Here is a 57,671-nt window from a genome sequence, read left to right on the forward strand (position 1 = left end):
TAACAATTTAATTATAACCTATGGAGGTAAATATCCCTTTTAACATCGTTTAAAATTACTTTAAATAAACGTTTTTAGAATTTAGAAAGATACTACTTTATATAAAAATAAGGAGGTAAATGATGAAAATTCATGAATTTACAGGAAAGAAACTTTTGAGGGAATATGGTATAAATATCCCACAATCTCAATTAATAATAGATAAAATTCCCGAAAAAAGATTGATACCCAGTGTTGCAAAATCGCAAGTTTTAGTTGGTGGAAGGATGAAAGCTGGTGGTGTATTATTTATAAAAAAAGAAGATGAATATACAAATACTATAAATGAACTTCAAAATAAAGAAATAAAAGGAGAACTTCCTTATGGAATACTCGTTGAAGAACTTATAAATATAAAAAAAGAATATTATATATCTATTTTAATAGACAGAGAAGATAGAGATATAAAATGGGTATTTTCTTATGATGGTGGTATAGAAATAGAGAGTTCAGAAAATATAATAAAAGGTACTTATAATGAAGTATTTCTTAAAGCACCGAGAAAAATAAAAGAAATAATGCCTAATTTATATAATCTCTTTATAGAGAAAGATTTAACATTATTAGAAATAAACCCGATAGTTGAAACACAAGATGATGAAATTTATGCACTCGATTGTGTTATGCATGTTGATGATAATGCAATATATAGACAGAAATGGTCTCAAAGATTTCTTGAAAAAACAGATTATAATTTTCACTATGTAGAATTAGAAGGAGATATAGGGGTTATAGGATGTGGTGCTGGAATAGTAATGGCTACTATGGATACTGTTAGCAATTATGGATTAAAACCAGCCAATTTTTTAGATATAGGTGGTGGAGCAGATAAAGAAACTACATTAAAGGCTTTAAATCTTTTAAAAGATAAAGGAATAAAAAATATAGTTATGAATATATTTGGTGGAATAACTCAATGCGATATAATAGCTCAATCTATAGTAGAATTTGAGAAAAAAAACGAAGATATGAAACTTTTTATAAGGCTTACAGGTACTAATGAAGAAAAAGGAAATGAAATACTCTCTGAGAATAATTTGAAAAATTATGAAGATATGGATACTATGATAAAGGCTTTAAAAGGATATTTAAGGGAGTTGGAAATATGATAAATGGAAAAGAAAGAGTATGTGTTCAAGGAATAACGGGAAAATATGGACAATTTCATACAAAAAAAATGAAAGAATATGGAACTAATATAGTATGTGGTGTTTCAAAAAATGATCTCATAGATGAAGTGTATGACATTCCTGTATTAAAAACTATGAAAGAAGCTGTTGAAAAATATAATACTGATACATCAATAATTTTTATTCCAGCTAAAAATGTAAAATCAGCTGTTTTAGAAGCTATAGAAAGTGGTATAAAAAAGATAATAATAATAACTGAACATGTACCAGTTCATGATATGCTTATAATAAAATCTAAAGCAGATGAAAATAAAGTTTTAATAATAGGACCGAATTGTCCAGGTATAATACTTCCAGAAAGATCTAAAATAGGTATAATGCCAGAAAAAGCTTTTAAAAAGGGAGATATAGCTATAATATCAAAAAGTGGTACTTTGATGTATGAAATTGCAGATTATCTTTCAAATAATTCAACAGGTATAAGCATAGGGATTGGATTAGGTGGAGATATGATAATAGGAACTGGATTAAAAGAAGCTTTTGATTATATAATAGAAAATAAAATAAAAAAGGTTATAATAATAGGTGAAGTTGGTGGTAGTGAAGAAATAAAAGGAATAAGATATGCTTTAGAAAATAATTATGATGGCAAAATAAAAGCGTTTTTTGCTGGTCGAACAGCACCGAAAGGAAAAACTATGGGACATGCTGGAGCTATAATTGAAGGATATGAAGGAAGTATAGAATATAAAGAAAAAGTATTGAGTGATTTAAATATAAAGGTTTGCAAGAGTATCAAAGATTTAATATCGTAAAACATAATCCTCAAGTAGATTTAATTAACTTTATCTACTTGAGGATATTTTAAATCTGAATATATTACTTATTAAAATGGAAAAAATGGATAAAACTATTAATGAAATACCGACATTTGAAATGTCTGCTATCAAACCCATGAAAAATATCATTATGGCTGTAAAAATTGTTTCAAATTGAGATTCTGTTGATAAACCAGTTGCCATAGATTTTAGGTCAATTTCTTGAGAAACTTTTGAAACTGCTATTGGTTTTCTCAAATTTTCTATTATATATATTAAAAAGAAAAATATTGTGGATAAATAATAAAGTTCAAATACAAAAAATATACCGCTCATCATACCCGATAAAAGACCAATAATCATAGTTAAATTTAAAGGTTTTTCAAGTGTTTTATATTTTTTTACTATTTTAGAAGAATTTTTTGAAGAAATTGCAGTTAAAATATAAAGTATAAAATATACAATTCCAACAAATATAGAAACTCTTTTTTGATCATTTAAAAATAAAAATATAGGAATATTTAGAGCCAACATCTTAATTATGGGCTGTAAAAAATCTTTCATGCTTTTATAATAACCTGCATAAAAAGATGAATTTATTATAGCTTTTAAAAATTCTTTATTTTTAAAAGAGTTAAAAATTCCTTTAAAAACATTTTTAAAATGTAATTTTATATCTTTTAAATTTATTTTTTGAATATCTCCATCAAGTTCTTTGGGATATGTAGAAAGATTTATTAAATCTATAAAATAAGGTATTATAGAAGCTAAAAATATCATAGAATAATTGCCAGCATATAAAACTAAAATGGCAGCAATTATAGATGAAATAGCTGATCCTATTTGTGACCATGATCTCGTATTTCCATAATATTCAACCTTATAATCTTTCCAGTTTTTAAGACTTAAGTATTCCATTATCATAGCCTTATGTGTACCAGAACGAAATGTTTCTCCAAAAGAATAGAAAATCATAGCAAAAATAAATATAAAAAAAGACTTTGATACATAAAATATAAAAAAAGATACTATGTATGATAAAAAAGAAAATATCATAGATCTTCTTCGGCCTAATCCATCTGCAACTATACCTGTAGGTATTTCTAATAGATTTATCAAAATTTCTCTTATTGCATAAAGAGAACCTATTTCTGTGAAAGAAAGACCTTTTTCCTTTAAAAATAACATGAAAAAAGGTTCAAAAAATCTCAAATTCTTAAAAAAACCATACATACAGAACTTATAATATTGTTTATCTTTTTCGAAATTATTTTTCATCTTTTCCTCCCGATGTATAATATAGATTAATTATAATATATTTTTGTTATAATTAGTTAAAAGAGAACCTATTTCTGTGAAAGAAAGACCTTTTTCCTTTAAAAATAACATGAAAAAAGGTTCAAAAAATCTCAAATTCTTAAAAAAACCATACATACAGAACTTATAATATTGTTTATCTTTTTCGAAATTATTTTTCATCTTTTCCTCCCGATGTATAATATAGATTAATTATAATATATTTTTGTTATAATTAGTTATTGGGAGGGATTAAATGAAAGCATTAATAAGCATATTATCAGAACCTCATTTTTATATAATAAACAAAATCTGGGATGAACTTGAAGATAATTTTGGAGTAAAAAAAATAAAAGATATATTTCCATATCCCCATTTTACTTGGAATATAAGTGGAAATAAATTAGAAAATATAGAAGAAATTCTTTTGAATAAGATTTCAATTTTAGAACCTTTTGAAGTACAAACAAGTGGTTTAGGCATATTTACAGGAGATCGAAATGTTCTATATGTCCCAATAAAATTGAGTAGAAAATTATATGCATATCATAAATATATTTGGGAAATATACGAAGATAAAAGTCAAAATGTTGAATATTATTCTCCCGAAGAATGGTTTCCACATATAACTCTCGCATCTGAAGACATAAATCGAGAAAATATAGGAAATATTGTCTCATATTTATCAAAAAGACAGTTGAATTTTAAAATAAAAATAAACTCAATTTCTCTTATAGACGAAACTGAGCTTGGATTTAATATTATAAAAACTTTTAATTTTAAAATGAAATGAAATTAAAAATCAAGTTCATTTTTTAAAGAAGATAAATAACTTCTACCAACTTTTAGAAGAGTTTTGTTCTTATCTTTTAATTCTATTAAATATTCTCTTAGAAATAATTTTTGTATTTTATTTATTTTATTCAATGAAACGATATAACTTTTATGAATTCTTATAAATTTTTCAGGATTTAATTTTTCTTCAAGTTTTTTTAAACTCGTATCGAAGAACATTTCTTCATCATAAGTGCATAAAAAAGTATATTTATCCTGTGCTTTAAAATAAAAAACATCATCTTCAGGAATGAGTATTATCTCATCATTATTTTTAATAGAAAATCTATTCATATAATTTTCTTTTTGCATTATTTTTTCTAATATATCTATCATTTTATTATCTACTTTTTGATTTTTTTCTTTAATTTTATCCAATGACTTTTTAACTCTTTCGGAATTAGTAGGTTTTAATATATAATCAACGGCATTTTCTTCAAATGCTTGAATTGCATATTTTTCATAAGCCGTTACGAATATTATATAAGGTTCATAATCAATTTCTTGTATGATTTCAAAGCCGGTTTTTCCTGGCATGTTGATATCTAGGAAGAGAAGTTCAGGAGACTTTTCTTTTATCAAATTTAAAGCTTCATTACCATCAGAAGCCTGTGCGACTATATCTATTTCTTCAAATTCAGAAAGGATTTTAACCATTCTTGACATTGAATGTGGTTCATCTTCGGCTATTAAAGTTTTTATTTTCATAATTTTATTTCTCCTTTCATTACTTATAAGGTATTGAAATAGAAACTGTTATACCATAATCTTCATTTTTTAAGATTTTAAAAGAAGACTCATTAGAATAAAGAATTTTAAGTCTTTCTTTTACACTCGTAACACCGAATCCAAATTTAATATTTTCAGATTTAAAGCCTATACCATCATCTTTTATAAGTATCTTTAATCTTTTATTTTCTTTAAAAACTTCTATGTTTATATGCCCTATCCCTATTTTCTTTGAAATCCCATGAATTATGGAGTTTTCAACTATTGGTTCTATTATCAATGGAGGAATTTTAAAATTTTTTAAATTATCTTCGATTTTTATGGTATATTCAAGTCTTTCGCCCAATCTAACTTTTTCTATATCTAAATATTTTTTTACGAGCTCTAATTCTTGATCAAGTGTATACAATTCTGTTTCTGAAGAATATAAAATTTTTCTGTAAATACTGGATAAATTTATTATCATCTCTTCAACCTTTTCAGGAGAAGTATATACTAAATCTATAATCGTATTCAAAGTGTTAAAAAGAAAATGAGGATTTATTTTTGATTGTAAAGCGGCCAGCTCAGATTCGAGTTTTAACTGATTTAATTTTTCATTTTCTTTTATTTTTATCTCGATTTCTTTTTTTAATTTTCTATACACATAAATCATGAAAAATGCCGTTATCAACAATATCATATTTGATATCAGTAGAAAATTTTGAAATGTTTTATCATAACTTATGAACTGTATTTTAAATATCATATTTGAAAGCAATACAGAAAGTTGAATACCGGTAAAAAGTGAAAAAGTACCTATGAAAATTTTTATTAAAATGTTGAAAAATTTAATTTCTATTTTATCATTTATCAGATTATTAATTATAGAACTTATAAAATAGTATATTAAACCAATAGTGTTTGAAAATAATAAAGCTATTTCAAGATTTAAAATAAAATTATAAAATGTTCCAGTATATAATAATATCAAAGCAGAAAGCATAAAAGCTGAAATCTGATTTATTATAATTATTTTGATAAACTTTTTAATTTTAAACAATCATTTCACCTTCTGAATTCCAAGTAATAAATCTATAGATTTTTCTGCTCTCTGTGATTCTATAGTATTTGGAAATTCTTTTATTATTTTATTATAAATTTCAATAGCGGAATAAAAATCTTTTTTCAATTCAAAAATTTTAGCGAGTCTTGAATAAATTTTTAATTTTTGATCATATATTTCAGATTCAAAATTTTCTAAAAGATATTTATAATCCGTTATTATAGCATTTTCACAGAATTCAAATTCTAAAAGGTTATAACATGATTCCGCTCTTATGAGTCTGAATTCTATGTTATCAAATTCAAGATTTACAGCCATTTCCATTTCTTTAAAGGCTGTATTAACATACCATAGTTTAATTGGAGAAAACCATGTATATTCACTTATTTTAGCAAGAACACTACCATATCTAAGATGTGCCTCATTTAAATCTTCATCAATTCTAAAAGCTTTTTCAAAAAGTATTTTTGCAGTTTCTAAAGATTCTCTATCACCATTTTTACCAAGTATTTCATATAATTTTGCAAGTTCAAGAGTTGATATTGCATCATCTGGATTTATACTTATTATTTTTTCGTATTTTTGTATACCTTCTATTATTTCTACTATGTTCAAAGAACCAGAAAAAGTTATCAATGTCGATGAAAATAAAATAAATATAAAAAAGTATTTTTTGAACATATAAATTCCCCTTTGGTATTTTAAGAGAAGGCGGTTAAATAACCGCCTTATTGAATTTTATTAATAACCAAAAACTATACCAGCAGATAATTCATAAAAGTTAATGCCTTTGTTTTCAAGACCTTTCACTCTATCGCCAGATTCAAATTTCCATCCATCAAATGATACACCTACTGTATATTTTCCTTTTATAAAAAATCCAAAAAAATCTGTAGGTTTTAAGGTTATGCCAATATAAGGAGATACGATAAAACTATCAATAGATATAGTATTTATATAAGGAGAAGATCCATCTATAAATCCTTCTTTATCTTTATTAACTCCATCTTGATAGACATCTATTTTTTGTGTAAATCCACCAAGTCCAAGTCCTGCATCTAATGAAACAAAGTTAAAAGTGTCATAAGAAGTACCTATTAAAAATGCTCCATAAGAAGCCGAAAATTTATATTTATCTTTTTTTGAAGAGTATCCATCAAAACCTTCTCCACCTAAAAATATAGGGCCAGAACCTATTCTTCCCATTCCACCGCCACCAAAAGCAAAAATCCCTTCTGAAAAACCTAATTTAACAGTATCTTTTATAGGATTTAAAAGTTGATCTCCTGGAATATAACTAACACTTGGCCAACCACCACCAAATTTAAGAGAAAAAGCAGAAACCGCCATTAATGTTATCAATAATAATGTTATAACTTTTTTCATTTTTTCAACCTCCCATTAAAAAAATTTTTTATTTATAAATATATTTTTAGAAGAGTAAAGATTAAGAGTTTTACCAAGGTTTGTATATAAATCTATACTTCCTCCTATACCAGTTATAGTCATTTTTGAAGATATATCATCTTTAAATCTTATTATTCCATTTATTCCGACAGAATCTATGATAAAAATTTTATTATCATAAATATTAACATCTATATCCAAACCAACTCCATTTATATTTATGTTATTTGAATTAAAATCACCCTTTAAAGAAATGCCAGTGCCACTTATATCTAGGTTTTTAGAATTAAAATTAGAATTTGAAATCAATTCATTTGTAGAAATTTTTATATTATCAGCAGAAATTTCTCCCGAAATTTTTAATTTCAAAGTATTTATTTCCACATCTTTAAACTTTTCTTTTGTTCCTATTATTATTTTTATTTCATCGGAAATATAATTTTCATCTGCATATATACTCAATGTATCATTTTCAAAATTTGTTTTTAATTTTGAATTATATTCAATATCAGTTTTGTTTTCATCAAATTCTATTTTAAAATTGTTACCATATATTTTTAAGTTTTTAGGGGTATTTATTTTAATATCTGGATTTATAACTGCTTTATTTACATTAGGATATCTCATATTTCCTGATATTGTTATTAATATTACAACGATAAAAGGTATTATAAAATTTTTTAATTCCATAATATTCTCCTCCTTAAACTTTCATTTATATTATAATTTATATAAGCAATAAAAACAATAGCTATATGATAAAAAGTACAAAATAAAGAATTAATTGGACTTTTTAGAAGTTATTATATATAATTAATATAATAATAAAATTAACAGGAGGTGTTTTTATGGAACTCGATGATAAAATAATAAAAACTAAGTACAGATTAGATGAAAAAAATAAACTTTTAAAAAGAATAGAAAAAGCAGAGATGGAATTGAACAAAACTAAAATTGAATTAATAGACTATAAAGATAAACTTGATAAAGAGTATAAAGATGTTGAAAAATTAGAAAATCTATCCATAAGTTCTATATTTTATAATATAATAGGTAGCAAAGAGAATAAACTTCATGAAGAAAGAAAAGAATATCTTGAAGCAAAATATAAATATGAAACTTGTAAACATGAAGTTGAAAATATAAAAAGAGATATAGATTATATGAATAAATTGCTAAAAGATTATATTGGTATAGAAGAAGAGTATGAAGAACTTATAAAAGAAAAGACAGAGATCATTTCAAATTCGAATGATGAAAATTCAAAAAAAATTGAAGAAATTTTTGAAAGAATAAAAACTAATAGTTCTTATATAACAGAATTAAATGAAGCGATAAAAGCGGGAGAAAATGCTTTAACCTCACTTGAAAAAGTTATAGATTCATTAAAAAGTGCAAGAAATTATGGCCTATGGGACATGTTTGGTGGGGGAATGCTTTCTACAATGTTGAAAAGAAATAAGATGGATGAAGCCAATCAACTTGCTACATATGCTCAACATGATATATTAAAGTTTCAAGCTGAAATGCAAGATGTAAATATAGCATTAAACTCGAGTTTTTCTTATGAAGGATTTGGAAGATTTGCCGATTATTTTTTTGATGGTTTATTTGTCGATTGGATAGTTCAAAATGGAATAAATAAAACTTTAGATAATACAGTATATACATACAATGAAATAGAAAGACTTCTATCTGAATTAAGAATTAAATTAAAAGATGTAGAACAAAATATACAAAGACTTGAAGAAGAAAAAAATACTTTTATTAAATAATTTTGAAATTCCTGGAGGGATTTATTTATGGATGATGGATATGACTGTAAAAAGTACTTTGGGAGATACATAAGCATAATATCCAGAAATTTATTTTATTATATTTCTAAAGAAATGAATGATATAGGTATAGGCAAAATAGATTTTGAAGTTTTAGTCTTATTATATGATAGAGAAGGGATATGTCAAGAAGGAATAGTAAGTATTTTAAAACTTGATAAAATGACAGTTGCAAAATCAATAAAAAAACTCACTGAAATGGAATATATAATAAAAGTCAAAGATAGAGAAGACAAAAGAAAAAGTAGTATATATTTAACAAATAAAGGACTCAAAATAAAAGAAAAAATATGTTGTGTGAAAAAAGAAATAAATGATATCTTTTTGAAAGATTTTAATGAAACAGAAATAGAACTTTTTACGAAACTTCTATATAAAATAAGTAAAAATGCAGTTGATGAAATATCAGAAACAAAGTGTTAAAAAACTGATGTATAAATATATACATCAGTTTTTATTTTATTATAAAAGATTTAAAAATATTTAATCTAACAGGGGGAGAAAAATAATATCCTTGTATTTCATCACAACTCTTCTCTTTCAAAAAATTAAGTTGAAAATCTGTTTCAACTCCCTCAGCAAGTACTTTTAATCTCATGTTTTTTGCCATTGCTATTATTGTGGAAGTTATTTCTTGAGAATTTTTATCCGTTTCGAGATCTTTTATAAAACTCATATCTATTTTTAATTTATCTATTGGGAATTTTCTCAAATAACTCAAAGATGAATATCCAGTACCAAAATCATCTATTGAAAGTCGTATACCAAAACTCTTTAAAGTATCTAATTTTTTTATTACCATTTCAACATTCTCAACCATTATAGTTTCTGTTAATTCTAATTCTAAGAGATTTGGATCTATATTAGAATTCTCTATTTCATTTTTAATTATTTTTAAAAAATTTTTATTTTTAAAAAATGTATCTGATATATTTATCGAAATAGGAATCTTTATATTTTTTTCCATGAAAGATTTTATTTCAGATGTAACTTCTTTTAAAACAAAAATATCTATATCTTGTATTAAGCCACTTTCTTCGGCAACTTTCATGAACATTCCAGGGCTTACAGTACCAAGTTCTGGATGATTCCATCTTATGAGAGCTTCAGCACCAATTGGAATACCACTTTTTAAACTGACCTGTGGTTGATAGTATACTTCTAATTCTTTTGTTTTTATGGCTTCTTCAAGTTCATTTTCAATTTTAATTCTTTTTTGAATTTTATCGTATAAATTGGAAGAGTAAAAACTATAATTGTTTACACCACTTCTTTTTGCCGCATAAAGAGCCATTCTTGCACTATTTATAAGCTCATTTATATCATTGCTATCATATGGTGAGGTGCTTATTCCTATATTATATTTTAAAATTATTTTATTTTTATCTATTACAAATGGATCTATAAGAATATTTAATAGTTCTAAAATAGTTTTATATAAATCTTTTTCCATATTATTCTTTGTGAAGATACAAAACTCATTCGTAGAAAATCTTGAAATAATAGCATCTTTACTCCAAAAATTCATAAGCCTTTTTTTTATAGCCTTTATTAATTTATCACCTTTTAAAAAGCCATAAGTATTGTTTATAGTGCTAAAATTTTTGATATCTATTAATAATAAAGCATATTTATTGAGTTTGTTTTCATTTATAAGCATTTGAGCTTTTTCTATAAAATATTCTTGATTCGGTAATTCTGTCAAAGGATCATATCTTTTAAATATTTCAAGTTCAGATTGAGCCTTTCTCTCGATAGTTATATCATTAAATATACCTATATATCCATTAATTACTGAATTACTCTCTTTCAATTCAAATATATTAAACTTAAGAACTATCAATTCTCCATCTTTTCTTTTATCCCATATAGTTCCAGACCAATATCCATTTTTTCTTATGCTCATCCACATATTTTCATAAAAATCTTTATCATGATAACTCGAACTCAAAACTTTAGGACTTTTACCTATTATTTCTTCTCTATTGTATCCTGTGATTTTAGAAAATGCACCATTTACCCTTATTATTTGTTTAGAGGTATTTACGATCATTAGACCTTCACTAATCTTTTCAAAAAAAGATTTATTCATTACAATATCTCTTTGAAGTTTTACAATATCTGTTATATCTTTTAAAAGAATTATAATACTTTCATGATGTTTTTGAGCCGTTACAGATAACCATTTTTCATTCTTACTTTCTATTTTTATTTTTTCTTCCCAATAATTGTATCTTTTCAAAGAATTTATCATTTTGCGATAAGATTCTTTTAGATAATCAATATTATTAAATTCATTTTTTATTGCATAATTAATTTCCTCAAAATCAAAACCTATTAAGTCTTTCAGATTTGGCGAAGCTATTATAGTATTATTTTGTTTATTTATTTCTATTATTGCCGATTTGTTTATAGTCATTGCAGTATCATACATATTTTTAATACCCGTAATAGTAACTTCTTTTTCAACCTTATCTGTCACATCGAGAATATATCCATCAACATAATCAGAATTGTTTTCGCTGAGTCTGTTATAATCATATACCCAAATATATTTACCATCTTTCCTTTTCAAACGAAAATAATCAAATTCATAAAAATTTTTTTCTTTTTTTTGAGCTTCAAAAACTTGATTTTCTACATGAGAAATATCATCTGGATGTATTAAATCCTTGAACCTTAAATTACCGTCTAGAAATTCTGAACTGTTGTATCCCAAAACTTCTTTAACATTTTGAGAAACAAAAAGTATAGGCCAATCATTATTTTTACTCCATCTGAATAGAACAACAGGCCCTTTTAGAAAAAAGTTTAAAATATTCATATAAAAAATCCCGCCTTTAGTATATTATATAAGCTATATCCCTTAATTTTATTTTAATATAATATTGTTAATTATATATTTTAATTATTGAAAAATTTAAAATAAAAAAGGCCTGCATAAATGCAGGCTAAAAATTTTTTGGGGATTTATATTCGGGGGGTAACTCTAGATTACCAACTCTGAATACATTTTAATATTTTAATCTTAATTCTTACTTAAAATTATTTATTGATGATTACTTCATATTTTTTTTCTAATTCTTTTCCTTTATTCATATATATTTCAGATTGTTTATAAACCATTAATTGTTGTTTGATATTATCCTTAACTTCATCAAATTTCATTACACTTGCTTCTTTTTTATCTGTTAATTTTATTATATGGAATCCAAATTGAGTTTTTACTGGTTCACTTAAATCTTCTTTATTCATTTTAAAAGCTGCTTGTTCAAATTCAGGTACCATTTGTCCCTTTCCAAAGAATCCTAAGTCTCCACCATTGTTTTTTGAAGGACAAGAAGAATATTCTTTAGCAGCATCTTCAAATGATTTTCCATTTTCGAGTTCTTTTATTATTTCATTAGCTTTATCTTCTGAATCAACTAAAATATGACTTGCTTTTACTTGTTCGCCTTGTTGAAAAGCATTTGTATTTTCATCATAATAATTTTTTGCATCTTCATCTGTAACTTCTATAGTATCGAATAGTCTACCAATTGCGAATTGTTTTAAAATTTCTCTTTTTGCGAGTTCAACTTCTTTAAGAAATTGTTCATCTTTATCAAGATCTGTATCTAAAGCTTCTAAATACATTAATTCTTGATTTATGAGTTCTCTTAATAAACTTTCTTGACCTTGAGGTGTTTGAAATTGAGCTGCTCTTTGAGGACCTATTCTTTGTAATAATATATCCACATCTTTTTGAGTTATTTCTTTACCATTAACTGTAGCTAATACTTTGTTTTCTGACATTAAAAACTCTCCTTTAATAAAAATTTGATTAAAATAATTATATTTTAATCTCAATATTTCTTTCCTTTTAATAATAACAGAATTACATTGAATATTCAAAATATTTCTGTTATTAATAATTAAAAATATAATTTATTGAACAGAATAAAATGCCGAACACAAGGTTTGATGTGATCGGCATAGATTTAAGCATATATCATATATCATTAATTTTATTTATAAACAATTTTGGATTTTTTTCCATTATTTCGATTAAATTTTCTTCTGAAATTCCAGAACCAAGACCTATTTTAAAAGCTTTCTCATAATTACAAAAATCATCTGGAGTATGTACATCACTGTTTATAAGTATTTTGGCGTTATTCTTAATTGCAAGTCTTGCTACATGACCATTTGTTAAGGCATGGCTTTTTCTTGTAGTTATTTCAATATAAATATCATTTTTTACTGCTTGTATAATATCTTCTTCTGATATTAGACCTGGATGGGCTAATATATCCACATAATTAGATCTTACGGCATAATAATTTGTTTTTAGAGGAACAGGTTCTGAGATGGTTTCTCCATGTACTACAACAATTTTTGCTCCTATATTTTTTGCATATTTTGCCATTTCATCTATCAAATTTGGAGGAACATGAGTTATTTCAATTCCAGCGAATATATCGATGTCTTTATAGAATTTTGATTCATTTTTTATGAAATTTAACAAATTTTTAATTATAAAATCTATATTTGAATAATCTGCATGATCTGTTAAAGCAATTGCAGAATAATTGTTTTTAATAGCCCAACTTATTTGTTCTGAAGGGGTTAAAACTCCATCAGATAAAAGAGTATGGGTATGAAAATCGTACCTTTTCTTCAAATTATATCATCGCCTAATACAACCTTATCCATTTTTTCTGGCAAAAAAGATATATAGTTTTCAAGTATTGTGTATCCATCATTTGGTTTTGAATATATAAAAGCGGCATTTTCAACCTTAGTATTTTCAAGTATTAGATCATAAAAATCTGATATACCTATAATTGGAGATGTATAATGTTTATCAGATTTTTTTAAATATTTTGTATGTACATTATTGAGATTTATAAAATAAATCGGAGTGAGATCTTTCTTTAAAATCTTTAGAGGTCTACTGCTTTTTGCAATTTCTTTTGAATCAAAGTACACTATTATTTCTTTTTTTACAAGTTCAATTATTGGAGTTTCTGGATATTCTAATTTGTTTTCTAACATATTTTCCCGTTATATAAAATTTACGATTGGCTCAAAATATTGGCTTTAGTAAACTTATAACGGTTTTCACCTTCCTTTCTAATATCAATTTTATCGAGATTTTTCTCTACTTTTTTAACTACTTTTTAAGTCTTTTAAACTAATACTAAGTATTAAATTTTTATATATTTAAAAAATAATTATAAATTTAATTAAGGAAGGAATATAGAAAACATCCATTATCATATTATATAATATTTTAAAGGTTTTACAAAATAGAATGAAGTTTATGATAAAATAGTCTTGAATTTATCTAAAAGAGGAGAAAGAATATGATAAAAAGAATTCTTAAATATAAATTATTTTATTTTGGAGTCATTGTTGAAAGTATCAGATTTATATTGAACTTATATATTACTTTTTACAATTTATTTTCCAATTCTATGATTTTTGGTGTAGATGTATGGCTAAACTTTGTAGTTTGGGGTATGGGAATATATGGGTTTTGGATTTTTAAAAGATGGTCTATAATAGTATTTACAGCTGTTCAAGTTTTGTTTCTATATAGTTCATTTGCCATGGGGGTTTTTAATATATTTAATTTCGTAATTCCGCTCTATGTAATAATAATGTCTTTTATATATAGAAAAGAGATGAATTAATCATCTCTTTTTCAATTTCTTCCTTCAAGTATCGATATTATAAGTGTATCAAGTTTTTTCATTCCATTTAAATTCATTTTTTGTATATTTTTTATACTTTCACTGCAACAATTACCTATAAAGCCTTGATTAGTATCCACATAAAGCTCTTTATCTGCCATCAATGCCGATATATAAGCTTCATGTGCTGCAATTCCAACTCTAAATGCACAGCTTTCTTTTGCTCCATCACATATAACTCCAGTTGTGTTTGAAATCATAGTATCTATTGCACAAAGCATTTTTTTGATGTTTTTATTCATTAAATAACTTATTCCAGCAGTAGCTCCAGCACCAGCTGAGTAAAAAGCACCACAAATAGGTGCAAGCTTTCCCACTATATATTTTATATATCCCGATAGGAAATGGCTAATTGCAACAGCTTTTGCGATTTCTTCATCTGTGTTTGAATTATTTCTTCCAAATAAATATACTGGAATAGTTGTTACAATACCTTGATTTCCAGAACCTCCAGAACTCATTATGGTTATATCTGCGCCAGTCATTCTTGTAAAAGAAGCAGCTGAAGAAAACTTTCTTATTTTTTCTGATAATATATCATCAGAAAAAATTTCACTCAATACAATCCCAGTTTTTTCTACAAATTTATCATTCTTATTTAAACAATAATTAGCAGCTTTCATGTTTAAGTCTATTCCTTGAAATATAAAATCAATGTCTTTTGAATCCATATCAGAAGAAATATTAATTATTTCTTCTAAAGATATATTTTCAAGATTATATTTTTCAAAAAAATTTTTCTTAATACTTCCCTCTGATTCAGAAGAAAATATAACTTTTGAATTTAATATAATTTTTTCTATACCAGTATGTGAATTACGTATTATACATTCTGATATATTATTATATATATCTTCAACAATAGCATGTATAAAAATTCCAGGTTCTTCACAATAATTTATTTTTACTCTATTATTTTTTATGAGATCCTGAGCGTCTTTTTTATCTTTTTCTTTTGAATAATAAAGAAGGTTTAGATCTAATAAATCTGGAGATATAACAGCACCTAAAGCAGCCGCTGTTTTGTTACCTTTTAAACCTTTAGTTCCAGGAATTGAAACATATAAACCATTTTTATATATACTTTTGCTGACTATTACTTCCACTTTTGAAATTTTTTCTTTTAATTCTTTTTTTGCCCTTGCTACAGATAAAGCAACTGCAGCGGGCTCCGTACAGCCCATAGCTGGTTTTACTTCTTCTGTTAAATATTCTTTTATCATATTTACATCCCCAATCTTTTTATATTCTATATATACATTTTAAATACTTTTTACCTAATAGTCAATTTTATAATTTGATTAAAAATATGGTTTAAAGACAAATAAAATCAAAATTATAAAAAAAGAACCTTTTAGATTAAGATTAAAACTAAAAGGTTCTAAAGATTTAAAGTTTTTCAACTTTCATTTTAATTACATTTATAGTTTGATTATCATCAAACAGAGTATTATTACATGTTCCAAGATAATCTTTTCCATACATTTTATAAATATCAGAAGAAATATTTATTTCTGGTATCTTACCCAATAAACTTTCACCATCTGTCAAATAAGCTGTTTGTACAGGAGATGCAAATACACCATCAGAAGTAAAATCTCCTCCTGAGGCTAAATGGCATAGTATTGCTTTTTTACCATTTAAAATATCTTTTAATGATTTGTGAGTATTTTTTATTTTAAAATTACAAGGAATAATTGAAGGAACTGAATCATACTCTCCACCGGCACTTCCGGTTAATGGAAGATTGAATAATTTTGAAGATTTTTTATCTGTATAAGGAGATTTTAAAATTCCATTTTCAATTAAAGCTGTTCTAAATCCTACTTTTTCAAAAGTACCCTCTGAATCAAAAAAATGTGAGAAATTATTATCTTGAGGATTATTTGATTGATATAATGTAAAATTCTCTGCAAAAATTTTTTCATTCATTTTATTAGAAAATATAGAGCCTCCAGAACCAAATATCATTCCATGTAAATCATGATAGAATTTTAATTTTGGTAGACCTTCATTTTCAAAAAATATTATAGGATAAGTCCCATTTTTTATATCGATGTTCTTTAAATGCGTTTTACATATTTTTTCTGTGATTTCATAAGCTTTATTAAAGTTATCTTCAAATCCATCATATCCAGAAAAAGAATCCATTATATTAGAAGAATTTTTATCTTTAATCAAAAAGCCTAAAGAATAATAATTTAATTCTGATTTTAATTCAGTTTTTAAATCATTTTTTAAATACTTTATTTTATTAATTTTTTTAATTCCAAAAGAAAAAATAAATTGTGGAATATTAGTTCTAAACTTTTCAAGAATTTCTTCTGTTTTTTCTAACAATAAATCATTTGATATTACATCTTTTCCAAATTTCAGACTTAAATTTTCGTTTTCAGTCAGTTTAAAATCATATGGTATTTTATAATTCAAAGCTTTTTCAGCTTTTTTAATCAATTCATCTTCTTCATAATTCCCCATTTTTCCAGCTATTCCTATAAAGCCATCATTATAAAGTCTTAAAGCATTTTCTTCAATTTGTTTTTTTCTAATAGATTCTACTTTTGTATCGGCTATTTTTATAAACGTTTCATTGATTTTTATTTTAAAAAACTCTTTAATCATAAAAATTCCCCCTATTGAACATTAAGTTCTTTAACCCTTACATAAGGACCACCAAATCCTACAGGTAAAGGCATTTGTTCTAACTTTCCACAACCACCCATAGAAAAAGAAAGTAGTTTGAATTCTTTTGAAACATTTTCAATTAAATTCAAAGTTTCAAAGACATTTCCAGTTACTACAGAAATTTTTACTGGTTCTGCAATTTTTCCATCTTTTATCAAATAAGACATATTTGGTGCCATAGTAAAAGTTGACATACCAGAACCATGAGATATACTATCTATAAAAATTCCTTCTTTTATATCAGAGATCAATTCTTCAAAAGATAATTTTCCCGGTTCTATATAGGTATTTGTCATTCTAACTATAGGCTCGTATTCAAAATCTAAAGCTCTTGCATTTCCAGTAGTTTCTTCTTCAAGATCAGCAGCCGTTGTAGAAGAATGTAATCTACCACTTAAAATTCCATTTTTTATAAGATAAGTTTTATGGGCTCTATTTCCTTCATCATCAAAAGGTACGAATCCATTCCCCTTTTCATTTCCATCATCAACTATGCTCAATATACTACTCCCAACCTTTTTTCCTAACTTCCATTCTTTTTTCATCTTTTCATCACCAATCATGAAATCTGCTTCTGATTTATGACCAAAACTTTCATGTGCAAAAATTCCGGCAGCTAAAGGTGAAAGTACAACTGTATATTTACCAGGTTTTATGTTTTTCGAATTTTTAATGAAATCTATAGATTGATCTATTTTTTTTATGAGATCATCCTTTTTAAAACTCATAATACTATAGAAATTATCAGAACCATCAAATATTTCAGAGAGTTTTTCATCTTTGAAAGAAAGGTTCCAACCAAATCTAAACCCGACTTTTTGATAATCAAAACTTAGATTAGACCCCTTGCTTGAATAAAATTCTTTATGTATATTCAAATCCATGTAATTAGCTTTCCATAATGTTATTAAGTCATAACTTTTTAAAATTTCAAAACATGATGAAAGATCTGATAATTTTTTTTCAATTGAAATATCCCTCACACTATTATCCTTATAAAAAGAGATTTTTTCTTTATTAGATTGAAGTTTCTTAACTATAGGGTTATCATTTATGTTCATATCTTTTGAAGCGAGTTTTGATAAAGAATCTATTTCTTCTTGAATTTTACTTATATCATTTAAAGAAGAATAAAACCATTTTTTACCATCAAAAATTCTGATAAAGGCTCCCGAATAGTCATTTTCTTTCATATTATCTAATCTTTCATTTGTGACTTCGATATTAGATTCAAATGTATTTTCTATTCTAACATCTGTGTATAAACCATCATGAAATTTGTACATTCTATCCCCCCTTTTTTTAAGCTTTTTGAAAAGCATTGAGGAAAAGTTCTACAATATAATCTTTTTCATGCTTATATTGTAAAGCACTTTGAGCTATAGTATAAAGTATTGTAGGTGAGTTTATTATCTTTCCCCTCTTTATTTTATCAGAAAAATCCTCTAAAAATTGTTTAATTTCATTTTTAAAATCATCAATATTTGGAACTCTATACATTTTTTCTAACTTTTCAATGGATTCTTCACTTATTACTATCAAATGGTCAAAATCTTCATAATCTTCTATAAAATAGATTCTACCTATTTTATAAACGTTATTTGATTTTATAATGGAAAAGTTTAAGTTTTTGACCACTTCAAATTTTAAATAATCCTCAACTATTTTTATCCCTATTAAAATATTTCCATCAACATTTTCAAGCTTAAAAACTTCTTTAATTATTTGATTTTTAATTCTATTTCTAACTTTTAAAACCGTATTATAAGAAACTTTTAGATCATCAGAAATATTTTTTAATAAAGTTCCTTCTGCAATTTTTTCGATTATTCTTAAAAAAGTTAAAGGTTTAATCCTTATATTTTCTAAAAGGGAATCTTTATATTTACTCCATTCACGTCTACATTTTTTACATTTTATATGATTTCTTCTAATATGATAAATCTCTGTACTTCCACAATAAGGACATACTTCTTTATACTTTAAAATTCCCATATCAAGCATTTTATCCTCTGCTTCACTGTCAGAAGAAGCTTTGAAAAATGGTTTATCCATTTTAGATCACCTCCTATTTCTATTCTATCATCTTTAATAAGTATTAATTATCTGCCACCAAATCTTATTTATTTTGAAAGAATTTTGTAAACTAAAGGGTGTAAATTATGTATGAAAGAAAATGTGTTTACTATTTGCCACCAAAGGAGGAAGAAGCTTTATGCACTTGAACAAGAAAAAGTCGTGGACATACATAATTTTATTTACTGTAGTAACTTTGTTTCTTGGAAGTTTTGCTCTTCAAGTAAGAGTAGAAGATGATATAAAAAAATATATACCACAAGACGACCCACAAAAAATAATTTATGATGAGGTGTCAGAAAATTTTGGATTAAATACTCTTATTTTATCGGCAGTTGAATTTGAAGATGCTTCAAAACATTTGAATGATATTCAAGATATATCTGATGAATTGAAAGAATTAGAGGGAGTAGACAATGTTATTTCATTGATTAATGCTCCAAGAATAAATTCAAATGAATTTGGAGAAATTTCCGTTGGAAATTTAAAATCATCTTTAGATTTAAAAGATTATGATTCAGATGAAGCAAAAGTAATGATAATGTCAGATGAAATGTTAAAAGGAAAATTTATATCAGATGATGGAAATAATGTTTTGATAATAATAGGTTTAAAAGATGATGCTGATGGATTAATAATAGGGGATGAAGTAAGAGAAATATTTGAAAATTCAAATATTAAATATCATTTACTTGGAACACCTCTTGCAAATGGTGAAATAGAATCCATAGTAAAAGCTAATCTAAGAACACTTGTTCCTTTAGTTACATTTTTAGTGGCTCTTGTTTTATTCTTTAGTTTTAGAACAGCTACTGGAGTAATATTACCTATAATATCTGTTGCGATAGCTGATATTTGGACAGTGGGAATAATGGTTTTAAGTGGTCTTACATTTAATACAACTACTGCTGCAGTTCCCGTTGCTGTTGTTGGAATTGGTACAGCTTATGCAATTCATATAATAAGCAAATATTATGAAGAAGTACAAAAAGGACTTGTTGGAGAACAAGCGGTAAATGAAACAGTAAAAACAGTTGGAACAGCTGTATTATTGAGTGCATTTACTACAATCGCAGGATTTTTATCACTTTTAACAGCGGATTTAAAACCTGTATGGCAGCTTGGAATATTTACATCCATAGGTATAGCTATTTCACTACTTTCAGCGACTATTCTCGTACCATCAATTTTATTGATAATATCTCCAAAACCAAGAAAAAAGATGTCTGAAGAAGGAGAAAGTCCATTCTTAAAGAAAATAACTCATGGCATTGTTTATCATAGAGTTACAACATTTACTGTTATAGGAGTTTTCATTGTGTTATTTTCATTATATATCCCTAAAATAACAGCAGACACACAAATAGAAAATTTCTTAAATGATAAAACAGAAATAGTTCAGAGTTCAAAGTTCTTGAGAAACAATTTTGGAGGAAATGACTATATATTTATAGATTTTAAAGCTGATGGAGATAATTCATTTAGAGATTTTTATTTTAACAGATCTTTAAGAGATATAATAACTTATTCAAAATCATTCAATATTATTTCTCAAACAACTGATATATCAGAGGTTGTTGCTAAACTAACAAAAGGATTTACAGGTACAGAATATATACCAGGATCTAATGCAGCATTAGAACAAAATTATATGCTCATAGAAGGATCTGAAGGCATAGATAAAATATTAAAAGCAGAAGACAATGAATCAGTGGCTCAAATAATGGTTAATACAGAAGTATTTAATAGGGTTGAAAGTATATATGAAGAACTTTTAAAGTTTGAAAAAGAGTATATTTTAAAAGAATATTCTGTAGAAGATTTTGATACATCAAATTCAGACCATTTAAAAGCATTTGAAAATGAAATAAGAAGATTTGTTTATGCAAGAGGCGGATCATACAAAGATACATTAACCCAAAACATAGTAGATGTAAAAAATATGAATGTTTTAAAAATAATAGATAAGATGAATTTTGATAAATTTTATAATGATTTTAATAAATATATAACTAATTATGGAGAAGAAGAAATAACTAAAGATGAATTAAAAGCATTTTTAATGGGTGGAGAAAATGATTTTCTATCTGAATATTTTGAATATTATACATTTGAAAATGAAGCAAAAATAAAATCGGATTTTGCATATTCAAAAATAAAAAATATAGATGTAGGACTCAATGATGAACAAATAAAAGAATTATCTCAATATGTAAATGATTTACAGGTTCCAGTTCAAGGTGGAAATAACAAATTAGATGTAAGAATAACAGGTATCCCTATACTTGCAAATGAAGTTAATGACATGATATTTGATAATCAAACAAAATCAATGATTTTAGCTTATTTATTTGTATTTATAATATTCTCAATTCAAATGAGATCTATATTTGTAGGATTATTATCTTTAATTCCAATATCATTAACAATACTATCAAATTTTGGAATAATGGGAATGACAGGAATATCTTTAAATGCAGCTACAGTTACAATTGCATCTATAACAATCGGTGCAGGTATAGACTATACTATACATTATTTAACAAGATTTAAAATAGAGTATGCAAATTTAGGAGATAAGTTTCAAGCTGCAGTAAAAACATCAGCTACATCTGGAAGAGCTATAATAATAAATTCATTAGCGGTAGTATTGGGATTTGCAACATTTATATTCTCAGATATAGGTATGTTAAGACAATTTGGAATTTTAACTGCATCAGCTATGATAATAGCACCTATACTAACTTTAACTATATTTCCAATGGTTATGACTTTATTGAGTGATAAAATTTTAGGAAAATTTTCAAAAGGATCAAAAATAATTAAGAAACTTAAAGATAAAGGAGGAAATTAACAATGAAAAAAATTATAACAACTATTTTATTATCAGTATTCGCACTAAGTATGGCTTTTGCAGTTACAGGAAAAGAAGTTCTCGATATGGTGAAAGATGAACATGATGATTTTGATAGCCAAAAATCACAAATAACAATGAAACTTATAGATGCCAATGGAAATGAAAAAGCAAGAGAGTTCGATATGTTCTTATTAAAAGAAAATGATGATTCTTTAGCTTTAGTTAGATTTAATACTCCAGCTGAAGTTAAAATGATAACTCTATTGACATTATCAGATGATGAAATATATATATATATGCCTGCATATAGAAAAACGAAAAGAATATCAGGTGGAGCAAAAAATGGAAATTTTGTAGGATCTGATTTAAAATATTCAGATATTTCATTATTATATAATGAAAAATCAGGAGATTATACATCAAATTTGTTAGAAGATAATAATAATTTTTATAAAGTTGAAATAATTCCTGAAGATGAAGATACAGATTATGGAAGAATAGTAGCTATTGTAGAAAAAGAAAATATGCTTATAAAAGATGTTGATTTTTTTAATCAAAAAGATGAACATATAAAGACTATGAGTTTTACAAATTTAAAAGATTTTGAAGGACATAAATTATATTCACATATAGAATTAACAGACTTAACTTCAAATCATTCAACAGTATTAGATATAAAAAAAGCAGACTTTGATATTGGAATTACAAATAGATTTTTTAATAAAATGAATATATCAAAACCAGTTTTAAGAATACAATAAGGGGAGGATAAAAGATGAAAAAACTTTTAATAACTTTAGTCACTGTCTTAACTTTAGCAACAGCTTTCTCATTTAATGGAACATTAGATTATCTATATGGTTATAATTTTTCTGAAGATGCTTCAACAACATATCAAGGGTTAAAAACGACAATTGATCTTGAAAAACAAGTTGGAAGTATATACTTTAAGACTACTGGAGATCTTGTTTCAATAAATATAGGAAAAATGCCAGATATGATGGGAAATTATTTAGGAAAATATAATACATATTTCAATAGTTTAAGCAATATATCAGAACCATATTTTTTATACAATATAAATGAAGCTTATGCATCTATTTATATGAATTATGGTACTTTAAAATTTGGAAGATTTTTACCAGCAACAGGTAGTTCAACACTCTATAGTCCATCAGTAATTTTAGCAGCACATGATTTAATAAATCCTTTTGAAAACAATAAAGCTATTGCAATCGATGGATTAAACTATACAGGATTTTTAGGAAACTTTGCATATGAATTAAACTTTATTCCTAAAACAAATGATGATATACCATCAGCATTGTTGTATCCACAAGCTTTAACAAATGAAATAAACAAAGGGGTTAATGAAAATATAGCTACTGAAGCGAAAAATGCAAAAGAAACTTTAAATAAAAAAGCATCAGCAATAGAAAGTACAGATCCTATGACAGCAGCTTATATAAAAAGTATTGCAAAAATAATTCCAACAGAATATGTTGTAAAAGATATTGAAAAAACATATGAAAATGAAGATAAATTAAATTTAGCAAATTCAAATTATTCAGCAAAAGTTTCAACAAGTATTATGAATTTTGATGTTAAATTGGGTTATGCTTTCGATCATTATAAATTTTTAGTACCAAAAACAATAGATTATAAATATGATAAATTGGGTGAAGCAACATCAACAGTTCAATATTATAGACCTTATAGAAATGTTGTTACATTAGATTATCAAGGAGTTTCAAACTTTATTGATTCAATTTCATACCATGGAGAAGCAGCTTTGATAATTCCAGAAAATGAAAATGTAGAAGTTAATATAGAAATTCCAACATATGACAAAGATTTAAAACCAATAGTAAAAAAATCAAAAGAAGATGTACAAATATTCGAAAAAGCTTATGTAAAAACAGTACTTGGAGCAGAATATACAAAAGGTGAAGATTTGACTTTAGGTGCAGAATATTTCAATGGTCTTCCAAATGAAGAATTTAAAGATAAAATTTCAATGGGTGGAGATTTATATATAAAATCAAATATAAAAGATTTTGCAGTTGAAGGTGCTGGAATAGTAGCATTCTCAAAAATAAATGATGAATGGAAACCTGGATATCAATTAAAAACCAAACTCTCTTATAAGGGAATAGATAATTTCGAACCTTCTATAGTTTTGAGCTATGCATATGCTGAAGATGATGCACATGCTTTGAATGCTATGGAGAGTTTAAATTCAGTATCATTTGTGTTTAAAGCTTACTTTTAAGTTCTAAAAAAACACGGGATTTAATCCCGTGTTTTTTTTTATTTTTTATTAATTACTAATTAAAGTAGCACTTGCCGTTACTTTTAATGTAAAAAGAGTATCGAGTGAATCATCAAATTCTATCTTTGACCATTCTTGATTTGTTTCATATTTTTTTCCATCCATCACTATATTGATTTTATCTATTTTATAATTTTCAAGTGTGGTTACATGAATCAATATATATTCATAATTATCAATAGGATACCATCCAATATTATCTATACCGGTGTTTTTAAATGTTGAAAAAGAAAAATTATAGAGAGCCCATTGAGCATAAGCTGTTATATCTTTATCTATAATTGTTAATGCATCGATGTTGTAGCCTTTTCCATCAGGATTTGAATCCCAATGATCAAATTCTAAGCGACCTCTTTTAGGAGGTTCGGGAAGATTTATTATAGGTTGACCTTTTTCTATTTTGATGGATTTTGGATTGGCTTCAACATAGCCACCATTTTTATCAAATGTTACAGTATATGATTCTTTATTCATATCTGGAGTACAAGAAACTAAGAATAATGTTAAAGATAAAGCGATTAAAAACAATAATTTTTTTGATAAAAATTAATTAAAAATAATAATATTAACAATATTATAACTCATATATCTGAAATATATCAAGTATAAAATATGATATAATTTATTTAACCTTTAGAAGGAGGAAGAATTATGTATACTAATGAAAAAGTTGAACCAAGAGAAAGAAAATATTATGATGAATCTTTTAAAATTAAAACTCTTGAAGATTTAAAAAATGAGTACAAAAAGCTTGAAAATATGAATTTGAATGAAGAAAAAGAAGTTATAAAATTCATAGAAATTAAAGATGAACTTGAATCTATAATTTCTGAAGAGATGGCTTGGAAATATATAAAAATGTCATGTAACGCAGATAAGCCAGAAATACAACAGGAATTCAATAGATTTTATTCACAAGTGATAGCTCCTTCGGCAAGTTATGATTTTAAATTGAAAAAACAATTATATGATTCAAAAGGATTTAAACAACTTGATCATAAATATGATCATTTGAAGAATCTCATATCTAATTCTATAAATATATTTAGAGAGAAAAATATAGAATTAAATGCAAAAGAACAAGAAATAAGTAGTAAATATGGAGAAATAATATCCAAAATTATTATAAATTTTGATGGTGAAGAAAAAACTTTATCTCAAATGGGAATATATTCTAAAAATCCAGATAGATCTATAAGAGAAAAAGCATTTATGAAATCATCAAAAGCAATTATAGAAAAAGAAGCCGAAATACAAGAAGTATTTGATCAATTATTAAAATTAAGAATAAATATGGCAAAAAATGCAGATTATGATAATTATAGGGATTATATGCATAAGGCAAAAGCAAGATTTGATTATACTCCTGAAGATTTATTTGAATTTCATGAATCAGTTGAAAAAGAAGTAATTCCATTTTTAAAAGAACTTTCAGAAGAAAGAAAACAAAAATTAGAAATAGAATCGTTAAGACCATGGGATATGAATGTTGATTTGGATGGAAAAATATTAAAACCATTTAAAAATAATGAAGAATTTGTTGAAAAAGCCATTAAAATTTTATATAAAGTAGATCCTCAATATGGAAAAAAACTTGAAATGATGAAAAATAGTGGTCATTTAGACCTTGAAAATAGAAAAGGAAAAGCTCCCGGTGGATATTCTTATCCTTTAAGTGAAAGTGGAGGTTCTTTTATATTTATGAATGCAATAGGACTAAACAATGATGTTAGAACACTTTTACATGAATCAGGCCATGCAATGCATGCTTTTGCCGCTCAAGACATAAGAATATCAGAGTACAGAGATGTACCAAGTGAAGTTGCTGAATTAGCCTCTATGTCTATGGAACTTTTAACTTTAGATTATTTATCTGAATATTATGATGAAAATAATGACTTAAAAAAAGCTAAGAGAGATCAATTAGAGGGTACTTTAAAGACATTACCTTGGGTAATGATAATAGATGCATTTCAACATTGGATTTATACAAATCCTAATCACACAGTACAAGAAAGAAATGAATACTTTGCTTCATTAGTTGATAGATTTGATGAGGGAATAGATTGGTCAGATCTTGAAAAAGAAAAACAAATAAAATGGATGAGACAATTACATGTATTTGAAGTTCCTTTTTATTATATAGAATATGCGATGTCTCAATTGGGAGCAATAGCAATATACAAAAACTATAAAGAAAATGGAAAAAGTGCTATAAAAATGTATGATGATTTTTTAAAACTCGGATATTCAAAGGGAATAAAAGATATATATGAAACGGCTGGAATAAAATTTGATTTTTCAAGAGATTATGTAAAAAGTCTTGTCGAATTTATAAAAGGAGAGCTTTCAAATATATAGATGAAAATATTAGTTGATGCAGATGCATGTCCCGTAAAAGAAATAATAATAGAAATAGCAAAAAAGTTTAATATCAATGTAAATATGTATTTTGATGAATCACATATTATAAATTTTGAATACTCAAAAAATATAGTTGTTGCAAGTGGAAAAGATTCTGCAGATTTTAAAATAGTTAATGATTCCAATGATGGAGATATAGTTGTTACAAATGATTATGGACTTGCATCAATGGCTTTAGCCAAAAAAACTTTTTGCATAGATTTTTATGGTAAAATAATAGATGAAAATAATATAGATATACTTATGATGAAAAGATACTTAAATCAAAAACAATTAAAAAAGCATAAGAGAATAAAAGGACCAGCGAAAAGAACTTATGAAAATGATGAAAAATTTAAAGAAATTTTTTTAAATCTTATCAAAAAAAGAATAATCTGATTTTTATATCAGATTGTTCTTTTTTATTATGTTATAATTATATTAAGGGGGGATATTATGAAAAAATATACTTTAATTATTAGTATATTATTGATTTTAGTTACTTTAAAAGCATATTCATATGAAGAACTCAAACAAGAATTTTTACATGCAAACTCGTATAGAATTTTTGATGAAATGAAAAATATAATAGAAAAAACTGCAGAAGAGACAAAAAATGCAAATATTATGGCTTTAAATGCCGAAGCTATGACAGAAATAGCTAATTGGGGATATCAAGAAAATGAAACAAGAAAAGAATTATATGAAAAAGCAGTTGAAAAAGCAAAAAAAGCTGTTGAAATTGAAAATAATACATATACTAACTATGTCGCTGGAGCAGCAGTAGGAAGATTAGCACAATTCAGTGGAATATTTGAAAGTATGTTTTTACTTGGAGATTTTGATAAATATTTTAAGCAATCCATAGAGTGTGATTGTAAAAATTATGGTTCTTTAGTAGCTATGGGGATGAGATATAGAGATACGCCTTGGCCGATGAAAAATGATAAAAAGGCAGAAGAATATCTTTTAAAAGCCCTTGAGGCAGAACCAGCTTATATTAATACATATTATGAACTTGGAATATTTTACAAAAATAAAAATGATAAAGAAAAAGCGATAAAGATGTTTAATAAAGTTATAGAATTACCACCACATGAAAATTGGATAATTCAAGGAAAAGAAGCAAAAAAAATGTCAAAGATAGAATTGGAAAATCTTCAAAAATAATAAGAGAGAGTTTTAAACTCTCTCTTATTATTATTTTTTATTTAGATTTTTTTTATTTTTTTTAACCTCTTTATTAGATTCAAAACAGGTTATATACATAGATTTAATTTCACTTATTAAAGGATATCTTGGGTTTGCATTTGTACATTGATCATCAAAAGCATGTTCTGACATTTCATCGAGTTTAGTATAAAATTCTTCTTCTGAAACACCAGCATCTTTAATAGATTCTGGTATATCTAAATCTTTTTTCAATTTTTCAATTTCATCTATAAGTTTTTGAACCTTTTCATCTAAAGTATTTCCACCTAAACCAAGATAATCTGCCACTTTAGCATATCTTTCTTTTGCAAGAGGATATTTATATTGTGGAAAAGCAGTTTGTTTAAGTGGTGCATCGGTTGAATTATATTTAATAACTTCTGTTATCAATAAAGCATTAGCTAATCCATGAGGAACATGAAAAGCACTTCCGAGTTTATGTGCCATAGAATGACATACACCTAAAAATGCGTTAGCAAAAGCCATTCCAGCCATTGTTGAAGCATAATGTACTTTTTCTCTTGCTTTTATATCAGTTTGACCATCATTATAAACTCTTCTTAAATATTTAAATAAAATTCTTATAGCTTCTAAAGATATACCATTTGTATAATCTGTTGCAAAAACTGATACATAAGCTTCTAAAGCATGAACAAGTGCATCAATACCAGAATAAGCTGTTAGTTTTTTTGGCATGGACATTACAAGTTCCGTATCTATTATTGCCATATTAGGGGTTAGTTCATAATCTGCAATAGGATATTTTACTCCAGTTTTATCATCTGTTACTACTGCAAAAGGAGTTACTTCTGAACCAGTTCCAGATGTTGTAGGAATTGCAACCATTGAAGCTTTTTTTCCTAAATGAGGGAACTTATAAACTCTTTTTCTTATATCCATAAATCTGAGAGCTAAACCTTCAAATTTAACTGTTGGATCTTCATACATTAACCACATTATTTTAGCGGCATCCATAGGAGAACCACCACCCATGGCAATTATAACATCCGGTTTAAATACATTCATTATACTTAAACCTCTTTCAATAGTATCAATTGTTGGATCTGGCTTAACCTCAAAAAATACTTCGAAATCTATATTCATTGATTCAAGAACATTTGTAATTTTATCTGTATATCCTGACTCGTATAAAAATTTATCTGTTACTATGAAAGCTCTTTTTTTATCATTTAATTCTTCAATAGCTTGTGGAAGACAACCATATTTAAAATAAATTTTTGGTGGAACTTTAAACCAAAGCATATTTTCCCTTCTTTCAGCGATAGTTTTTGTATTTAAAAGATGTTTAACACCAACGTTTTCGCTTACAGAGTTACCACCCCAAGAACCACAACCGAGCGTTAAAGAAGGTTCAAGTTTAAAATTATAAATATCTCCAATTGCTCCCTGTGAAGAAGGCATATTTATTAAAACTCTTCCAGTTTTTAATTTAGAACCAAAATAATCAATTCTATCTTTGTTTAATTGATCTGTATATAGAACAGATGTATGTCCCATTCCACCAAATTCTACAAGACTTACGGCTTTATCAACAGCTTCTCTAAAATCTTGTGCTTTATACATTGCAAGAGTAGGAGAAAGTTTTTCATGTGCAAATGGCTCTGATTCTTCAATTTTAGAAGCCTCTCCTATAAGTACTTTGGCAGTTTCAGGAACTTTAACTCCAGCCATAGCAGCTATTTTAAATGCTGGTTGTCCTACGATATCTGGATTTAATCTTCCATCTTTTATTAAAACATTTCCAACTTTATCTTTTTCATCTTTGCTTAATATATAAGCGCCTCTATTTAAAAATTCTTTTTTTACCTCATCATAAATTTCATCTAAAACTATAACAGATTGTTCTGATGCACAAATCATACCATTATCAAATGTTTTACTCATCAAAACAGAATTAACAGCCATTTTTAAATGACATGTTTCATCTATTATTGCAGGTGTATTACCAGCACCAACACCTATAGCAGGATTACCAGAAGAATAAGCAGCTTTTACCATTCCAGGACCACCTGTTGCAAGTATTAAATTAATATCTTTATGATGCATCAAATACTGACTCATCTCTATAGAAGGTTCATCAATCCAACCAACTATAAATTCTGGAGCTCCTGCAGCTATTGCAGCTTCTAAAATTATTCTTGCTGCTGCTATAGTAGATTTTTTTGCTCTTGGATGCGGAGAAAATATTATAGCATTTCTTGTTTTTAAAGCTAATAAAGCTTTAAAAATAGCAGTTGAAGTAGGATTTGTTGTTGGAACTATTCCTGCTATTATTCCAAGAGGTTCAGCAACTTTTTTAATACCATAAGTTTTATCATCGACTATAACACCACATGTTTTTTCATCTTTGTACTTATTATATATATATTCAGCTGCAAAATGATTTTTTATAACTTTATCTTCAGTGATACCCATTCCTGTCTCTTTTACAGCTTCTTTAGCTAACCAAATTCTATAAGAATTTGCTGAAATAGAAGCTCTTCTAAAAATTTCATCAACTTTTTCTTGTGAGAAAGTTGCATAAATTTTTTGTGATTCTTTAACTTTTTGTATCAACTTCTCAAGTTTTTCTACTGAATTAACCTTTTCAATACTCATAGTTAAACCTCCTTAAAGGTAGATAATAACTTTTATTATCGAATAACATCAAAAATTGTCATTATATAACTGATTTCATTTATATTTTATATTATATTGATTAAGTTATTTATATCACATATGTAAAAAAATAATGAAATTTTTCACAATATAACTTGTGAATAAAATTACAATTATATATATTAAAATTATTTTTTCTTGACAAAAACAAAAATTAATTGTATAATTACAAGTAGAAGTACTTGTTATTGGAGGCGATAGTATGAGTATGATGGAAAATGTTAAAACAAACTGGGTAGAGATTCACAATTTTATAAAAAAAGGTTATTCTTATGAAGAAATTGTAGAAATTATGAAAGCAAGAAATATAATGATATCTAAAAATAGTATTTCAAAATACAAAAAAGAATTAGAGAAAATTTTTGAAGAAGAATCGAAAAAAGAGAAAAAACTCAAAGAATATGAGAAGGAAAAAAATTCTGAAATACTTAAGAAAATAAGAAGACTTGAAGAAAAAATGGAACAATTTGAACATAAAACGAGTAAAAAAATTTCAGATCTTGAACTTGAAATGAACCCATCTGTTTTTGCGGATGAAAGAGAAGGAAATTTTATAATACCTTATAGAAATATGAATCCAAAAGAAAATTTTACATTTAGACTTCCATCTGAAGTAAAAGAGATGTTAAAAGAACTTTGTGGAGATGGAGCTAAAAATAAAGGGCTTTTAGACTTATCAAGAAATGAATTTATAACTGGATTGATAGTAGATTTTTATAAGAATTTTAAAAAAAACAATAATGAAAAGTAATTTCATTATTGTTTTTTATCTTTATCTTCAAAACCTATTCTTTCAAATTTTGACCAACCCATAGGTTTTTTTAGAGAATTATTAAAAGCATTTAATCTTACAAAACTCATGAACTGTCTTGGACCAAAATTTTCTAAAAATGAAAAAAGGATTAACAAAAAAGTTTCTTTTTTACTGAAATAATTAACTTCATCTTCGGCTATTATTAGAGAAGCTAAAGAAGTTGTTACACCTATAAATATTGTTGTTAAAAACAATAAAAAACCCATTTTCAAACTTAAAATATTAAAAAATCCTGCTAATACTATCATAAGATATCCTTGTATTTCTATTAAAGGTCCTATTAATTCAAATATAAAAAAATAAGGAATAGATATGAATCCCATTTTTCCATATCGTGGATTAAACATTAGATTTCTATGAAAAATCAAAATATCTATAAGACCTCTATGCCATCTATCTCTTTGTTTATAAAGGTTTAAATAGCTTGGTGGTACTTCAGTCCAACAATTGGCATTGTATGAATAACCTATTTTATGTTTAATTTTTTTATCATACATATCTCTATTGATTCTTACTACAAGTTCCATATCTTCACCAACTGTATCTTTCTTGTACTTTCCTTGTTCAGATAAATATCCTCCAGCTTCTATAATTCTTTTACGATTAAAAAGACCAAAAGCTCCAGAAATTATCAACATTGAATTTATTCTTGCCCAGCCGAGCCTTCCTGCCATGAAAGATCTTATATATTCAACAGTTTGAAATCTTTCTATTGTTTTGAATGGTAGATTTATTTTTTCTATATATCCTTTACTAACTTTACAGCCATTCAAAGGTAAGATATTTCCACCAATTGCTATCATTTCATGATCTGTATCCATTTTTAAACTTGTTATTTTTAAAAGTGCATCAGATTCAAGTATAGAATCTGCATCTATTCCACAGAAGAATTCTTTTTTTGATATATTTAAACCAGTATTCAATGAATCAGCTTTTCCACCATTTTCTTTATCTACCACTATTAGTTTTGGAATAGATTTATTTATATATATACCTCTTATAGGTTTTGTATTCAAATTTTTATTTAATATATAATCTGTTTTTTCAAGATTAAAATAATCTATCAACTTTTCAAGAGTATCATCTGTTGAACCATCATTAACTACTATAACATCATAATCAGGATACTGTAAGTTTAAAAGTGCATTAGTACTTTCTATTATTATTTCTGTTTCATTATAAGCTGGAGCTATTATTGATATACCTGGAAGAATTTTAAAAGTATAAAGTAAACCTTTGAACTTTAAATTCCACATTTTTTCTTGATGAAGTTGTTCAAAGTATGAAATTATTACAAGAATTAAATAAATTGCATTTAATATTACGACATATATTATTAAATACCAATTGAAATCATATATATATAATTTTAAACCTTCAATAAAAGTTATATCTGGAATTATTTTTCCATGCCTTAAAACAAATAATAAAGGGAAAAATGTAAAAACACCTATTAAAATTTTAATTAAATTTTCGATTTTATCTTTTTCTCTTTTAGTATCTTTTTTTGGAGGCTTTTGTATAATTCTTTTTAATGAAAGCTCATTTAAAATTCTTTTATTTATATATAATTGAAACTCTTTTTTTATGTATTCATTTTTTTTAATTGCTTTTTTTAAATAAGGCAAAATAATTCTTTCAATTGGAATATTTTTATTTTTATTTAAAAAGTCTATTGTATCTCCTATTACATCACTCAATATTATGTTATATATTAAATTTGCATATTTATCTTTTTCATTCGTTAATAATTTAAAGAAAAAATATTCTATCTTAATTGATATTACATTCGCTAAATTTTTTTTAATTTTATTGTTTTTTTCATTTTCAAATATATCTATTAAATACTCTAAAAATTTAGGGTTTTCTCTAAGAATATTAGAAAGAGAATATATGGCGTATTCATAAGTTTCATCATTTTCTAAAAATGGAATTAACTGATCTATATTTTCTTTTGTATTTATTTTAGAAAGTGTTTTTATTACAGTTTTTTGTATTTGCAAATCTTTATTGTATAAATAATATGCATCATTCAATATGTTAAAATAATTTTTTGAAAGACTTTGAACAGCTGCTCTTGATATTTCTATATTTTCGTCTCTTGATTTTGATATTAAATAACTTTTTAACTTTGTATCCATATAATGTGATGCAAAATATATTATCATCATTTGTATTTCTATTTCTTTTCTGTCCAATATAGTTAGTATATAATCATGAAAATCATTTTCAAATTTTGACAACATTACTTGAATTTTTTCCTTGTAAGGTTTTGGAGAGTTTATAAGACTTTCAACTAAAATAGGTATAGAATTTTTATTATGTATTTTATATAAAGAGTAAGCTATATATAATTTTATTATATAATCATTTTCATTTTCAAATTTTTCTTCTAAAACTAAGCGACATTCCTCAGTTCCTATTTCTCCGAGATAAACTATGGCTTGTATTAAATTACTTTTAATTTTTGAGTTTATTCTTTTTATATATTTTTTTTCTATATCATATTTTTTTATTAATTCCATGAATTCTTTTTTTGTTTTTTCATCGATCATTATAGATTGATTCATTTGTGCATATGCTTGCATAAAGTATTTAGGTTCTTCAATTTTAATTTCAAGGGGATTATTTATATTTTTTGATATTAAATTTTGCATATTATTTAATTTAATTCTTTGATATTTTTTTAAATATTTTTCTAATATAATTCCTATTATCAAAAGTGTATCGATTATGGCAAAGAATATAAAAAGATTTATTATTATTTGTTTATCTAAAATCATAAAAATTCAACTCCTTATTTTATTTTTTATTATTTCAAGGAGTTCACCAGTTGAATAAGGTTTTTTAAAAAAATAACTTATATCTAAAGCATAGGCTCTTTTGACATTTTCATAACTTTTTTCATAATCTATTATTATATACATTATTTCTTTTAAAGAAGAGTATTTTATCATCTCTTCTCTTACACGAAAACCATCTATTTTTGGAAGCATTATAGATGTTATTACAAGATCTGGAAAGTTTTCTTTTATTAATTTTAAAGAGGTTTCTCCATCTGAACAAGTAAAAACGAGATAACCAAGATTTTCAAGTAATTCTTTAAGAGTTTTTTTATGCATTTCATCCGTGTCTACTATTAAAATCTTTCCTTTAGTATCTACAAATTTTTTGAGCATGGCATCTGAATAAACCATATTCATTCCTGTATTTTTAGCTATTTTAAGCCTTATCATTGCAAGATTATATATTTCATCTACCATTTCATCAGATATTAATCTATTATCTTTTATTTCATCGGTTTCAACTACTGCAACAGATACAGTTATATGTTCTATAAACCTTTCAGATAAAGATATTGTATTTCTTATTTCATCTGCAATTTCATAAGCCTTTTCTTTGGATATTTCTTGATCTGATATATAATAGGCAAATAAAGCCCCTTTTAATTTAAAAATATGATCTTGTGGCCTTTTTAAATCTCTTAAAATATAAGAAATTATTTTTAAGGTTTCATCACCAGCATCATTACCATAATCAAAATTTATTTTTGATAAATTATCTGTATCTATGAATATAATATATCCTTTTTCATTATTTTTTTCCATTTTTGCTATTTCTGTATTTAAATAATTGAGAAAATATTTACCATTGTATAATTTTGTAAGAGGATTGATTAAAGATCTTTTATGGATTTTATTTAATTCATCTTCAAGTTTTCTTTTTTCTTCTTTTAAATCTTCGATTTCTTTTTCATTTTTATATATGTATGAATTAAATATTTCTGGAATTTCCATTTCAACAAGTCTCTCTTTTACTATGTCTTCAGCTATTATTAAATGTCTTACACCATAATTATGATAAATTATTTCTAAAAATAAATTTAATAATTTTTTTGAACTTGTTTTAGTTTTGATTATTTTATTATCTTTTATTTTTATTTCTGTGGATTTAAAAATATTTAAAAAACTCAATCCATAAGATTTTATATATAATTCTATTATTTCATTTATAGTGTTTAAAAATATATCATTTTTATTGTCTATATTCTTATGAAAATTTAATTTTCCACATTTAAGATCTTTTAAAATTTCTAAATATAGATTTATATTTTCTTTTATAATTCCTCCATATGTCGGTAAAATCATTTGGATTTGCAAGTCTTTTAGTTTAAAATAAATATTTTCAAGTAAATCTTCTGAAGATATAAAATACTCGAGATATGATTTTATATATTTAATAGAATTTTTATTTGAATAAATTGAGAATTCTTTATTAAAACAAGAAAAAATATTTCCACTGAAAAGGAAATCATTATAAACACATATAAAATTTTCTGGATGAGGTGTATAAGGTATGGGCAAAAATTTCAATTGTTCTCCATTTTTCAAATTTAAATTATTTTTATTTTGATTTATAAAATAAAATTCGGATTTTAAATTGAATAATTTTATTGATTCACCAGTACGCCAATGTGTTATTATTTTACCTTTAAAACCATTATCTTCAAATTTGTTAATTGCAGAACAATTTGAAGTATCTCTCAATACTATATAATCTAAATCTTTGATTTCAGATATTTCTGAGATTGATTTTTTTATAGAATCAAATTCTTTAATAGATCCACAACCAAAAAGTATTTTTTCTTCATCAAAATTTAGAAGATAAATATTGTTTTGAAGATGATTTATTAATTTATCATTTCCAATTCTAAATATATGATCATTTATTTTATATATCATAGTAACTCCTCAATAATTTTAATTTATTAAATTATATCAAAATAGGGGCGATAGAGCCCCTATTATATAAAATGATTATTTCAACATTAATGTATAATATAATATTCCGGAATTTCCTGCCGCTAAGAGCATTAAAATTTTATTTTTATTATTTTGAAATGATTTAGTTTCTATGAAATTAGGAGATGCATCATATAGATTTTCTACATCTTTATAAACAGGATCTTCTTCATTCAATATTTCTGTTCCAATTAAATTTAGACTATTATTATCTAAAATTATTTCATGAATACTAAAGCCGGAAGATATTTTTTTATCTATATCTTCATAAAAGAATGTATTAAAAGCAATTTTTTTATCATTAATTAATGAATATGAAACGCCATTAGAAGTTATTTTATTTCCATTCAATTCATCAAAAGTCATTTTTTTATTGCTCATATAGGAATAGTATCCAAACCCATTTTCTGACATTGAATATAAGAAATTAAAATTATCTGGCCAATAATTGCCAAAGAATTGTACAGTTGCTTTAGCTTCTGTATAGTTACCATTTTTATTTCCAAATCTTCCTATATCTTGAATTTTTTCTATTCTTGTTTCTCCATTGTTTAATCTAAATAATGTTCCATTGTCTCCAGATATTCCATAAATATAATTATCATATTTTGCAAGGTCTTTTATATCATCATATGAAATTATATAATTTACTTTGTTTAGCTGATTGTTATATGCTGCTAAACCACCATATCTTGCAAGGGTGACATAATAAAATTGTTCATAAGATATACCTGTTACTGTATTAGGTGCAAGCAATAAATCATCCGCATCTTTCATATTCCATGAGCCCGAATTTATATCTTTTGCATCTGATATATCATTTTTTACAAGTCTTAAATTATTTTCTATTTGATTTTTTATAGTAGTTTTATTCAAGCTAGTTTTATTAAAATAATCAAATTTACTTATAAAAGGTACTGAAACATTATCATCATTTAAAATATTTCCACCAAATACAATTTCATTTAATTTTTTATTATAATAAAGTGTATTTATATCAGCATTATTAAATTTTATTTCTGTAAATATTTTTGGATTATTATCATTTGAAAAATCTATTATTTGAATGGCACCTTTTGCATCTTCTCCAGCAAGATTATAAGCTATAAACACTATATCATATCATTTTTGTTCATAATTATATCATTTGCTTGTACATTTACACCATCAATTTCAACAGGTTTTATATTTCCTCTATAATTAAGATTTATACCTGCATGAGTATTACTTTTTGTTGTTTGTAGGGTTATCGTAGAATCTTGCGTTTCAATTTCTTGTTCTTCTAAGTTTATATCGATTTTATCAAATTTTGCATCATATCTTTTATAGTCTTGTTTTTTTGGTACACAAGATACAAATAATATGGATATTATTGTGAGCATCGATATCAATAATATTTTTTTCATTTTTTTCACCAACCAATTTAAAAATTAATTTTTATAAATATTTATTATTTCATCTAAAGGTTTTTCTTGATAATCGAATCTTAAAATGAAACTAACATTTTTATTTAAAATATTTTTGTATTTTAGATGAAATATTAATTGACCTTTTCCATCATTACCATCTTTATCATAATAAATGTCAAAATTATCAGAGTTTAAACCACTTACAGATGTATATGTCATATTGTTTTTAGAAATAAAACCATCTTCGATTATATATATTCCAAGATATTTATTCTCGCCATTAAAAGATTTTGAAAATGTTGATCCCATTTTTAAATGAATTCCTTTTTCGTTTCTTGAAATATTAGGTGATACTATTGATTTTTCGTATTCTTTAGTATCTATTTCTTCTATTTTAGTAGGAGTATTTTCAAAATGTTTGAAAATTCCAAGCTCACTTGAAAAAAGACTATTTTCTTCTAAATATATAAAATTTAGTCCAACATTGCTTATATTTTCTTTGAATTCAATTTTTTTTGAAATTTTTTCAAAGTTATTGAAATTTGTATAATAATCTTTTGATTTTTCTAAGTTTGTGTATGTAACTTCATAATTATATTTTATGGAATAAAAAAGTACTCCAGCATTTCCAGCAGCTGCAAAAGCATATTTATCAGTGTATTCTAAAAGTCCATCTTTTTTATTATAATTTCTAACATATACAAAATTAGGTGATGCATTTTTTATTTCAGAACCATATTTATCAGAAGTAAAAATTTCAGATCCTACATTTTCAACTTTAAATTTTATTTCGCCATTTTCAACTATTAATTTAGGATAATAAATTTTAAATCCTGATTCTGTACCATTTGTATAAGATGCTAATATCAATCCTGGATCATAAGAAATGCTATTTACAGTATAATTATTTTCTTCAAATTTTGAATTTGTTTCATCAATTGGATTTAAAGTTTGAACTTCAAATCCATTATTTCCAAGTGAATAGGCAAAAGTTCCATTTTCTATTATTTCTAGAGTTGCTTTTCCATCTGTATCAAAAACTTTTGAATTTATTTCAGATGATGAACTTAAATCTGAATTTATTTGATATATAACTCCTTTTTCACCTGATAATGCGTATATTTTTTGGTTTGAGATTTTCATATCTTTTATATCTTGAAAATCTTTGCTGTCTTTTAAATAATTTAAATTTGAGTCTAATTTTATTAAACCACCTTTTTTAGCTATAGACACAAAAATATTGGAATTTAATTCTACAATAGAAGTTACAACATTATATTCATCGAATATTATTTCAGATTCAATATTATTTATATGATTTACATATCTTATACTATTTACTATATTTTCAGCATTTATATCACTTAAATCAATTTTACCAACTATTGGTTCAGTATTTCCATTTTGCATTTTTGTTATCCCACCGAATATTATTTCATCAGTATTTTTATTATATTCAATTGCATTGATTTCATGAGATGAGAAAGTAATTCTGTAATCAACAACAGGTTTGTTTGGGTTTGATACATCTATTATTTGAATAGCTCCTTTTACATCATCTCCGGCAGTATTATAAGCTATTACTGAATAGTTATCATAAGATGTTATATCATTTGCCTGTACTTTTACATCTTCTACCATCATTGAATTTATTTTTGCTTTATAATATATTTGATAATTGTCATCATTATCTCTTGATTTCGATTCTTCAATATAAGTTACAGCATTTTTTGGATTTTTTATTATATTTATACTATCATATTGTGTTATATCTTCATTAAATTCTTTTTTCTGTGGAAGACATGATACTAAAAGAATAGATGTTATCAAAATAGTCATTATTAAATAAATTTTTTTCATATAAACCCCTCCCTAATTAATAGTCTTTATTAAATTATACTTAATATATGTATACAAGTCTATTTGAAAGTAACATATTTAAATAATTTAAGTAAAATATAAGTAACGATAAAATTACTATTTTTTGTTATGGAAACTTAATCGTTACTTATATGAAAAACAAAAAATTGATATAATATATTGAAATCTTAAATTGAGAAGATAAGAGGAGGGAAATATGAAAAAAAATTTTTTGATTTTATTAATTTTTATTTTTAGTTTTATAAATGTTTTTTCTATAAATTATGATGAATTGACTCAAGAAGCAAGAGCTTTAGCTTGGAGTGGAGAATATAAAAAAGCTATAAATATATATGAGAATTTAATAAGAGAATATCAAAATAAAGAAGTTTATCTTGATTATTCAAATGCACTTGCTTGGAGTGGAGATATAAAAAAAGCTATAAATCTTTTAAACTCTTTTGAGGGTGAAGATTCTGATATTGAAATGAGAAAAGCAAGATTTTTTTATTGGAATTTAAATTTTTCTGAAGCTTATAATATATTTTCAAAATATAAAAAAGATGAACTTGAAGAAAGTGATTTAGCTTTCATTAATTGGTATGAAGAATATAAACATTTTTTTATAAAAACTTCATATATCACTGATTTTTTGAAAGAGAATAGGGAGAATCAGTTTAATATATATATGGCTTATAATTATTATGATGTTTTTTCTGTAGCATTAAAATTTGATAATTTCTTTTTTGATGATGAATACAGAGTTGGGAAATCTTTAATAGAATTTTATTATGATGATTTTTTTTCTTTATTGGGTATAAGTCATAATCAATATTATATAGCTGAATTTGGTTATGTTTTTAAACCATTTACTCTAGGGTTTAAATCTACAAAATACCTTGAGAATTATGATGAATTTATAAAAAGTACTTCTGTTAATGGAGGGTATTTTGTTTTTAATTTTGTGTTGGAAAATATAGAGTTTTTACTAAGAGCTAATTTAGATTTTATTTATAAGGATTATTTTTATAAGGATCCTGAAAATGATTTAGTTTTTTCTTATTTGATTGGTAGTACTTATAAAAACTTTGGATTTAAACATTATTTTGATTTAAAAGAGTTGAATAAAAGTTTTATAGAATACAAGGATAATATTTGTGATTTTAATTATTCAATTAGTTTTTATTATGATTTTTTTAAGAAAAATTTTGGAGCGGGTATTTCTTTAGGATACTCTTTTTAATCATAGTATATAAAATACTCCCAAATCCAGAAGCTATTTTCTACAGCTTCTGGATTTATTTTTAAAAAATAAATTTCTTCATTTTGAAGTATTTTTTCATATAATGAATCATTTCTTTGTATATAAAAATCTTCTATTACAATCAATTTTTCAATCTTATAATGTTTTTGTTCATCAATATATATTTGTTTTGTTTTTGAATATAATGAATCTATGTTATTTATAGTTTTTATAAAATATAAATTTTGATTTCTATGTAATATTATTCCACTTTCAAGTGAATAAGAAATTTTATAATTTTTTGAATTAAAGTATTTTAAAAGGTTTTCAAGTCTATTTTCATTAAAATTCAATTTTAATTTATTCTCATGTAAATAATATCCAAAATCTTTTATATAAATCATAGGAACTAAAGTAGCATATTTCGATAATTCAGATTCGTCATAACCTCTGAGTGAATTTTCTTTTTCGTCCTCTATTATTGATGAGAAGAGAAAAAGTTTTTTTTCGCCTACGATTTTTTTTAGATTTTTTACGATTTCAATCATTTTTTTATTATTTTGAAAATTTGAATTTAGATTTATCCATTCAAGATCTATTGCAATTCCATCATATTCTATGTTTGAATTTTCTAAAAATTTTAAGTTTTCTTTTGCGATTGTCTCATAATTTTGATATATATATTCAAATTCTTCAGAACCATAACTATCTAAAAACCAAATATATTTTTTTGTTTTTAAATTGTCTAAAAGTGTTTTTAAATTTTCTTTTGAGGTTTTATAAAAGAATAAACTTCCTTTTTTATAAGCGGTTTCTTTTCCTAGGTGTATTATAGTTTCATCATAATTTTTGTTTATATGTTCTGCCATGTTTTTAAAGTATTGTGTATTTTCATCACGAAAAGTTTTTAGCATTATTGAATCATTTGCTATTATAATCCCTTTTGAGTATATTATTGTTTGTATTAATGATAAAAGTATTATTAAATATATACTTTTTTTCATTTTAATAATTTTCTCAAAGTATCCAATTTACCAGAGTATGGAGGATATTTTATTTTTATATCTGGCCAAAATCCTCTTTTCATTATACTCATATTATGGGTGAAAGTTTCAAATGAATATTTACCATGATACCCGCCCATCCCAGATGCACCTACGCCACCAAATGGTAGATAAGGATTAGAAAGGTGCATTATAGTATCATTTATTACGCCCCCACCAAAAATTATATTGTTTAACACTTTTTCTTCTACTTCTTTATCATTTGTGAATAAATATAATGCGAGAGGTCTTGGTCTTTTATTTATTAGGTTTATAGTATAATCTAAATCTTCCCAAACGATTACTGGAAGAATAGGACCAAATATTTCATTTTCCATGATTTTGTCTGTCCATTTTACATTATTTATTATTGTTGGTGATATATATTTTTCTTGTGAATCTTTTTCACCACCATAATATATTTCTGCGTTTTCTATCAATGGAATTAACATATCAAAATGTTTAGAACTTATTATTCTTGGATAGTCTGGACTTTGTTTTGGATCTTGTGAATAAAATTTCTCTATATAATAAACTATTTTTTCAATTAATTCTTCTTTTATATCTTTATGTGCAAGTAAATAATCTGGTGCTACACAAGTTTGACCAGCATTTAAATATTTGCCCCAAGCAATTCTCTTCGCAGTTTTGTCTATGTTTGTGTTTTTATCTACTATACAAGGACTTTTTCCACCAAGTTCTAAAGTTAATGGTGTTAAGTTTTCACAAGCTGCTTTCATAACTATTTTTCCAACGTTTGTACTTCCTGTAAAAAATATATAATCGAATTTTTGGTTCAGTATTTCTTTATTTACTTCTATTTCTCCTTGCCATACTTTTATATAGTTTGGATTGAAATTTTCGTTTATAAGTTTTTCTATTATTTGAGATGTTCTTGGAGAATATTCAGAAACTTTTATAAGTGAACAATTTCCACCTGCCATACTACCTATTAATGGTGCAAATGTTAGATTAAAAGGATAATTCCAAGGCGACATTATTAAAGTAACTCCATATGGAACTTTTTTAATATAACTTTTAGCCGGAAAAGCTGTTATTGGTGTTTTTACTTTTTGCGGTTTTGACCATTTTTTTAAGTTTTTTATAGTGTGGGTTAATTCACTTAAGGTTATTCCTATTTCAGTTTCATAAGATTCAAAAAAAGATTTGTTTAAATCATCTTTTAATGCAACCATTATTTTTTCTTGATTTTTTTGTATTATATCCTTTAATTTTTCTAATTGATTTATTCTGAATTCAATACTTTTTGTTTGATTAGATGAAAAAAATTTTCTCATATTTTCTATGTCAGTTTTTATCTGTTCGATTTCCATAATAATCCCCTCTTTTATAATTTTTTAGAGTTTTAATTTCATTATATCAACAATATGATTTTTATTTTTGATTTTCATACTTATTTCATCTGTTTTTTTATATCCAATATTTTCCCAAAATTTAATTCCATCAATATTTTCTTCTATTACACCTATTCTAATTGATTTTGCATTGTTACTTTTAGCAAATTCTAGTAATTTATTATGAAACATTTTTCCAAAACCTTGTTTTCTTTTTGAAGGATCTATCAGGAATAATCCAATAATCCATTCATATTTTTCTGGAAAATTTTTTATTAAATCTATTACTCCAATTAAATTATCTTTCAAAAACATTCCAAATATAAATTTATCTTCAAGAGTTTTATTTGGTGGAAGTTTAAATAATAATTCATTTATATCTTCATTAGATGCTTTGGTATTAGAGCTTAAAATAAAATAATCAGAACATTTTTCATATAAGTTTTTTATTATTTCATAATCAGTTTTATCAAGAATTTTAAGCTTATACTCATCAAAATTAAAAAAATCATGGTTCATAGAAGTTCACCTTCTTTGAATAATTTTATATTATATAATATAATTATATCAAATTAAATCATTTTATTTTTTAGATAGGGGGATAATTTTATGTTTAAATGGATTTTGCGGATACTAATTTTTATATTTGTTTTAATAGCTATTTTTTTTGGTTATTATACTTTTATAGATTTTAAACCATCTGATTATCAAATTTTAAAAGTTGAAGAAAAAAATAAAACATATATTGATGATGAGTTTACTATTGTATCTTGGAATATAGGATATGCTGGTATGGGGAAGAATATGGATTATTTTATGGATGGAGGTACAAGAAATAATCCTAATGAAGAAGAAAGTTTAAATAATTTTGAAAATATAAAAAAAATATTAGGAAGTATAAATGGTGATATAATTTTACTTCAAGAGGTTGATATTGATTCTAAAAGATCTTTTTATATAAATCAATATGATGAAATAAAAGAAATATTTAAAGATTATAATTCATCAATGGGTTTTAATTATGTTAATCCATATATACCTTTTCCTTTTAATGATCCAATAGGGAAAGTTAATGCTGGATTGGTTGAGTTTTCAAAATATAAGCCAATATTATCAGCAAGGTATAAGTTGCCAGGTGAGTATAAATGGCCTTTAAAATTATTTCATCTTGATAGATGTATGCTTGAGATGAGATTTGCATTTAAAGATAGAGAAGTCATTGTTATAAATACTCATAATTCTGCTTTTGATAAAGGAAATTTAAGAAAAGAACAGATGGAATTTATAAAAAATAAAGCTTTGAAAGAGTATGAAAATGGCAATTGGGTTATTATAGGTGGAGATTGGAATATGAAATTTCCAGAGATAACTGATGATTTTTTTGAATCCACTCAAGGAGTTCAAAGTTGGGTAAAAACAATAGATGAAAATTTAATGCCAGAAGATTGGAAATGGGTATATGACTCTAAAGTTCCAACTTCAAGATCTGCCGATATAGTTTATGAAAAAGGAGTAAACTATACAACTATATTAGATGGTTTTTTAGTTTCTCCAAATGTAGAAGTTTTAAATATTAGTGCAGATGATCTTCAATTTGAATTTACAGATCATAATCCTGTAAAAATAAAGCTTAAACTCAAATAAGAGTTAATAGTGGAAAAATATATCCAATTATAAAATGCTTAAATGTCCATTATTCAAAATATTTATTCTTTCAGGTTATTTCATCGCAATTTCTTTTTATAAAAATTTATAAGTCAAATAAAAAAATAGTGGAGATTTAATCTCCACTATTTTAGTTATTTGCTGATTTATTATAATTCCTTTTTGGTCTGTCTGAGCTGTTATTTTTTTTGTTATAATTGTTTCTTCTATTGTTGTTATCATAATTTCTTGATGAATTTCTTCCATTACTTCTTCTGTCATTGTTTCTATTATCATTTCTATCATTATTATCTTTTTTCTCTTTTGCTCTTTCTATTAAAGGTTTTCTACCTTTAGATTTTTTCTTGAATATAGCTGTTATGATTTCTGCATCTTCAAAAGGAACTGTTATAAAGGAAAATTTCTCGAATACTCTTACATCTCTTATAATTCTTCCTGGAACTTTAGTTTCTTTTTCTATATAATCTACAAGTTTTTTTGGATTCATTTCATCAGCTCTACCAAGAGCAACAAATAATCTTGTTTTTCCTTTTTTGTCTATAGAAACTTCTTTAATTTCATTATAATTATTTGTTTCGAGTTCATCTTGATAAACATTTTTTAGTACAGCAGCTATAATTTTTTCTGGTTCTTTAAACTCTTCTATTAGATCTTTTGCAAGTACTTCATATACATTGTTTATATTGTCAGACAAAGTACTTTTTATATCTTCTTTTATTTTTTGTTTTTTTGTATTTATTACATCTTTTATTTCTGGTATAGTAGATTTTTTAATTTCAGCTTTTGCAAATCTTTTTATAAAAAGTAATTTTCTATATTCTTCTGGAGTAACAAAAGTTATTGCAGTACCTTCATTTCCAGCTCTACCAGTTCTACCTATTCTATGTACATAAGATTCTGGGTTTTGTGGTAATGAATAATTTATTACATGAGTTAAATTTTCAATATCTATACCTCTTGCGGCAACATCAGTTGCTACTAAGATATTTGAATTTTTAGTTTTGAATTTTTTTAATATTCTTTCTCTTTGATATTGTGATATATCACCATGTAATGCTTCAGCACTGTATCCTCTGTCTATTAATCTGTTGGCTACTTCTTCAGCATCTACTTTTGTTCTTGTAAATACCAATCCATAAAAATTTTCTTCAACATCGATAATTCTACTCAATGCTTCAAATTTGTCACTTTTTCTTACTTCAAAATAAATTTGTTCAGCAAGATCTGTTGTTAATTGTTCCTCTTTTACAGAGATTATGTCGAATTCTCCCATGTATTTTTTTGCAAGTACCTTAATTTTAGAAGGCATTGTTGCAGAGAACATTAACATTCTTTTTTCATTATTTGTTTTGCTGAGAATTTTTTCTACATCTTCAATGAATCCCATGTTTAACATTTCATCAGCTTCGTCGAGTATGAAAAAAGATATTTTACTTAGATCGAGTGTTCCTCTATTTATATGGTCGATAACCCTTCCAGGTGTACCGACAATTATATCTATACCTTTTTTCAACTCTCTTATCTGGGCCTCAATGGATGCACCGCCATATATAGGCATTATCTTTAGTTTTTTGTATCCTCTTAACGAGTTAATTTCTTCAGATACCTGTACAGCTAATTCTCTTGTAGGTGTTAATATTAATGCTTGAACACTTCCAGGTTTTCTGTTGAGTTTTTCAACTAAAGGAATACCGAAGGCAGCTGTTTTTCCTGTTCCTGTTTGAGCCTGTCCGATTACATTTTTTTCACCAGATAAAAGGTAAGGGATTGTTTTTTCCTGTATTGGGGATGGTTCTTCAAATCCTTTTCTGGAAAGCGCTTTTAATGTATTTTCAGAAAGACCCAGCGATTTAAATTTTTCAAGTTTTTCCATACGTTTTTTAACTCCTTTGATTTAACGTTTATTTTTGCTGTGGGTCACTTGTGGAGAAAGCTTATTTTTTCATACACTCTTTTATTATAGCAATTCTGATTGCTATGACTTTGCAAAAAGGTTAAAATAAAAGAATATTGTGTTTCAACAAAAAATAATACCGATTATTCGGTATTATTTGAATAAATCTAATAAATACTCGATGTTTATATTTTGAATGTTATTAACAACTCCATTTGCTATACTTAAATCTTGATTAGGAGAGTTTGGAGAATCATAAGCGATGGTTTTACATTTTGCTTTATTTGCTCCTTTTAATCCATTATGTGAATCTTCTATTACAACGCATTCTTCTGGATATACATCAAGTCTTCTTGCAGCTTCGATGAATATATCTGGAGCAGGTTTTCCATTTTGAACTTCTTCACCACTTAAAATGACATCAAAATAATCTTTTATTCTAAGTCTTTTGGTTACAAGATTTATTAATTTTAATGGTGAGGACGATGCTAAAGCTATTTTTATTTTATTAACCTTTAATCCTTCTAAAAGATTTAATACTCCGTCTATAGGTGTATCAGTAAGATTTTTTTCCATATAATTATAACTCAAATCTTGTGCTTTTTTAATAAGCTCTTCCACAGATTGCTCTAAGTTGCATTCTTTTTTTATTATTGACCACATTTCGCCATTTGACATACCAATAAATGTTGAATATAAATTTTTACTAAGTTTTATACCCAATTGTTCAAAAAAAATTTCATTTGATTTTTTATGAAGAGGTTCAGAATCAACTAAAACCCCATCCATATCAAAAATTACAGCTTTTAACATTTAATCACCTCGAAAATTATACTATAATTACATATCGATTTTAACAATAATAGATTAATTCTATATTTAAAATTATTAAATATAAAATATTTATAAAAAAAAGGCATATTAAAATATGCCTTTTTTGATAAATTATAATTTAAAGAATTTTATTTGCTCTAATAATTGTTCAGAAAGTGCAGATAATTCTTGAGCACTTGCACTGACATTATTTGAACCATCAGATTGATTATTAATTCCTTCAGAAGCTTCGGTTATTTGATCAGAAATTTCTTCTATTAATTTTGTTACATTGACCATAGCTGAACTCATTTCTTCTGCTGAGGCTGATTGTTCTTGACTACTTGCGGTAAGATTTTGAATTCCTGAATTCATTTCTTCAACACTTGTTTGTATTATTTCAAATTTACTTGATAAATCTATCATAGATGTTGAGATATTTTCTATTACATTTACAACATTTTTTGTTGAATTATCTACATCTATAGTTCCATTTTTTATGTCATTTAATATATCCCCTATTTTTTCAGTAGCTTTTCTTGATTCTTCAGCTAATTTTCTTATTTCATCCGCAACTACAGCAAAACCTTTTCCTGCTTCTCCAGCACGAGCTGCTTCAATTGCAGCGTTTAATGCAAGTAAGTTTGTTTGTTCTGTAATTGAATTTATTGTTTCCACTATGCTACCTACATTTTCAGCGTTTGAAGATAGTTTATTTACATTTTTTTCTGTATTTTTTGATTCTGATACAGCTTCTTTTATTATTTCTTTTATTTTATCTATAGTTTTAGATCCTTCATTTGCAGATAATTCGGATTTTGATGCAGAATCATTTAATTCTTGAGCTGCTTGTGAAATTAATGTTGCAGAAGAGGCTACTTCTTCTACTCCAGAACTAACTTCTTCAACATTTGCTGAAACATTTGAAGCTCCATCTCTTATACTTGAAACTTTTTCAGCGAGTTCTTGTGATGTTGTAGAAAATTCTACTGCTAATGCCGATAAATCTTCTGCTGATTTGTTTGTTTGTTCACCAGATTCGAGAATTGTAGATACTATTTTGGTTAAATTTGATTTCATTTCTTCTAATACATTAGAAATTTTTCCTATTTCATCTTTTGTTTTATAATCAAATACTGTATTTAAGTCACCTTTACCAAATTTACTTATCTTTTCAGATAAAATATGTAGTGGTTTTGTTATAAATTTATTTGATGTGAATAATATAAATACTATTATTGCTATAGTTGTTATAACAGTTATAGACAAATTTATTATTAATGAGGAAGTAGGATCTTGCATTACCTCTTTTGAATCAACAACAGTATAATATATCCAATCTTTTACATCAGATTTTTCATAAAAAACAATTTTTTTATCTCCTTCATATTCATATTCAATAAAACCCATCGGTTCGGTAGCTTTTTTAAATAGATCATTATCTGATATATCTCCACCGATTTTTGTCCTATCGGCATGTAATAAAGTTATTCCCCTTTCATTTAGTAAATATGAATATTGAGAGTTAAATTTTTTGTATTCTGTTAAAGCTTTAGCCAATTTATCCATTCTCAAATCAAAAGCTATTACTCCTATAAAATTTCCACTTTGATCTGTAACATCTAAAGATAATGATATTAGTATTTGTTTTGAAGAAGCATCTTCATAAGGTTCTGAAATTTGAACAGTCCCTTTATTTTTTAAAGAATTGATATACCAAGGTCGTATTGTAGGATCATACCCATCAGGCATTTTTTGATCTGGTTTTATATAAAATCTTTTATCCTCTAATCCAATATAAGCATTTAATATATTTGTATGATTTTTAACTATATTATCAAATATTTTTAGCATCCAAGCATTTTCTTCATCTGTTTTTGAAAGAGCTCCTTTTACATTTGCATCATTGGCAAAAAAAGTCAATGATTCTGAAGTATTTTCAAAAAAATTTTCGAAATTACTTTTTATTAGTTGATTTGTTGAAGTTAGGAGTGTTTCAACATTTTCTCTTTTTGAATTATAAAAGCTTATATTACTAAATAATATTAATATAAATAATATTAATATACCTATGGATATGGATAAAATGTTTTTAATTTTTATACTCATATTATCATCTCCTAAAATATTTTTATGTATAGTTAAAAATAAAAAAACAAATAATATTAACTGAATAGTAATTTAATTTTACTATATTTAACATAAAAAATCCAGTAAAAAAAGTGATTCTTTTAAAAAAGAATCACTTTCTTATTTTATTTATACAGATTCATCAAATTTAATTTTTGTTTCAAGAGAATACAAGTCCATTTCCATAAGTTCTTTAAATTTTTCACCACTTATATTTTCTACTTTATAGAGATAAGTTGCTATCAAATCTAATCTTTGTTTGTTTTCTTCAAGTATTTTTAATGCAAGAGTATAACATTTATTAATTATATTTTTAATTTCGCCGTCTATTGATTTGGCGGTTTCATCAGAATAATTTTTAGATCTGGTCAATTCTTTTCCCAAGAATACTTCATCATCATCATCTTGCCAGACCATAGGACCCATTTTTTCACTCATTCCAAGTTTAGATATCATCATTTTGGCATATTTTGTAGCCTTTTTTAAATCATCACCAGCTCCAGTTGTTATTGAATCAAATATCAATTGTTCTGCAGCTCTTCCACCAAGGGCTATGGTAATTCTATCATATAGTTCGGATCTGCTAATCAAGAATTTATCTTCTTCTGGTAGTTGAAGAGTATATCCTAATGCAGAATGTCCTCTTGGAACAATTGTTATTTTATGAACAGGATCTGAATTAGGTAATAAATAACCCAAGAATGCATGTCCTAATTCATGATAAGTTAGTATTTTCTTTTCTTTTTCAGATATTATTCTTGATTTTCTTTCTGGTCCTGCCATAACTCTTTCAATAGCTTCTTCTAAATCTTCCATCGTTATATAAGTATTTTTATTTCTTATTGCCAATAAAGCACCTTCATTTATGAGGTTTTCGAGATCTGCTCCAACAAATCCAGGAGTTCTTTTTGCTAGAGTTTTTAAGTCTACATCTGGAGCTATTTTCTTTCCTCTTATGTGGACTTTTAGTATTTCTTCTCTTCCTTCTAAATCTGGACCATCGATAACAACTTTTTTATCAAATCTTCCAGGTCTTAATAGTGCCTTATCCAGTATATCAGGTCTATTTGTTGCGGCCATTACGACTACGCCGACATCATCATCAAAACCATCCATTTCAACAAGTAAAGAGTTTAAAGTTTGTTCTCTTTCATCATTTCCACCACCAAGTCCGGCACCTCTTTGCCTACCAACAGCATCTATTTCATCTATGAATATTATTGCTGGTGAATTTTCTTTAGCTTGTTTGAAAAGTTCTCTAACACGTGATGCTCCAACTCCCACATATAATTCAACAAAATCAGAACCACTTATATAAAAAAATGGAACACCAGCTTCACCTGCAACAGCTCTTGCTGTTAAAGTTTTCCCAGTACCAGGAGGCCCAACGAGTATTACACCTTTAGGCATTCTTGCCCCTAAAGTGTTGAATGATTTTGGATCTTTTAAATATTGTACTATATCTTTTAATTCTTCTTTAGCTTCATCTATTCCAGCTACTTTATCAAAAGTTATTTTATTTTTTGAAGGATCGTACTTTCTTGCAAGATTTTTACTGAAAGGGAATCCTCCAGACTTTCCACTTCCACCCATCATAGGTTTTAGCATCCAGAACCAGAACAGTATTAATATTATTATAGGGAATAAAGAACTTATAAGTCCAACCCACCATGAAGAAGTTATACTTTTAGTATAGGTTACTTCTATACCTGTATTGGCCATAGCCATGACATATTCTTTATCATAAAGCATTGTTGGAGCGAATATATCATATTTTAATCCTTCTTTAGTTTCTGCCTTTACTATACCAGTATTTTCAATATTTAGCTTTACTATTTGATTATTATTAATCATTCTTATGAGTTGAGAATAATCAAGTTCTTGAATAGGAGATTTTGTAAGGCTATTTATAGCAAAGAAGAAAATGAGTATAAGAATTATATAGACCCATAATATATTAAACATTTTTGGGTTGTTATTGTTTTCTGCCATGTGTTTTACCTCCTGAGTCTTGTTTACTTTCTTAGTAGTATTATTATTTATTTACTTTAATTTTTGATTAAAAAATTTGAACTAAATATATACACTTTATTATTATACAACATATTTCTATTTTTATTAAGTATTTTATCATTAATTTAATTTTAAAATCGTATTTTTAAGCTTAATTGAATTTAAAGAAATAATATGCAATTGTTTAATTATCGAATGATATAATAAAAAGTATGAATTTATAAATCTTAATATTTGAATTTATAAACATTGGAGGTGGGTTAAATTGATTAAAAGTGTTGGACAAAGAATATTTTTAGGCTTTTTAATAGTAATAGTAATTTTTTTGATTGGAGTGATAATAGATTTAAGAGCTTTATATGATTCTAATAGATCATTTGATGAATTTAATTATATTTCTGATAAACTCGATATTTCAAATGAACTTAATTTTAGTTTTTTGACAATTGAGGGTAAGATGAAAGACTTTTTTATAAATAAAGACGAAAATTCTAAATTAGAATTAAAAAAAGAATTTGATAATCTTTTAGATTCTTTGAATAAAGCAGAAATATTTTTAGCGAATGATTCAGAAGAGCTTTCTAATTTAAACAAATTTAAGAAATATATAAATGATTTTGAAAAATATTTTAAAGAACTTATGAATGCTAAAGACAAAGAAAGTTTTGAAAAGTCAGTTGAAAATATGAAAGTTATAAGTAAAAAAGTTTCTGATTTTATTAATTTAGAGAATTCAAGACTTTTAAAAGAAAGAGAAAATATAGAAAATAATATAATAGACAATAATAATTCAACCATGAGAAATCTCATTATACTTTTTATAATTAGTATTTTAATAGCTTTTTTGACTTCTTTTTTTATAACTTATTACATAAGAAAACCATTAAAAAAACTTTCACAAAAAGTTATTAAATTTGGTAAAGGAGATCTTACAGTCCAATTTAAAAAAACTTATAATGATGAGATAGGAGATATTCAAGAATCTCTTTCTTTTATGGCTAACAATTTAAAAGAAGTTGTTAATTCTATAATGGACAGTGTAGAATTTAATACAGAAAAATCTTCAGAATTGTCTTCAATGTCTCAAGAAAGTACGGCATCTATAGACAGAATAAATGATAAAGTTGATAATATAAGTACATCTTTACAAGATGCTACAGGAGCTATTGAAGAAGTTAACTCTTCTATGGAAGAACTTTCAGCGAGTGCAGAAACTTTGAGTTCTGTAGTAGAAAAGATAATGAATATAGCTGAAAGTACTAAAGATAAATCTGATGAAGGTCAAGAAATAATAGATTTAACTGCTGGTTCTATAAAAGAAGCAGTTTTAAAGTCACAAGAAGCTGAAGATATTTCAACGAAAACATTAAAGGATGCAGAAGAAATAGTCAAAGTTGTCGAAGTTATAAGTTCTATAACAGAGCAAACAAACTTACTTGCATTGAATGCGGCAATTGAAGCAGCTCGTGCTGGAGAAGCGGGAAAAGGATTTTCAGTAGTTGCTGATGAAATAAGAGTTTTAGCGGATGAAAGTAAGAAAGCTACAAATCAAATAGGAAATATAGTAGAAAATATAAGAAGTTCTATTTCTAATTCTAATAATAAAACATTTCAAACAAAAGAAAAGATATTAATCGTTGAAAAAAAATCTTTTGAAGTTATGGATAAATTTAAAAATATAAAGGAAGATATAAAAAAACTAGATGAAATAATAGAAAATGTTACAGCTTCTGCTCAAGAACAAGCATCAAGTGTTGAAAGTATAAATATTTCTATTGATGATATAACTAAACATGTATCAGATGTAAGTGAAAAACTTGAAAGTACTTCCGAAGATTTAGATAAACAAACTGATAATTTAAATAAAGAAAGTGAAAGTGCTGAAAAGTTATTGGAATATACAGTAAAACTTAAATCTTTAATAGATAAATTTGAAATATAAAAAAAGGAACAAATCTTTAGATTTGTTCCTTTTTTAATCTTTACTCAAAAGTTTTTGTGTTTTATTTAATAATAATTTGTACAAAAAGATACTTATTGATATATTTAATATCAGAGAAATTATCGTTAATAGATTTGGAGATAAATTTTTAAGTATAGTTGCACCTATAAAAGATAATAAAGCACAATATCCAAATACTATTAACATAGCAAATAAACCATTTAAATTTCCTTTCATTGCTTTTTGTGGATTATCCCATTTCAAATTAGGATTTATTGTATCTACTATCATTTGTATTAAATTTAAAGTTGTTACGATAGAAAAAGAGGTTATGAACATCATTAAAATTTTTATGAAAGAAAAAGATCCTATATAGCTTATTAAAATAGTAACGATTATTATAGGGACAGAGGCAAATACATTTATATGTATTAATTTTGAATTTATTATTTGCATTGTTGATGCTGGAATGATTTTTAATTCTCCGAAAGAAGTCCCTTCTCTTGAAAAAATGGAATAAGAAATACCGTTTATAGATGCTGATAATGCAGCTAATATAGTTCCTATTGGTAAAATATAATTCCCTGCATTTTTAATCAAATCTTGTATCATTTTTATATCTTGATCATCACTATTTTTAAAGACTAATGTAAATAGTATTAGCATTATTGGAAAAACGAGAATATTTGCAAATCCATTTACTGAAAAAGATGGTGTTCTCATAAAATTATTCCATTCTCTTTTAAATAATGCGATAGTTTTACTATTTTCCTTTTTTAATGAAGAATTTTTATATTTTTTATTTGATATTGAATGCCCTTTATTGGATTTTAAGAATTTAAAATAAAATGGTTTGCTTATTAAAATAGATAAATATAATAATGATATATTTAATAATATATATAAAAAAAGCCATATTATATTTATATTATCTGAGAATATTTTTGATATTAATATTACTGGAGGATAGTATAAAGAAATTCCTTGATTAATACTTTCAGAATATTTTGACATATTTGAGAGATCTTGAGGTGAAATTAATTTTGAGTTTATATCTTGATTTATGATATAACTGATGAAAAATAAAGATATTATTATCAAAAAAGATACTATTAATATATAAAATTCTTTATTTTTTGATTTTATGAATATACCACTTGTTATCATCGAAACAATTGTTATTAAAGAAATTGCGAATATTTGAGATAATAAATATACTATTATCATACTTATATAAAAAAAGATATTGGCCTTTTCATTTATTCCATAATATATAAAAGTTGGTAATATTATTATTGTAGATATTATGATTTGATCTAAATATGCTGTTGATAGTTTTGAAATGATGATTTCATTTTGAGTTATTGGAAGTGTTAAAAGTAAATTATTTTTTTTTGATAAAAATAAATTACCTGTAATAGTAAGCATACCCACAATTATTCCGATTATTCCACTCAACATAGATGCCATTGTTAACAATGATTCTGGAGAATTAATAGTTTTAAATACGGTATAATAACTTCGAAGTATTTGACTGTACAAAGGAATTATAGAGATTATTGATACTATTATTGCTACAGTTATGGCTATTAAATTGATTCTTTGGCTTTTTTCATTTTTGAATGAATAAATATTTTTTGATATAGAATAATGTGAATTTATCTCAGTCGAGATAAGAGAAATCAATTTTTTCGCTTTCACTTTCTGTCACCTCCAAGAATAAATCTTCAAGGCTTTCATTTCCTTTATTTTCTTTTAATTGTTCAATAGTACCCATAAATATGATTTCACCTTTATTTATTATAGCTATTCTATCGCAAACTTTTTCAGCTATTTCCATTATATGAGTCGAAAAAAAGACAGTTTTATTATTTTGCGTATGATTTTTCATCATTTTTTTTAATATAAAAGCAGATTCTGGATCTAATCCAACTATAGGCTCATCTAAAATCCAAAGATCTGGATTATGAATTAATGTTGATATTAAAGATAACTTTTGTTTCATACCATGTGAATAAGAAGATATTGGGTTGTTTATAGCTTCTCCCAATTTAAAATGTTTTAGTAATTTTTCAAGTCTATTTTCTCTTTCTAAAGGTGGAACTTCAAACATATCACAAATGAATTTTATATATTCAATACCTTTTAATTTTTCCATTAATAAAGGTTCATCTGAAACATATCCAATACTTTGTTTTATCTTTAAAGGGTCTTTTTTTATATTCAAACCATTTACAAAAATTTCACCTGAACTCGGCTGAATTATTCCAGTTATCATCTTTATTGTAGTTGTTTTACCAGCACCATTAGGGCCTAAAAATCCAAAAATTTCACCTTTTTTTACTTCGAGATTCATATTTTTTACAGCTTTAAAGTTATTGTTATAAGTTTTTTCAAGATTTTTTATTTTTATCATAGTTTTTACCTCCCTTTAAAAATCTTTTTTTTCAAAGATTTTTAATGAAAAAAATATTAAAAAAATAGAAAATAATATTGAAAGAATTATAGGCAAAAAATCCATTTCATTTTTGATTATTAATTTTGGATCTAATATAAAATTATATGGTGTTTTTATTTTTACATTCGGTAAAAAATATAATGTAAGACATAAAAAAATTATTGTCAATGGGATAATAAAACTTTTTATTTGTGTTTGAGTAATTATAGAAATCAAAACTGCTATTGGAATTATTAATGAGCTTATAATCGTTTGTTGGATAAAAATCTTAAAATAATCAATTATTTGAAAATCAAAACTACTCATAGATAATGTAATTATAGAAATAATAAAAAATATTATATTAATCAAAACAAAGTTTATATATATAGAGGATACTTTTTTTATAAAAATATTTTTTCTTGATTTTCTTGTTATCAAAAAATCAAAAGTCTTTTTTTCAAATTCTTTTGAAAAAACACTATAAGAAAATATTAAAGCTATTAAAGGTAAAAATTGTCCAAAGTTTTTTCCATACCATTGAGTTTTAATAAAAAAATCTAAATTCCTAAGTTTTTCTATTTGAATCATACTTGAAAAAGCTTTTAATGCTTCTTTATTTTGATTTAAAACTTGTATAGTTTTTTCTTTAAATATTAATAATAAAAAGAAAAAAGATAAAAGTAAAGAAATAGATATTATTAATCTTCTTTTTGAATCTAAAAATTCTTTATACATTATGTTCACCTCTTATCAGAGCTTCAAAGATTATGTCAAAAGAAATATTCTCATATTCTTCATTTTTTAATTGATCTTTTTTTACAATATAAACATTTGAATTTCCTGCTTTTTTATAAAAATATCCTTTTGGGATATTTGAAACTACTGCCACATAATTTTCTTTTAAATCATCTATTGATGAATTTTCAATTATTTTACCTTTATTCAGTATTATGGTTTTATCTGCTAATTTTTCTACTTCTGTTAGTATATGACTTGTATAAATTATTGATTTATTGTTAAAAGTTAAATCTCTAAAAAATTTAAAGATCATATTTCTTTTTATAGTGTCTATATTATTTACTGGTTCGTCTAATATATATAAATCTGCATTTGTTGACAAAATTATTATATTG

At 25.2% G+C, this 57,671-nt stretch carries 49 protein-coding genes (1 of these 49 running past the window's edge); 16 read left to right on the forward strand and 33 right to left on the reverse strand.

What is annotated here, in order from left to right; all coding sequences use genetic code 11:
• Positions 1-122: 122 nt before the first annotated feature.
• Both C7380_RS09900 and C7380_RS09905 read left to right on the forward strand, forming a co-directional pair.
• Positions 123-1,148, forward strand: a complete 1,026-nt coding sequence (locus C7380_RS09900; protein WP_109605448.1) for a succinate--CoA ligase subunit beta — start codon at positions 123-125, stop codon at positions 1,146-1,148.
• Positions 1,145-1,984 (forward strand): succinate--CoA ligase subunit alpha, encoded by an 840-nt coding sequence (locus C7380_RS09905; protein ID WP_109605450.1) that lies wholly within the window; start codon positions 1,145-1,147, stop codon positions 1,982-1,984. The genes C7380_RS09900 and C7380_RS09905 overlap by 4 nt, the downstream gene beginning before the upstream one ends.
• Before the next feature lie 30 nt (positions 1,985-2,014).
• Here the strand turns inward: C7380_RS09905 and C7380_RS09910 are convergent, their stop codons facing one another.
• Positions 2,015-3,265: an MFS transporter gene (locus C7380_RS09910; RefSeq protein ID WP_109605452.1), complete on the reverse strand. Its 1,251-nt coding sequence runs from the start codon at positions 3,263-3,265 to the stop codon at positions 2,015-2,017.
• A gap of 30 nt (positions 3,266-3,295) precedes the next feature.
• Positions 3,296-3,466: a hypothetical protein gene (locus C7380_RS13565; protein WP_158274871.1), complete on the reverse strand. Its 171-nt coding sequence runs from the start codon at positions 3,464-3,466 to the stop codon at positions 3,296-3,298.
• Positions 3,467-3,539: 73 nt separating this feature from the next.
• On the opposite strand from C7380_RS13565, the gene C7380_RS09915 reads away from it, so the two are divergent.
• A complete protein-coding gene (locus C7380_RS09915; protein ID WP_109605454.1) occupies positions 3,540-4,076 on the forward strand; it encodes a 2'-5' RNA ligase family protein in 537 nt (178 codons plus the stop codon).
• Between the two features lie 2 nt (positions 4,077-4,078).
• Here C7380_RS09915 and C7380_RS09920 read toward each other — a convergent pair whose 3' ends face one another.
• From C7380_RS09920 to C7380_RS09940, 5 genes are read right to left on the reverse strand one after another with little or no spacing between them, the layout of a single operon-like run.
• Entirely contained in the window at positions 4,079-4,825 is a 747-nt protein-coding gene (locus C7380_RS09920) for a LytR/AlgR family response regulator transcription factor (protein WP_109605456.1), read from the reverse strand.
• Positions 4,826-4,844: 19 nt separating this feature from the next.
• Positions 4,845-5,888 (reverse strand): sensor histidine kinase, encoded by a 1,044-nt coding sequence (locus C7380_RS09925; protein WP_109605458.1) that lies wholly within the window; start codon positions 5,886-5,888, stop codon positions 4,845-4,847.
• Positions 5,889-6,572 carry a tetratricopeptide repeat protein gene (locus C7380_RS09930; protein WP_109605461.1) on the reverse strand — a complete coding sequence of 228 codons (684 nt, stop codon included), beginning with the start codon at positions 6,570-6,572 and terminating at the stop codon, positions 5,889-5,891.
• Between the two features lie 60 nt (positions 6,573-6,632).
• A complete protein-coding gene (locus C7380_RS09935; RefSeq protein ID WP_109605463.1) occupies positions 6,633-7,277 on the reverse strand; it encodes a hypothetical protein in 645 nt (214 codons plus the stop codon).
• A 15-nt stretch (positions 7,278-7,292) separates the two neighbouring features.
• Positions 7,293-7,988 carry a hypothetical protein gene (locus C7380_RS09940; protein WP_109605465.1) on the reverse strand — a complete coding sequence of 232 codons (696 nt, stop codon included), beginning with the start codon at positions 7,986-7,988 and terminating at the stop codon, positions 7,293-7,295.
• 158 nt (positions 7,989-8,146) lie between these two features.
• On the opposite strand from C7380_RS09940, the gene C7380_RS09945 reads away from it, so the two are divergent.
• Together C7380_RS09945 and C7380_RS09950 are read left to right on the forward strand one after the other, a co-directional pair.
• Positions 8,147-9,073 carry a hypothetical protein gene (locus C7380_RS09945; protein ID WP_109605467.1) on the forward strand — a complete coding sequence of 309 codons (927 nt, stop codon included), beginning with the start codon at positions 8,147-8,149 and terminating at the stop codon, positions 9,071-9,073.
• A 27-nt stretch (positions 9,074-9,100) separates the two neighbouring features.
• Positions 9,101-9,556, forward strand: coding sequence for a MarR family winged helix-turn-helix transcriptional regulator (locus C7380_RS09950; protein WP_109605469.1), 456 nt, complete (start codon positions 9,101-9,103; stop codon positions 9,554-9,556).
• 31 nt (positions 9,557-9,587) lie between these two features.
• On the opposite strand, the gene C7380_RS09955 is transcribed toward C7380_RS09950, so the two are convergent.
• The 4 genes from C7380_RS09955 to C7380_RS09970 all read right to left on the reverse strand — a co-directional run bounded on the left by C7380_RS09955 (position 9,588) and on the right by C7380_RS09970 (position 14,170).
• Positions 9,588-11,957 (reverse strand): EAL domain-containing protein, encoded by a 2,370-nt coding sequence (locus tag C7380_RS09955; protein ID WP_109605471.1) that lies wholly within the window; start codon positions 11,955-11,957, stop codon positions 9,588-9,590.
• Between the two features lie 221 nt (positions 11,958-12,178).
• Positions 12,179-12,928, reverse strand: a complete 750-nt coding sequence (locus C7380_RS09960) for a peptidylprolyl isomerase (RefSeq protein ID WP_109605473.1) — start codon at positions 12,926-12,928, stop codon at positions 12,179-12,181.
• 196 nt (positions 12,929-13,124) lie between these two features.
• A complete protein-coding gene (locus tag C7380_RS09965; protein WP_109605475.1) occupies positions 13,125-13,796 on the reverse strand; it encodes a histidinol phosphate phosphatase domain-containing protein in 672 nt (223 codons plus the stop codon).
• Positions 13,793-14,170, reverse strand: a complete 378-nt coding sequence (locus tag C7380_RS09970) for a DUF427 domain-containing protein (protein ID WP_109605477.1) — start codon at positions 14,168-14,170, stop codon at positions 13,793-13,795. The genes C7380_RS09965 and C7380_RS09970 overlap by 4 nt, the downstream gene beginning before the upstream one ends.
• Before the next feature lie 311 nt (positions 14,171-14,481).
• Here C7380_RS09970 and C7380_RS09975 point away from each other — a divergent pair, with 311 nt between their 5' ends.
• Entirely contained in the window at positions 14,482-14,811 is a 330-nt protein-coding gene (locus C7380_RS09975; RefSeq protein WP_109605479.1) for a hypothetical protein, read from the forward strand.
• An 11-nt stretch (positions 14,812-14,822) separates the two neighbouring features.
• Here C7380_RS09975 and C7380_RS09980 read toward each other — a convergent pair whose 3' ends face one another.
• The 4 genes from C7380_RS09980 to C7380_RS09995 form a co-directional block, all read right to left on the reverse strand.
• A complete protein-coding gene (locus tag C7380_RS09980) occupies positions 14,823-16,094 on the reverse strand; it encodes an L-cysteine desulfidase family protein (RefSeq protein ID WP_109605481.1) in 1,272 nt (423 codons plus the stop codon).
• Positions 16,095-16,260: 166 nt separating this feature from the next.
• Entirely contained in the window at positions 16,261-17,493 is a 1,233-nt protein-coding gene (locus C7380_RS09985; RefSeq protein ID WP_109605483.1) for a metallopeptidase TldD-related protein, read from the reverse strand.
• A gap of 11 nt (positions 17,494-17,504) precedes the next feature.
• Entirely contained in the window at positions 17,505-18,842 is a 1,338-nt protein-coding gene (locus C7380_RS09990) for a TldD/PmbA family protein (protein ID WP_109605485.1), read from the reverse strand.
• Positions 18,843-18,858: 16 nt separating this feature from the next.
• Positions 18,859-19,611 (reverse strand): transposase, encoded by a 753-nt coding sequence (locus C7380_RS09995; protein WP_109605487.1) that lies wholly within the window; start codon positions 19,609-19,611, stop codon positions 18,859-18,861.
• Positions 19,612-19,771: 160 nt separating this feature from the next.
• Between C7380_RS09995 and C7380_RS10000 the strand changes: the two genes are divergently transcribed.
• From C7380_RS10000 to C7380_RS10010, 3 genes are read left to right on the forward strand one after another with little or no spacing between them, the layout of a single operon-like run.
• Positions 19,772-22,486, forward strand: a complete 2,715-nt coding sequence (locus C7380_RS10000; RefSeq protein WP_158274872.1) for an efflux RND transporter permease subunit — start codon at positions 19,772-19,774, stop codon at positions 22,484-22,486.
• 2 nt (positions 22,487-22,488) lie between these two features.
• On the forward strand, positions 22,489-23,250 hold the full coding sequence (locus C7380_RS10005) for an outer membrane lipoprotein-sorting protein (protein WP_109605490.1): 762 nt from the start codon (positions 22,489-22,491) through the stop codon (positions 23,248-23,250).
• A gap of 14 nt (positions 23,251-23,264) precedes the next feature.
• Positions 23,265-24,761 carry a hypothetical protein gene (locus C7380_RS10010; protein ID WP_109605492.1) on the forward strand — a complete coding sequence of 499 codons (1,497 nt, stop codon included), beginning with the start codon at positions 23,265-23,267 and terminating at the stop codon, positions 24,759-24,761.
• Positions 24,762-24,809: 48 nt separating this feature from the next.
• Here C7380_RS10010 and C7380_RS10015 read toward each other — a convergent pair whose 3' ends face one another.
• Positions 24,810-25,349 (reverse strand): InlB B-repeat-containing protein, encoded by a 540-nt coding sequence (locus C7380_RS10015; RefSeq protein WP_146192166.1) that lies wholly within the window; start codon positions 25,347-25,349, stop codon positions 24,810-24,812.
• 123 nt (positions 25,350-25,472) lie between these two features.
• Here C7380_RS10015 and C7380_RS10020 point away from each other — a divergent pair, with 123 nt between their 5' ends.
• From C7380_RS10020 to C7380_RS10030, 3 genes are read left to right on the forward strand one after another with little or no spacing between them, the layout of a single operon-like run.
• Positions 25,473-27,182, forward strand: coding sequence for a M3 family oligoendopeptidase (locus C7380_RS10020; protein ID WP_240597598.1), 1,710 nt, complete (start codon positions 25,473-25,475; stop codon positions 27,180-27,182).
• Positions 27,183-27,623, forward strand: a complete 441-nt coding sequence (locus tag C7380_RS10025; protein WP_109605498.1) for a YaiI/YqxD family protein — start codon at positions 27,183-27,185, stop codon at positions 27,621-27,623.
• 57 nt (positions 27,624-27,680) lie between these two features.
• A complete protein-coding gene (locus tag C7380_RS10030; protein WP_109605499.1) occupies positions 27,681-28,394 on the forward strand; it encodes a tetratricopeptide repeat protein in 714 nt (237 codons plus the stop codon).
• Positions 28,395-28,424: 30 nt separating this feature from the next.
• On the opposite strand, the gene adhE is transcribed toward C7380_RS10030, so the two are convergent.
• Positions 28,425-31,055 carry a bifunctional acetaldehyde-CoA/alcohol dehydrogenase gene (gene adhE / locus C7380_RS10035; protein WP_109605501.1) on the reverse strand — a complete coding sequence of 877 codons (2,631 nt, stop codon included), beginning with the start codon at positions 31,053-31,055 and terminating at the stop codon, positions 28,425-28,427.
• 262 nt (positions 31,056-31,317) lie between these two features.
• On the opposite strand from adhE, the gene C7380_RS13570 reads away from it, so the two are divergent.
• Positions 31,318-31,866: a hypothetical protein gene (locus tag C7380_RS13570; protein ID WP_109605503.1), complete on the forward strand. Its 549-nt coding sequence runs from the start codon at positions 31,318-31,320 to the stop codon at positions 31,864-31,866.
• A 5-nt stretch (positions 31,867-31,871) separates the two neighbouring features.
• On the opposite strand, the gene C7380_RS10045 is transcribed toward C7380_RS13570, so the two are convergent.
• From C7380_RS10045 to C7380_RS10065, 5 genes are all read right to left on the reverse strand, one after another.
• Positions 31,872-34,712 (reverse strand): glycosyltransferase, encoded by a 2,841-nt coding sequence (locus tag C7380_RS10045; RefSeq protein ID WP_109605505.1) that lies wholly within the window; start codon positions 34,710-34,712, stop codon positions 31,872-31,874.
• 6 nt (positions 34,713-34,718) lie between these two features.
• Positions 34,719-36,671, reverse strand: coding sequence for an oxygen-binding di-iron domain-containing protein (locus C7380_RS10050; protein ID WP_109605507.1), 1,953 nt, complete (start codon positions 36,669-36,671; stop codon positions 34,719-34,721).
• Between the two features lie 75 nt (positions 36,672-36,746).
• Complete coding sequence (locus tag C7380_RS10055) at positions 36,747-37,844, reverse strand: hypothetical protein (RefSeq protein WP_109605509.1); 1,098 nt, start codon at positions 37,842-37,844, stop codon at positions 36,747-36,749.
• Entirely contained in the window at positions 37,844-38,137 is a 294-nt protein-coding gene (locus tag C7380_RS10060; RefSeq protein ID WP_109605511.1) for a hypothetical protein, read from the reverse strand. Before C7380_RS10060 ends, C7380_RS10055 begins: the two co-directional genes overlap by 1 nt.
• Positions 38,138-38,161: 24 nt before the next feature.
• Positions 38,162-40,000 (reverse strand): hypothetical protein, encoded by a 1,839-nt coding sequence (locus C7380_RS10065; RefSeq protein ID WP_109605513.1) that lies wholly within the window; start codon positions 39,998-40,000, stop codon positions 38,162-38,164.
• Between the two features lie 217 nt (positions 40,001-40,217).
• Between C7380_RS10065 and C7380_RS10070 the strand changes: the two genes are divergently transcribed.
• The gene (locus tag C7380_RS10070; protein WP_109605515.1) at positions 40,218-41,243 is read left to right on the forward strand and encodes a tetratricopeptide repeat protein; all 1,026 of its coding nucleotides are present in this window, start codon (positions 40,218-40,220) and stop codon (positions 41,241-41,243) included.
• Here C7380_RS10070 and C7380_RS10075 read toward each other — a convergent pair.
• Genes C7380_RS10075 through C7380_RS10085 form a run of 3 tightly spaced genes read right to left on the reverse strand, consistent with a single transcriptional unit; the run spans position 41,240 to position 44,160 of the window.
• Positions 41,240-42,247: a hypothetical protein gene (locus C7380_RS10075; protein ID WP_109605517.1), complete on the reverse strand. Its 1,008-nt coding sequence runs from the start codon at positions 42,245-42,247 to the stop codon at positions 41,240-41,242. The genes C7380_RS10070 and C7380_RS10075 overlap by 4 nt on opposite strands.
• Complete coding sequence (locus C7380_RS10080) at positions 42,244-43,614, reverse strand: aldehyde dehydrogenase (protein WP_109605574.1); 1,371 nt, start codon at positions 43,612-43,614, stop codon at positions 42,244-42,246. Before C7380_RS10080 ends, C7380_RS10075 begins: the two co-directional genes overlap by 4 nt.
• A gap of 30 nt (positions 43,615-43,644) precedes the next feature.
• Positions 43,645-44,160, reverse strand: a complete 516-nt coding sequence (locus tag C7380_RS10085; RefSeq protein ID WP_109605519.1) for a GNAT family N-acetyltransferase — start codon at positions 44,158-44,160, stop codon at positions 43,645-43,647.
• Between the two features lie 90 nt (positions 44,161-44,250).
• On the opposite strand from C7380_RS10085, the gene C7380_RS10090 reads away from it, so the two are divergent.
• Positions 44,251-45,285: an endonuclease/exonuclease/phosphatase family protein gene (locus C7380_RS10090; protein ID WP_109605520.1), complete on the forward strand. Its 1,035-nt coding sequence runs from the start codon at positions 44,251-44,253 to the stop codon at positions 45,283-45,285.
• Between the two features lie 151 nt (positions 45,286-45,436).
• Here C7380_RS10090 and C7380_RS10095 read toward each other — a convergent pair whose 3' ends face one another.
• The 4 genes from C7380_RS10095 to ftsH form a co-directional block, all read right to left on the reverse strand.
• Positions 45,437-47,179 carry a DEAD/DEAH box helicase gene (locus C7380_RS10095; RefSeq protein WP_109605522.1) on the reverse strand — a complete coding sequence of 581 codons (1,743 nt, stop codon included), beginning with the start codon at positions 47,177-47,179 and terminating at the stop codon, positions 45,437-45,439.
• Between the two features lie 174 nt (positions 47,180-47,353).
• The gene (locus C7380_RS10100) at positions 47,354-48,013 is read right to left on the reverse strand and encodes an HAD family hydrolase (RefSeq protein WP_109605524.1); all 660 of its coding nucleotides are present in this window, start codon (positions 48,011-48,013) and stop codon (positions 47,354-47,356) included.
• A 132-nt stretch (positions 48,014-48,145) separates the two neighbouring features.
• Entirely contained in the window at positions 48,146-50,122 is a 1,977-nt protein-coding gene (locus C7380_RS10105; protein ID WP_109605526.1) for a methyl-accepting chemotaxis protein, read from the reverse strand.
• Positions 50,123-50,272: 150 nt separating this feature from the next.
• Entirely contained in the window at positions 50,273-52,135 is a 1,863-nt protein-coding gene (gene ftsH, locus C7380_RS10110; protein ID WP_109605528.1) for an ATP-dependent zinc metalloprotease FtsH, read from the reverse strand.
• A 286-nt stretch (positions 52,136-52,421) separates the two neighbouring features.
• Between ftsH and C7380_RS10115 the strand changes: the two genes are divergently transcribed.
• On the forward strand, positions 52,422-54,098 hold the full coding sequence (locus tag C7380_RS10115; protein ID WP_109605530.1) for a methyl-accepting chemotaxis protein: 1,677 nt from the start codon (positions 52,422-52,424) through the stop codon (positions 54,096-54,098).
• A 33-nt stretch (positions 54,099-54,131) separates the two neighbouring features.
• Here the strand turns inward: C7380_RS10115 and C7380_RS10120 are convergent, their stop codons facing one another.
• The 4 genes in view from C7380_RS10120 to C7380_RS10135 are tightly spaced (at most 15 nt apart) and all read right to left on the reverse strand, a layout consistent with a single transcriptional unit that may run on beyond the window.
• Entirely contained in the window at positions 54,132-55,799 is a 1,668-nt protein-coding gene (locus C7380_RS10120) for a putative ABC transporter permease subunit (protein WP_109605532.1), read from the reverse strand.
• Positions 55,762-56,514: an ABC transporter ATP-binding protein gene (locus C7380_RS10125; RefSeq protein ID WP_109605534.1), complete on the reverse strand. Its 753-nt coding sequence runs from the start codon at positions 56,512-56,514 to the stop codon at positions 55,762-55,764. Before C7380_RS10125 ends, C7380_RS10120 begins: the two co-directional genes overlap by 38 nt.
• 15 nt (positions 56,515-56,529) lie before the next feature.
• Positions 56,530-57,273, reverse strand: coding sequence for an ABC transporter permease subunit (locus C7380_RS10130; RefSeq protein ID WP_109605536.1), 744 nt, complete (start codon positions 57,271-57,273; stop codon positions 56,530-56,532).
• On the reverse strand, positions 57,266-57,671 hold the 3' portion of the coding sequence (locus tag C7380_RS10135; protein ID WP_109605537.1) for an ATP-binding cassette domain-containing protein. The gene runs 368 nt beyond the window's last position; only the last 406 of its 774 coding nucleotides appear in the window; its start codon lies beyond the right edge, outside the window; it ends in the stop codon at positions 57,266-57,268. The genes C7380_RS10130 and C7380_RS10135 overlap by 8 nt, the downstream gene beginning before the upstream one ends.

The organism is Oceanotoga teriensis (assembly GCF_003148465.1).
Classification (GTDB): Bacteria; Thermotogota; Thermotogae; order Petrotogales; family Petrotogaceae; genus Oceanotoga; species Oceanotoga teriensis.

What these genes read in the sequence shown, in the direction of transcription:
- C7380_RS09900 (WP_109605448.1), top strand. Translation starts at nt 123, where the DNA reads ATGAAAATTCATGAATTTACAGGAAAGAAACTTTTGAGGGAATATGGT.
- C7380_RS09905 (WP_109605450.1), top strand. Translation starts at nt 1,145, where the DNA reads ATGATAAATGGAAAAGAAAGAGTATGTGTTCAAGGAATAACGGGAAAA.
- C7380_RS09910 (WP_109605452.1), bottom strand. Translation starts at nt 3,265, where the DNA reads ATGAAAAATAATTTCGAAAAAGATAAACAATATTATAAGTTCTGTATG.
- C7380_RS13565 (WP_158274871.1), bottom strand. Translation starts at nt 3,466, where the DNA reads ATGAAAAATAATTTCGAAAAAGATAAACAATATTATAAGTTCTGTATG.
- C7380_RS09915 (WP_109605454.1), top strand. Translation starts at nt 3,540, where the DNA reads ATGAAAGCATTAATAAGCATATTATCAGAACCTCATTTTTATATAATA.
- C7380_RS09920 (WP_109605456.1), bottom strand. Translation starts at nt 4,825, where the DNA reads ATGAAAATAAAAACTTTAATAGCCGAAGATGAACCACATTCAATGTCA.
- C7380_RS09930 (WP_109605461.1), bottom strand. Translation starts at nt 6,572, where the DNA reads ATGTTCAAAAAATACTTTTTTATATTTATTTTATTTTCATCGACATTG.
- C7380_RS09935 (WP_109605463.1), bottom strand. Translation starts at nt 7,277, where the DNA reads ATGAAAAAAGTTATAACATTATTATTGATAACATTAATGGCGGTTTCT.
- C7380_RS09940 (WP_109605465.1), bottom strand. Translation starts at nt 7,988, where the DNA reads ATGGAATTAAAAAATTTTATAATACCTTTTATCGTTGTAATATTAATA.
- C7380_RS09945 (WP_109605467.1), top strand. Translation starts at nt 8,147, where the DNA reads ATGGAACTCGATGATAAAATAATAAAAACTAAGTACAGATTAGATGAA.
- C7380_RS09950 (WP_109605469.1), top strand. Translation starts at nt 9,101, where the DNA reads ATGGATGATGGATATGACTGTAAAAAGTACTTTGGGAGATACATAAGC.
- C7380_RS09955 (WP_109605471.1), bottom strand. Translation starts at nt 11,957, where the DNA reads ATGAATATTTTAAACTTTTTTCTAAAAGGGCCTGTTGTTCTATTCAGA.
- C7380_RS09960 (WP_109605473.1), bottom strand. Translation starts at nt 12,928, where the DNA reads ATGTCAGAAAACAAAGTATTAGCTACAGTTAATGGTAAAGAAATAACT.
- C7380_RS09970 (WP_109605477.1), bottom strand. Translation starts at nt 14,170, where the DNA reads ATGTTAGAAAACAAATTAGAATATCCAGAAACTCCAATAATTGAACTT.
- C7380_RS09975 (WP_109605479.1), top strand. Translation starts at nt 14,482, where the DNA reads ATGATAAAAAGAATTCTTAAATATAAATTATTTTATTTTGGAGTCATT.
- C7380_RS09980 (WP_109605481.1), bottom strand. Translation starts at nt 16,094, where the DNA reads ATGATAAAAGAATATTTAACAGAAGAAGTAAAACCAGCTATGGGCTGT.
- C7380_RS09985 (WP_109605483.1), bottom strand. Translation starts at nt 17,493, where the DNA reads ATGATTAAAGAGTTTTTTAAAATAAAAATCAATGAAACGTTTATAAAA.
- C7380_RS09990 (WP_109605485.1), bottom strand. Translation starts at nt 18,842, where the DNA reads ATGTACAAATTTCATGATGGTTTATACACAGATGTTAGAATAGAAAAT.
- C7380_RS09995 (WP_109605487.1), bottom strand. Translation starts at nt 19,611, where the DNA reads ATGGATAAACCATTTTTCAAAGCTTCTTCTGACAGTGAAGCAGAGGAT.
- C7380_RS10000 (WP_158274872.1), top strand. Translation starts at nt 19,772, where the DNA reads ATGCACTTGAACAAGAAAAAGTCGTGGACATACATAATTTTATTTACT.
- C7380_RS10005 (WP_109605490.1), top strand. Translation starts at nt 22,489, where the DNA reads ATGAAAAAAATTATAACAACTATTTTATTATCAGTATTCGCACTAAGT.
- C7380_RS10010 (WP_109605492.1), top strand. Translation starts at nt 23,265, where the DNA reads ATGAAAAAACTTTTAATAACTTTAGTCACTGTCTTAACTTTAGCAACA.
- C7380_RS10020 (WP_240597598.1), top strand. Translation starts at nt 25,473, where the DNA reads ATGTATACTAATGAAAAAGTTGAACCAAGAGAAAGAAAATATTATGAT.
- C7380_RS10025 (WP_109605498.1), top strand. Translation starts at nt 27,183, where the DNA reads ATGAAAATATTAGTTGATGCAGATGCATGTCCCGTAAAAGAAATAATA.
- C7380_RS10030 (WP_109605499.1), top strand. Translation starts at nt 27,681, where the DNA reads ATGAAAAAATATACTTTAATTATTAGTATATTATTGATTTTAGTTACT.
- adhE (WP_109605501.1), bottom strand. Translation starts at nt 31,055, where the DNA reads ATGAGTATTGAAAAGGTTAATTCAGTAGAAAAACTTGAGAAGTTGATA.
- C7380_RS13570 (WP_109605503.1), top strand. Translation starts at nt 31,318, where the DNA reads ATGAGTATGATGGAAAATGTTAAAACAAACTGGGTAGAGATTCACAAT.
- C7380_RS10045 (WP_109605505.1), bottom strand. Translation starts at nt 34,712, where the DNA reads ATGATTTTAGATAAACAAATAATAATAAATCTTTTTATATTCTTTGCC.
- C7380_RS10050 (WP_109605507.1), bottom strand. Translation starts at nt 36,671, where the DNA reads ATGATATATAAAATAAATGATCATATATTTAGAATTGGAAATGATAAA.
- C7380_RS10060 (WP_109605511.1), bottom strand. Translation starts at nt 38,137, where the DNA reads ATGAAAAAAATATTATTGATATCGATGCTCACAATAATATCCATATTA.
- C7380_RS10065 (WP_109605513.1), bottom strand. Translation starts at nt 40,000, where the DNA reads ATGAAAAAAATTTATTTAATAATGACTATTTTGATAACATCTATTCTT.
- C7380_RS10070 (WP_109605515.1), top strand. Translation starts at nt 40,218, where the DNA reads ATGAAAAAAAATTTTTTGATTTTATTAATTTTTATTTTTAGTTTTATA.
- C7380_RS10075 (WP_109605517.1), bottom strand. Translation starts at nt 42,247, where the DNA reads ATGAAAAAAAGTATATATTTAATAATACTTTTATCATTAATACAAACA.
- C7380_RS10085 (WP_109605519.1), bottom strand. Translation starts at nt 44,160, where the DNA reads ATGAACCATGATTTTTTTAATTTTGATGAGTATAAGCTTAAAATTCTT.
- C7380_RS10090 (WP_109605520.1), top strand. Translation starts at nt 44,251, where the DNA reads ATGTTTAAATGGATTTTGCGGATACTAATTTTTATATTTGTTTTAATA.
- C7380_RS10095 (WP_109605522.1), bottom strand. Translation starts at nt 47,179, where the DNA reads ATGGAAAAACTTGAAAAATTTAAATCGCTGGGTCTTTCTGAAAATACA.
- C7380_RS10100 (WP_109605524.1), bottom strand. Translation starts at nt 48,013, where the DNA reads ATGTTAAAAGCTGTAATTTTTGATATGGATGGGGTTTTAGTTGATTCT.
- C7380_RS10105 (WP_109605526.1), bottom strand. Translation starts at nt 50,122, where the DNA reads ATGAGTATAAAAATTAAAAACATTTTATCCATATCCATAGGTATATTA.
- ftsH (WP_109605528.1), bottom strand. Translation starts at nt 52,135, where the DNA reads ATGGCAGAAAACAATAACAACCCAAAAATGTTTAATATATTATGGGTC.
- C7380_RS10125 (WP_109605534.1), bottom strand. Translation starts at nt 56,514, where the DNA reads ATGATAAAAATAAAAAATCTTGAAAAAACTTATAACAATAACTTTAAA.
- C7380_RS10130 (WP_109605536.1), bottom strand. Translation starts at nt 57,273, where the DNA reads ATGTATAAAGAATTTTTAGATTCAAAAAGAAGATTAATAATATCTATT.